A 55434-nucleotide genomic window follows, 5' to 3' on the forward strand; every position below is an offset into this window, starting at 1 on the left:
CGGCGCGAAACCATTTCGATACAGCCCGCTGAGCGCAACCAGGCGCGCCCAAATCGCAGTCAGACGTCGAGTAGCGCGGCCACACAGGCCGCGCCCAGCACCGCCGGGTCGGCACCCATCTCATCCAGCGTGACGGTGCGCAGCGCCGCCCGCGGCGCCGCTGCGACCCATTCGAGGCCCACCTCGACCGGGTGCACCGGGTCGTCGGTCGCGGCGGCCACGCCCATCGGCACGGCCAAGCCTTCCAGCTGGCCGCAGGTGGGTGCCACGTACTGGCTCGCCTCGTCCATGGCGTCGGGAAGCGCGGGCCACTGTCCGACCCACGACCGGGTCAGTTCGTCGGCCAGCCAGGGCGGGCTCGACGCGCGCATCTGGGCGGTCGCTGACGCCAGCCCGTCGCGCCGCAGCAGCTCCGCCGAATGCCGCGCCGTCATCGCGGCGGGCGCGGTGTCCGGTGCGCCCGTCCACGGCGGTAGCGCGGCCAGGACCGCGACGGCATGGGCGGGATGCTCCAGCGCCCACGCAGCGGCCACCGCCGCACCGATAGACACCCCACCGACGACGATCGGCGCACCCAGCCGCGCGGCGCTGTCCAGCTCGGCGCGATAGCCGTCGATGAGGCGGTCCGGTTGCGGCGGCGGGGTGACTACGGCGGCGCCCACGTCGTGCAGCGCCTTGGAGAAGGCCCGGTAGACGTAGTCGTCGTCGGAGCCCGTACCGGGCAGCAGAACCGCGGTGACACCGCGCAGATTGACCGCCATCACACGATCGTGCCCTGTGAGGTAATTCACCGGCGTGCCGACCCACACCCCCCGTGGCATAACGGAACTAAGAGGTCTACGGTGGCGTTTGGTTGGGTAGATCCACGGTGGATCTGCGGAAGGTCAGGAGAGACCATGGCTACGGCCGAAGGGTATCTGCGTCGGCTCACTCGACGCCTGACGGAGGACCCCGAGCAACTCGACGTCGAGGAGCTCAGTGAAGAAGCCGCCAACACCGGTGCCCAGAAGGCGATCGACTGTCAGCGCGGTCAAGAGGTGACCATGGTGGGCACCCTGCGCAGCGTCGAATGCAACGGCAAGGGCTGCGCCGGTGGCGTGAAAGCCGAACTTTTCGACGGCACCGATTCCGTCATGCTGGTCTGGCTCGGCCAGCGCCGCATCCCCGGTATCGAGTCCGGCCGCACCCTTCGTGTGCACGGCCGCGTCGGCAAGCTGGAGAACGGCAGCAAGGCAATCTACAACCCGCACTACGAGATTCAGAAGTGAGCGACCCCGGAACCGAACCGGGGAAGCACACCAGCACTCGCCCGCACGCCCTGCTCGAACAGATGGGTGGCGTCAGCGGGATCATCTACTCATCGCTGCCGGTCGTCGTGTTCGTGCCGGTGTCGTCGGCGTTCGGGCTGATGCCCGCGATTTATTCGGCGCTGGCGGTGGCCGCGCTCATCTTGGTGTGGCGGCTGATCCGACGCGAGTCCACCCAGCCCGCGGTGTCCGGGTTCATCGGGGTGGGCGTCTGCGCGCTGATCGCCTACCTGGTGGGGGAGTCCAAGGGTTATTTCCTGCTCGGCATCTGGATGTCGCTGTTCTGGGCCTCGGTGTTCACGCTGTCGGTGGTGATCCGCCGGCCCGTCGTCGGCTACATCTGGGGCTGGGTCAACGGACACGGCCGCGGCTGGCGTGAGGTACCCAAGGCCGTACTGGCGTTCGACATCGCCACCATCACCTGGGTGCTGGTGTTCGGGTCGCGCTTCGTGGTGCAGAACCACCTCTACGACGCCGACCAGACCGGCTGGCTCGGAGTGGCGCGCATCGCGATGGGGTGGCCGTTGACGGCGCTGGCCGCCCTGGCCACCTACTTCGCCATCCGGGCCGCGCAGCGCGCCGTGCACGCCCAGCACGCGGCCGCCACCGCCGACGCCCGCGCTGACTGAGCTGTGCTGTCGACCCGCAGCCCCGCCTCGCCGTTGATCGCGGTGGCCGTGCTGGCCACATTCGTCGCGTTCCTGGACGGTTCGGTGGTCAATCTCGCGCTGCCGGCGATCGGCCGGGAGTTCGGAGGCGGCCTGGCGCTTCAGCAGTGGGTGGTCGAAGGCTACCTGCTCGCCCTAGGGGCGCTGATCCTGGTGGCCGGCGCCATCTCCGATCAGTTCGGCCGGCTGTCGGTGCTGCGGATGGGCCTGGTGGTGTTCGCGGCCTCGTCGCTTTTGTGCGCGCTGGCGCCGGCCGGGTGGGTGCTCATCGCCGCCCGCTGCCTGCAGGGCGTTGGCGCGGCGTTTCTGGTGCCCAGCTCGCTGGCGATGATCAACGCCACGTTCTCCGGCGCGGCGCAGGCCCGCGCGATCGGCACCTGGACGGCGTTGACGGGCACCGCGTTCGTGATCGGCCCATTGTTCGGCGGTGTCCTGGTCGACTCGCTGAGCTGGCGGTGGATCTTCGGGGTGAATGTGGTGCCGCTGGCAATCACGCTGTACCTGACGACGAAGCTGTCCCGCGACGACTTCGCGGGCGACCATTCGCCGGAGCGCATCGACGTCATCGGGGCGCTGCTCAACGCCGTCGGGCTGACGGCGACGGTGTACGCGCTGATCGAGCAGCAGCGCCTCGGCCTGGCGCATCCCGCGGTGCTGGCGAGCCTTGCGGTCGGCGTGGCCGCCCTCCTCGCGTTCCCGTGGTGGGAACGGCGCGCATCGCACCCGATGATGCCGCTGCACATCTTCGCCGCCCGCAACTTCGCCGTCGGCAACCTGGCCACCGTGTTCCTGTATGCGGCGGTGTCGCTGGGCATGCTGGTCGTCGCGCTGTTCTTGCAGGAGACCGCGGGGCTGACCGCGACGCAGGCCGGGCTGGCCACGCTGCCCATCCCGGTGCTGTCGTTCGCGTTGGCGCGCTGGTTCGGCGCGCTGGCCGGGCTGCACGGTCCGCGGCTGTACATGGCCGTCGGCCCGCTGATCGCCGGGGTGGGTTTCGTGCTCATGCTGAGCGCGCGTGAGCCGTTCGACTTCTGGACGCAGATGCTGCCCGGGCTGGTGGTTTTCGGCCTCGGGCTGTCCGTCACGGTCTCGCCGCTGACCGCCGCGGTGCTCGCCGCGGTGGAGTCCGCGCAGAGCGGTATCGGATCGGCGATCAACAATGCGGTGTCGCGGATCGCCGGCTTGATCGCGGTCGCGTTCACCGGTGTGATCACCGGCGGCGCAATGGATTTCGCGGGATTTCGACAGGCGGCCGTGGTGGTCGTGGTGCTGTTCGCGTTGGCCGGGATCGTGTCCGCGGTCGGTATTCGCAACGAGGAGCACGACGACGATCGGGTGTCGCCGGAATCGGCCGCGGTCTGCCATGACCGGGTCACCCCGCCGCCGGCCTACGCCCGGCGCTAGCGCGGCGCGGGATGCAGCAGAAGCTCGCGAAGTTCGTCCTCGACCTCGGCGACCGCCACGAACAGCAGCTCGTCACCGCCCTCCAGCGGCTCGTCGGACTCCGGCACGATCACACGTGGCCCGCGCAGAATCGTCACCAGCGCGGCGTCGCGCGGCAACTCCAGACGCTTGACGGGTTTACCGCCCCACGGCGTGTCGTCGGGCAGCGTGATCTCGACCAGATTGGCCTGGCCGGTGCGGAACTCCATCAGGCGCACCAGGTCGCCGACGGCTACGGCCTCCTCCACGAGGGAGGCCAGCATGCGCGGCGTGGACACCGCGACGTCGACGCCCCAATTCTCGTCGAACAACCACTCGTTGCGGGGGTCGTTGACGCGGGCCACCACCCGGGGCACCGCGAACTCGGTCTTGGCGAGCAGGCTGACCACGACGTTGACCTTGTCGTCGCCGGTCGCGGCGATCACCACATCGAACTCTTCCATGTGCACCGACTCGAGCAGCGACAGCTCACAAGCGTCGCCCAGGCGCCAATGCGCGGCGGGAATGGCGTCGACGTCGACGTGCTCGGGGTTGCGTTCGAGCAGTGTCACGTCGTGGTTGTTCTCCAACAGTTCGCGGGCGATGGAGCGGCCCACGGCGCCCGCCCCGGCGATCGCGACCTTCATCAGCGCCGCTCCTCCATGTCCGGGATATTCCAGCGGGCCCGCTTCACTGCGCCTCCAGGTCCTCGCTCGGCGGCAACGCCGCGATGGCCAGCGCTTCGGCGATGTGACCCGCAACGGCGGCGACGTACACCTGATCGCCCGCCTGGATGACCGTCTTCGCGTCGGGCAGCAGGCCGCTGCCGAACCGGATGATAAACGCCACCCGACCGCCCGTCGCGGCTTCCAGATCGGTTACGCGATGGCCCGCCCAGTCCTCGTGCAGCGGAAGTTCGGCCACACCGACGTTGCCCGACGGGTCGCGCCACTTGGTGGTCTCGGTTTCGCGGGTCAGCACATTGAGCAGCCGATCGGTGGTCCACGGCACGGTGGCCACCGTCGGGATGCCCAGCCGCTCATACACCGCAGCGCGTTTAGCGTCGTAGATGCGGGCCACCACGCGCTCCACACCGAATGTTTCGCGTGCGATCCGCGAGGAGATGATGTTGGAGTTGTCGCCCGACGACACGGCCGCGAACGCGCCCGCTTCCTCGATGCCTGCCCGCAGCAGCACATCTCGGTCGAAGCCCATGCCCTGCACCCGTTCACCGGGGAACTCCGGGGAGAGCCGGTAAAACGCGGTGTTGTCGCGGTCGATGATCGCCACGTCGTGGCCGATCCGGGCCAGGCTGTCGGCCAGCGACGCGCCGACGCGGCCGCAGCCCATCACCACTACACGCACCTGACGGTCCTTTCCGGCGTGTCTTTGCACCTGCGCACTCGGAACGCTACCGCTATTGCTTACTGGGCTTACTCTTGGCTCTCGTGTCCAAGCTTTCGACCGTTGCGCGTCGGCTGCTGATCGGCCGACCCTTCCGCAGCGACCGGCTACACCACACGCTGCTGCCCAAGCGGATCGCGCTGCCCGTCTTCGCTTCCGATGCGCTGTCGTCCACGGCATACGCGCCGGAGGAAATCTTCCTGGTGCTGTCGGTGGCGGGCCTGGCCGCGTACTCGATGGCGCCGTGGATCGGCCTGGCCGTCGCAGCGGTCATGCTCATCGTGATCGCCAGCTATCGGCAGAATGTGCACGCCTACCCGTCCGGCGGCGGCGACTACGAGGTGGTCAACACCAACCTCGGCCACACCGCTGGGCTCACAGTGGCCAGTGCCCTGCTGGTCGATTACGTCCTGACCGTCGCGGTGTCGATGTCGTCGGCGATGTCCAACATCGGATCGGCGGTGCCCTACATCGCAGAGCACAAGGTGCTTTTCGCGGTTATCGCGATCCTGCTGCTGGCGTCGATGAACCTGCGCGGCATCCGGGAATCGGGCACCGCGTTCGCGATCCCCACCTACGCCTTCATGATCGGCATGTACCTCATGCTCGCCTGGGGGTTCTTCCAGATCTATCTTCTCGGCGAACCACTGCAAGCCGAGTCGGCGGGCTTCGAGATGCATTCCGAACACGGCGATGTGCTCGGATTCGCGCTGGTATTCCTCGTCGCGCGAGCGTTTTCGTCCGGATCCGCGGCGCTGACCGGTGTCGAGGCCATCAGCAACGGCGTGCCTGCGTTCCGGAAGCCCAAGTCGCACAACGCCGCAACAACACTGGCGTTACTGGGCCTGATCGCCACCACGCTGTTCATGGGCATCATTATCCTGGCCAGGGAAACCGGTGTGCAGATCGCCGAGCGGCCGCACGAGCAGCTGGTCGGCGCGCCGCCCGACTACCACCAGAAGACCTTGATCGCGCAGCTGGCCGACTCGGTGTTCCACGACTTTCCGCTCGGGCTGTTTCTCATCACCGGGGTCACCGCGCTGATCCTGGTGCTGGCCGCCAACACCGCGTTCAACGGCTTTCCAGTGCTGGGATCGATTCTGGCCCAAGACCGTTACCTACCGCGGCAGTTGCACACCCGCGGCGACCGGCTGGCGTTCTCCAACGGCATCCTGTTTTTGGCGTTCGCCGCGATCGCGTTCGTCGTCGCATTCCAGGCACAGGTCACCGCGCTGATCCAGCTCTACATCGTCGGGGTTTTCGTCTCGTTCACGCTGAGCCAGATCGGCATGGTCCGGCACTGGACGCGGCTGCTGCGCACCGAAACAGATCCGGTGGTGCGGCGCAAGATGATGCGGTCGCGGGTGATCAACGCGATTGGCCTCACGTGCACGGGGACGGTGCTCATCGTCGTGGTGGTGACGAAATTCCTCGCGGGGGCGTGGATCGCCATACTGGCCATGGCCGGTCTGTTCGCGCTGATGAAGGCGATCCGACGGCACTACGACACGGTCGCGCGTGAGCTGGAGGAGCAGCAGGCCGCCGAGGAGGACGGGGTGGTGTTGCCCAGCCGCAACCATGCGATCGTGCTGGTGTCGAAGTTGCATCTGCCGACGCTGCGGGCGCTGGCGTATGCGCGGGCCACCCGGCCAGATGTGCTGGAGGCGATCACCGTCAGCGTCGACGACGGCGAGACCCGCGAGCTGGTGCACAAGTGGGAGGACAGCGATATCGCCGTGCCGCTCAAGGTGATCGCCTCGCCGTACCGCGAGATCACCCGTCCGGTACTGGATTACGTGAAGCGAGTGACGAAGGAGTCGCCGCGCACCGTCGTGACGGTGTTCATCCCGGAGTACGTCGTCGGCCACTGGTGGGAGCAGGTGCTGCACAACCAGAGCGCGCTGCGGTTGAAGGGCCGGTTGTTGTTCATGCCGAACGTGATGGTGACATCCGTTCCGTGGCAGCTCAGTTCGTCGGAGCGGCTCAAGACGTTGCAACCGCACGCCGCGCCGGGGGATGCCCGCAGGGGTTTCCTGGAGTGAGCCAACGAGCCGACGACCGGCCTGCTGAACTCACCCTCGTCACCGGGCCGCCGGCCAACGGCGGCAGTTGCGTCGCCCGCCATGATGGCCGGGTGGTGTTCGTGCGCTACGCGCTGCCGGATGAGACGGTCAGGGTTCGCGTCGTCGCCGACCACGGATCGTATTGGCACGCAGACGTTGTCGAGGTTCTGGAGCCGTCCGCCGACCGTATCGACTCCCTGTGCCCGATCGCCGGTGTGGACGGCGCGGGGTGCTGCGATCTGGCGTTCGCCACCCCGGACGCAGTGCGTCGGCTCAAGGGTGCGGTGGTGGCCAACCAGCTGGGCCGGCTGGGCGGCTACCACTGGTGCGACGAGGCCGATGCGGTGGCCGAGCCCGTCGGGGAGGTCGGCGCCACGGGCTGGCGGACGCGGGTGCGGTTGGACACCGCAGACGACGGGCGCGCGGGTTTCCACCGCTACCACAGCTCCGAACTCGTCACCGGGCTGAACTGTGCGCAGCTGCCCGCGGGCATGCTCGACGGGCTCGGCGAACGCACCTGGCCGCCCGGGGCGCACCTGCACGTGGCCATCGACGACGACGGCGCACGCCACGTCGTGCAGACCGGTCCGCGGAATGGCCGCAAGAGCTACACCCAGGTGGTGGAGGGCAATTACGAGGCGGTGCAGCGGGTCGGGGGCCGCGTGTGGCGGGTGCCGGTGACGGCCTTCTGGCAGGCCCACCGCGATGCCGCCGCACTGTACAGCCGGCTGGTGGCCGGTTGGGCGCAGCTGAGCCCGGGTATGACCGCGTGGGATTTGTACGGCGGTGCAGGAGTTTTCGCGGCGGTGCTGGCGGACGCGGTCGGCGAAACCGGCCGCGTCGTCACCGTCGACACGTCGCGCGGCGCCTCACGGTCGGCCCGCGTGGCGCTGGCGGATCTCGGCTGCGTCTCGGTCGTCACCGAATCGGTGCGACGGGCGTTGTCGATGCAATCGGCGCGCGCCGACGTCGCGGTGCTCGACCCGCCGCGGTCGGGCGCCGGTCGCGAGGTGATCGATCAGCTGGCCGCGGCCGAGGTGCCACGGGTGATCCACATCGGTTGTGAGGCAGCGTCATTCGCCCGCGATGTCGGGCTGTACCGCGGCCACGGCTATATCGTCGAGGAGCTGCGGGTATTCGATTCGTTCCCGCTGACCCACCACGTCGAGTGCGTCGCCGTGTTGACGCGCTAGCTTTCGTTCGGCGAGCAGACGCGCCGCCGCGAGTTCCGCGGTGGTCGCGACCCCGCTGATGCCCGCCAGCACCGTGGCCTGCGGCGGCAAGGACGCCCGCCAGCACCCGGGAGAGCCGGTCCTCGATGGTCACGGCGCCGCCGATCGACTCGGCGAGACTGTCGGCCAGCGCGAACAGGGCGGTGGGGCCGCGGCCGGACGCGGTCTCGCGGCCCTCGAGCACCAGCCCGTACACCAGCGCGGCCAGTTCGCTCCACGACACCGCCGGATCGACCACCAGCACCGCCACCGCACCGTCGTGACGGACGAACGTGTCGCCATCGGCGCGAACCAGCACGACGCTGGCGCGGGCCGAATCCGCCCAGCGCACCGCCTCTTTCACCGACCGAGCCCCGATGGCCAGCAGCACATCGCCGACCACCGGGCGGCCCTCGGTGGCCTCGTGCACGACCACGCTGCTGAGTTCGGTCGACCGTGGCACCGAACTGAACTGCAGTCGGACGCCGTAACCGCCCAGCACGTTCACGAGGTGGTCCAACGTCACCACGAGCCACTCCCGATGCCGAACCGAACCACCAGCCTATCCATGCCCGTGCGACCGTTTGCGCCAGGCGCATCGGGGTTATCCACGCTGCATGGCAAAAGACAAGCCCAGTGCAAAGCAACAACAACTCGACGGGTACCGCGTCAGTCGCGAAAGCGGATACCTGACCACCCAGCAGGGCGTGCGGGTGGATCACACCGATGACGCTTTGACCGTCGGCGAACGCGGCCCCACTCTCCTCGAGGACTTCCACGCCCGGGAGAAGATCACCCACTTCGACCACGAGCGCATACCCGAGCGTGTCGTGCACGCGCGTGGGGCGGGCGCATACGGCTATTTCGAGCCCTACGACGATTCCCTCGCCGAGTTCACCGTCGCGAGATTCTTGACCACACCGGGCAAGCAGACCCCGGTGTTCGTCCGGTTCTCCACGGTGGCCGGTTCGCGCGGATCGGCCGACACCGTGCGCGATGTCCGCGGCTTCGCCACGAAGTTCTACACCGAGCAGGGCAACTACGATCTGGTGGGCAACAACTTTCCGGTGTTTTTCATCCAGGACGGCATCAAGTTCCCCGACTTCGTGCACGCCGTGAAACCCGAGCCGCACAACGAGATACCGCAAGCCGCCTCGGCGCACGACACGCTGTGGGATTTCGTGTCACTGCAGCCGGAGACCCTGCACACCATCATGTGGCTGATGTCGGACCGAGCCCTGCCGCGCAGCTACCGGATGATGCAGGGCTTCGGCGTGCACACCTTCCGGCTCGTCAACGCCCGCGGCGAGGGCACCTTCGTGAAATTCCACTGGAAGCCGAAACTCGGTGTGCATTCCCTGGTTTGGGACGAGTGCCAGAAAATCGCCGGCAAAGACCCGGACTTCAACCGGCGCGACCTGTGGGACGCCATCGAGGCCGGCGACTTTCCGGAGTGGGAGCTCGGCGTGCAGTTGGTGCCGGAAAGCGACGAGTTCAATTTCCAGTTCGATCTGCTCGATGCCACCAAAATCATTCCCGAAGAACAGGTTCCGGTTAGGCCGGTCGGGCGCATGGTGCTCAACCGCAATCCGGACAACTTCTTCGCCGAAACCGAGCAGGTGGCGTTTCACACCGCGAACGTGGTTCCTGGCATCGACTTCACCAACGACCCGCTGCTGCAGTTCCGCAACTTCTCCTACCTCGACACGCAGCTGATCCGCCTGGGCGGACCGAATTTCGCGCAGCTGCCGGTCAACCGGCCGCTGGCCGATGTCCGCAACAACCAGCAGGACGGCTACGGCCAGCACGCGATTCCGCAGGGCAGGTCGAGCTATTTCAAGAACACCATCGGCGGTGGCTGCCCGGCGCTGGCCGACGAGGACGTATCCCGGCACTACACCGAGAAGGTGGACGGGCACAAGATCCGCCAGCGCGCCAAGAGTTTCCAGGATCACTACAGCCAGGCGCGGATGTTCTGGAAGAGCATGTCGGCGGTGGAGGCCAAACACATCATCGCCGCGTTCGCATTCGAACTCGGCAAGGTCGAGGTGCGCGAGATCCGTTCGGCCGTCGTCGCGCAGCTCAATCTCGTCGACCACGAGCTGGCCAGCCAGGTGGCGGGAAAGTTGGGCCTGCCCGAACCGGCCGAGGAGTCCGTCGACGACAAGATGCCCGCCTCACCGGCGCTGTCGCAGCTCAATACCGCCAGAGACAGCGCGGCCACCCGCAAAATCGCGCTGCTGGCCGCCGACGGCGTGGATGTGCGCGGTGTCGAGCGGTTCCGCCAGGCGATGGGGGAGTACGGGGCGATCGTCGAGGTGCTCGCGCCCGCCGGGGGCGGCACGCTGTCGGGTGGACAGGGCGGCGAGCTGTCGGTCGACCGCGCCATCACCACCATGGCGTCGGTGCTCTACGACGCGGTCGTGGTGCCGTGCGGACCGGCGTCGGTGGAAGCGTTGGCCAACGACGGTTATGCCGTGCATTTCGTCACCGAGGCCTACAAGCACCTCAAGGCGGTGGGCGCGTTCGGCGCGGGCGTCGACCTGTTGCGCACGGCCGGGGTGGCCGAGCAGTTCGCCAACGGATCCGACGTCGTCGTCTCCCATGGTGTGGTGACGACGACGGCGGCCGAAGACACTCTGCCCGACGCATTTTCGGAGCAGTTCGCCGTCGCGGTCGCGCAGCACCGCGCCTGGGATCGCGATACCGATCCGGTGCCGGCCTAACGCCGCCGAGGGATCGAATCTGAGCTTGTGCTCGAAAATCGACGGAAAAATCGAGCACAAGTTCAGTTTCGACGGCCTGACTCCTTGTACCAGCGGTCGAGCAGGGCGGGGATCTCGGCGAGTAGGAAAGCGTAGAAGTCGCGCATCTGGGTGAGGCGTCGACGGGCCAGGCTGTCGTCGCGGCGATCGTTGCGAACAGACTGCGTGTCAACGTGATTCCTTCCAACCGATGGGCAACGGTCCCGCACGATACTGGCCTGTCGACACGATGCAGCCGCCATTATTCGGCCTGCTGACAATGTCGGGTGGCGCGTGCTTGCGCCTGTTCTCCATCGCCGCCGGCGGCTCGGACTGGCCTACGTGACGGTTGCCAGGGATGGACTGCCGGGCGAACTCACCACCTGGCGGCGTGGGTAGCGTGCATTGCCGATGCCCGCCCGCTGGACGAATACAGCGACGTCCTCGCCCGCGCCGGGCCTGCGCACCCGCCACAGCGAAAACCACGATGACGCGTTGCTGCGCATCATCGACCAAGTTGAAGCCCGAGCGCACCTCGCACGAATGACACCCGGGTCGGTGTTGGACACCGCCGGCGTCGACATTGACGCCGTTACTCAATACATCAACGTAGCCCGCAGCGCTGTCACCGACGGCCAGCTGGTTTATTCATTGCTCATCGCAGAGAAACACTGATCTTCACCGCATCGCGGTTCACCTGCTCACCGGTTGCGCACGGGTGCAGGAAACGCTCTGTTTGCGCGCTAGTTACGCAAAGTGGCATTGCGACGATCAACAAATTCGGGCCAGCCGAGCAGCCGCGCACCGAACACTGCGACCTGCAGGGTGAACTTCTGCCGCGGCTCATGGACCGAATAACCAGTGAGCTCCTTGACTCGCTGCAGGCGATAAGTGACCGTTCGGACGCCGACGTGCAAGTGGCGGGCTGCGAGTGTCGCCACGCCACCGGCCATGAAGTACGCGGACACGGTGTCCAGCAGCACAACGGGCCCGGTCCGCGCTGCCCGCAACGGCTCGAGCACCGCCTCGACGAGATCCGCGAGCGCAGCGCTGTCGCGAATCAGCACCTGGTAGACGAGTAGATCCGACGCGGAGTACACGGGACCGGGCAACTGCAGGCGCTGGCCGATGTCCAGTGCCTGCCGGGCCTGTTCAAAGGATCTAACGGCACCGCCGGGCCCGTGCTGGGAGCGTCCAATGCCGGCCCGCCAGAAACCGTCCGGCCCCAGCGCCTCGACAACTCTGTCAAGAAACCTCTTCGGCACGTTGTGCCCGTCTGGGGCGACGCACACCAACAGGCCCTCCTTCGTCGTCACGAGGACGTCCCGACTTGCCAAGCCAAAGTGCATCGCGGATTCGACCTGACGGGTGACAGGATCGCCGTCGACGAAAGGCGGATTTCCCTCGATCGCCACCACCACGTGGCTATGGGCCAACCGCAGGCCGTATCGTTCGGCGCGTTCCGCGAGCGTCTCGAGGTTCCGTCCCTCGAGCAGATCATCGACGAATGCGCGCCGAAACGACTCCTCCTGGCGTAGCGACCAGCGCTGCGCCTCCTCGTACCCCGCCGCCACCGCCATGATCGCGGTGTCGGCAGCGCGGAAGACCGCCTCGCCGATGTGGCGCAGCGCGTCGGTCCCATCGGCCGCCTGCACGCCGGGAAGCGACTCCCAGGCCACCCACGTGGCGCTCAGATAGAGGTCGATGACCCCGCACATCGGCACGCCCTGCTCAGCCGCGCGCGCGCCGATGTCACGGCGTCTGCGCAAGTCATCCTGGCAGAATTGGCCTCCTGTGCTGACTTGCGCAAGCAAAGTCAGGTAGCCGTCGAGCAGTTCGGGCGGCATGCCGTGCGCGTCTTTACTCGCTCGTGCGGCCAGCTCCGCCAGGTCCGTCAGCCCGACGCTCGAGGAGCCCGGACCCGTCCGTCGCGCCATACGTCGTTTCCTCTAGTCAAGTAGTTCCCTTCCAGCTTGCTACTTTGCGCGCGGTGTTACTACCGGTGGTTTGCGTGCTGGCGAACCGCGACACCACATTGCCGGTGGTCGGCAACGAGATTCGAGCTTTGATGGCGGTGTCGGGCATTGGGTGACGCAGGGCCGGTACCAGAGAATCGCGGTCACAAAGCAAACCCGGGAGACGCTGATGCGCGCTGCTGACGTCACCGAGACGTTGCCGACCGCGCGGCCAAGCGATGACGTTCTGTCTGCGGTTCGGTTGGTCACGCGACACCACTTACCGGGGCTCGTTGTCGCTGACGAACTGGGAGAAGTGGTTGGATGCATGTCGTCCGTCGACCTGCTGCGGCTGGCGCTACCACGCTACGTCCAGGAGGAACCCGGCTTGGCCCGGGTGTTCGATGAGGGGCACGCCGACCGCATCGCCGCCGCGTTGGTGGGCATCCGGGTACGCGACGTGATGAGCACGGCCAGCGCCCGAATTCCGATAGCCCGGCCGCAGGCGACCGTCATCGAAGTGGCCGAGCTGATGGCCGAGCGCTGCAGTCCGCTCGTCGTGGTCGCACGGGAGCAGGGGGGCACGCTCGGCGTAGTCACCGTCAACCACCTTCTTGAACTGCTGGTGGATGCTGCGGAGGGAACAACGTGAACCGGCCCGACGCGGCGAATGCGCGCGTAGGTGGTGCGCGGCGCAAAAGCGTCCGGCGGATGTTTCCGATGGTCCCGCTGCTCGCCGCGTTCTGGTTGATCCTCTCCGGTCATATCGAACCGCGGATGTTGGCGCTGGGCGCGGGGTCGATCATTGTGGTTTGTGCGATGACCTGGCGGGCGGAGGTCTACCAGCACTACGACCTCACGGTTCCGTTCCTGCTGCGCCTGCCGCGGTTCTTCCTGTGGCTGGGGGTGCAGGTCCTCGTCTCGTCGCTTGCTGTCGTGCGCAAGGTGTGGTCGCCTCGCCTGGCGCTCCGGCCAGTGGTGGCAGCGATACCAGCGCACGCCTTGCCGGAACTCACCCAGGTCACCTATGCCAACGCGATCACGCTGACCCCCGGCACCCTGTCCCTAGATGTCAGCGACAGGCTCATCCGCGTCCACGGCCTGGATAAGGCCGACATCGACGCACTTCGCGACGGGGCGATGTTGCGTCGGCTGCCACACACCGGAGGACGGCGATGACCTTCGTGGTGATGGCTGCGCTGCTGGCCAGCATGGTCCTGGCGCTGATCCGCGCGTTCGCCGGCCCCGGTCTGTACAACCGCATCCTCGCTGTCAACATGTTCGGCACGAAAACCGTGCTCTTCGTGGCGGTGGCCGGTTTTCTCTTCGGCCGACCGGACTTCCTCGACATCGGAATCCTGTACGCGCTGGTCAACTTCGTCGCGGTCGTCGCGGTGCTTCGTCTGAGCCACTACCAGGAACTGATCAGCGGGCCAGAAGGTCCAGAAGACATGGAAGGTGCGTACCGGTGAACGCGATCGCGGTGGCGGGCTACGCGTTGATGGGGGCCGGCGCCCTGTTCGTGCTCTCGGGCGGTGTGGGCCTGCTGCGGTTCCCGGACTTCTACACGCGCATTCACGCCGTCAGCGTCACGGACTCCGCCGGCGCCGGCCTCATCCTCGTCGGCCTGCTGCTGCTGCCGAGCGGCTGGTCCACTGAGGTCCGCCTTCTGATCATCCTGCTCTTCTTCATGCTGACCAGCCCGACCGCGACCCACATCCTGGCACACGCCGCACGCCGCGACGGCGTCCAGATGTGGCGGGAAGGTGACCGACGCCGCTGATGAAACCGTCATGACGACGTTCACTTTGATCAACGTCACGCTGCTCGCGATCCTCGCGGCGACGGCGGTGGCCATCGCGCGGATACGTGCCCTCTACGAGGCGACCATGCTGGCTGCATTGTTCAGCCTGGTCACCGCGACCTTGTTCGTGTTGTTGGATGCCCCGGATGTCGCATTCACCGAAGCAGCTGTCGGCGTCGGCATCAGCACCGTCCTGCTGCTCGGCGTGCTCGCACTGACCCGCTCATGGGAGGCAGTCACACCGCCGCGACGACGTCTGCCAGGACTGGCCGCCGTCGTCCTGGCCGGTGCAGCGCTCGGCTATGCGAGCCAGGATCTGCCGCCGTTCGGCGACGCCGGGAACCCCGTCCAGAATCACCCCGTCACCAACACCTACCTGTACCAATCCCAGCAGGAAATCGGGATACCCAACACGGTCACCTCGGTGCTTGCGAGCTACCGCGCGCTTGACACACTGGGCGAGCTGGTGGTCGTCTTCACGGCTGGCGTCGCGGTACTTTCGTTGCTCGGTCCGCTGGTACGGCCGGAGGAGGCGAGGCCGGGGGCTGACTTCCACCTCGCCGACTACCGCGTCATCCGCGTCATCACCGCCCTGCTGCTGCCATTCATTCTGCTCTTCGCTCTGTATGTGCTTTTTCACGGTGAGTACGGCCCCGGCGGCGGCTTCCAGGCGGGCGTCATATTCGCCTCGGGCGCCGTTCTCTACAGCCTCGTGTTCGGTCTCGACCGAGCGCAGTACGTGGTGCCGCGGCGCGCATTGTGGTCACTAGTCTCGCTCGGCTTGCTCGCATATCTCGGGCTCGGCGTCGTGACGATGGTGTTGGGTGATTCGTTCCTGAACTACGACGTGTTAAGTCCGAGCCACCCAGAGACCGGCCAACACCTCGGAATTCTGCTGGTAGAGGCGTCCATCGGCGCCACCGTCTCGGCGGTTATGGCGGGGATCTTCTTCAGCTTCGCCAGTTGGGGGGTCGCGAGCCGCGCGGAGGCGAGCATGGAGGTGCCGCGGTGATTGCCACCCACTACAACTACTGGCTTCTGTTCGCCATCATGCTGACCGGCCTCTACATCGTTATCAGCCATAACAACCTGCTGAAAAAGCTCATCGGCCTCACCGTGTTCCAGGTCGGCATACTTCTGTTCTTCATCGGCCTCGGCAAAGTCGCCGGTGGAAGCGCGCCGATCATTTCGGACCGCGTTCAGACCTACTCGCACCCATTGCCGCAGGTGCTGATTCTGACTGCGATCGTGGTGGGCGTCGCGACCCTCGCGGTGGGACTTGCACTGGCCGTACGCATCTTCGACGCGTACGGGACCGTCGAGGAGGACCAAGTCCTCAAGCGTGACGCCGCCGACGCAAACGACGACGACTCCGGTGACTGATGATTGCCCAGCTGCCGGCGCTGCAAGTGGCAATCCCGCTGATCTGCGCGCCGCTATGCATGCTGCTGCGGTCCCGGTTCGTGGCCTGGCTGTTATTCCTCGTCGCGGCGGGCGGTTCGCTGACCTGCGCCGCCCTGCTTGCCCAGCACGTGGCCCGGGATGGCGCGCTGCACTACGCGATGGGCGACTGGCCTGCTCCGTCGGGCATCGAGTTCGTGGTGAGCAGCTTCAACACGCCGATCTTGCTTCTGGTGTCGCTGGTGGCCGTGGTGACGGCGGTCTACGGACGCAGCAGCGTCGCCGCCGAGATAGACACCCGACGCATTGTGCTCCTGTACACGTGCCTGTGCCTCACCTTGTCCGGGCTGCTGGGCCTGGCCATCACCGCGGATGCCTTCAACGCGTTCGTGTTCCTCGAGATCAGCTCCCTCGCCACCTACACCCTGATCGCCATGGGCAGCCGCCGGCGCGCGCTGCTGGCCAGCTTCCACTACCTGGTGATCGGCAGCGTCGGAGCGCTCTTCGTGTTGCTTGGCATCGGGCTGGCTTATGCGCTCACGGGCACGCTCAACATGCCCGATCTGGCCGAGCGCCTGACGGATAGCCACGGCAACCGTGCCCTCTACGCCGCCGTAGTTTTCGTTTTCGTGGGCCTGGCGATCAAGATGGCGCTCTTCCCTCTGCACGCCTGGCTGCCTGGAGCCTACGCGGAGGCGCCGTCCGCCGTGAGCGTGTTCGTCGCCGCCACCAGCACCAAGGTCGCGATCTATGTGTTCTGCCGATTCGCCTTCACGGTGTTCGGCGCGGCGCTGGTGTTCGGCAGAATGCCGATCGAGCAGATCGGCCTGCTGCTGGCCAGCCTGGCGATGCTGGTCGGCTCTGCCGTCGCGTGCGTCCAGAACGATTTGCGGTACCTGCTGGCCTGGTCCAGCGTCGCGCAAATCGGCTACATCATCGCCGGGGTCAGCCTGGCCACCGCGGCCGGCGTCTCGGCCGCGTACCTGCACGTGATCAACCACGCCATCACCAAGGCGGCGTTGTTCGCGGCTGCCGGGCTATTGCTGCTGCGGCTCGGTTCGGTGCGGCTCGCCGACCTGGCCGGGTTGGGTCGCCGCATGCCCTGGACGTTCGCTGCGATCGCGGCGGCCGGGCTCGGGCTGGTTGGAGTGCCGCCAACAGCAGGGTTTGTCAGCAAGTGGGCGCTGGTGACGGCGCTGATCGAGCGGGGCGCGTGGCCCGTGCTACTGGCCGTGCTGGCCAGCTCGCTGCTCGCGCTCGTCTACGTCGGGCGCGTCATCGAGACCGCCTGGTTCCGCGAAGCTCCCGCCCGGGCAGAACCGGCGACCCCGTCCGTTTCGATGGCCGCGGCGACGTGGTTCCTGGTTCTGCTGTCGGTCTACTTCGGCGTCGACGCGACGCTCCCGGCCGGCCTCGCCGACGGCGCGGCGTCGGCACTGTTGGGGGGTGGGTGAGGTGCTCACGTGGCCCTCAGCCGAGCAGGCCGTCGCCCTGCCGATCGCGGCTGCCCTTCCGCTGCTGGCCTGCTGCGCTGTGCTGCTTCTGCGAAGCCGGCCGAACGCACGCGACGCGGCGTCGGTGGCCTGCGGCGTCGCGCTGGCGGTGGTGGTGCTGGCGTTGTGGCCAATGGCCAACAGCGGGCTGCGGTTCACGTTGTGGGCGTGGCTGCCCGGGGTTTCGCTCGAGCTTGCCCTCGAGCCGCTGGGTCTGCTGTTCGCGACCGTCGCCGCAGTGCTCTGGCCGGTGACCACCGTCTTCGCGGTTGGCTACCTGCGCGCCGAGAAGGATCACGCCCAGACCCGGTTCTTCGCCTTCTTCGCGCTGGCGATCGCGGCGGCGATGTGGATCGCGCTTTCGGCCAATCTGGTCACGCTGCTCATAGGCTACGAGGTGCTGACACTGGCGACGTGGCCGCTGGTCGCCCATCACGGCGACGCCGACGCGCGCCGCGGCGCTCGTACCTACATCATCGTGCTGCTGGCCACCTCCATCGGGCTGCTATTACCGGCGATCGTGTGGACCTGGGTGCTGGCCGGCAGCACCGAGTTCACCCCCGGCGGGCTGCTGGCCGGCACAGCCGGCCCCGGGGTGTTGACCGCGCTGTTCGCGCTCTACCTCTTCGGCATCGGCAAGGCGGCATTGATGCCGGTGCACCGGTGGCTCCCAGCGGCCATGGTGGCGCCCACCCCGGTGTCGGCACTGCTGCATGCGGTTGCCGTGGTCAAGGCTGGGATGTTCGCGGTCCTCAAGATCGCCGTGTACATCTTCGGCCTGGACACACTGCGCGAGAGCGGTGCCGCGGCACCGATGATGTGGGTGGCCGCTTTCACGCTGCTGGCCGCGGCGGTGGTGGCGATCCGGTCGGACAATCTCAAAAGGCGGCTGGCGTACTCGACGGTCAGCCAACTCGCCTACATCGTGCTGGCCGCGACCCTGGCCGACCGGGTCGCGGCAGCGGGCGGCGCGCTGCACATGGTCACGCACGCGGCCGGCAAGATCACGCTGTTTTTGTGCGCGGGCGCCATCGCCGTCACCGCCGGAAAGACCCGCGTGAGCGAGCTCGACGGGCTGGGGCGCGCAATGCCGTGGACGTTCGCCGCGTTTCTTGTCGCCGCTATCTCGATCATCGGCCTGCCGCCGCTCGGCGGTACCTGGAGTAAATGGCTGCTACTGCTCGGCACGGCCGACGCGGACCAGGCCATCATGCTCATGGTCCTGGTGGTGGGCTCGCTGCTCGCGGTGGCCTACCTGATGCCGATACCGGTGCGGGGGTTCCTGCGGCCACCCCTCGAGCGGCAGACACACGGTGAGGCGTCGCTCACGCTGGCCGGGCCGCTGACGCTGACCGCACTCGGCTGCGTTGGATTGTTTGTGGGCGCCGAGGTCGTCCTCGCACCGCTGGCCGCGACCCTGGGGCTGCCGTGAACGACGACGAGCGCCGCTGGCTGGACGAGCCGCACAACGTGACCCGCATCGTCTACGGGTTGTTCGCGATGTGCACAGTCGCCCTTGTCGCCGACCTCTTCTACACCAAGCACCCGTACTTCGACGTCGAGCGGTTGCCCGGCTTTTACGCCGTCTACGGCTTCGTGGTCAGCCTGACCTTGGTGCTCACCGCTAAGCAGCTCCGGAAGTTGTTGCGGCGCAACGAAGATTACTACGAGCCAGCCGAGGAGCCAGTCGACGAGCCACCGCGACGGGACGGCGATGATCGCTAACCCCGCTCTTCTGCTGATGCTCGGCGCGGCCGGCGTGCCGCTGCTGCGCGGCTGGCAAAGGCGCATGCTGATGGTGCTGCTGCCGATCGCCGGCCTGATTGTGCTGTGGACACTGCCCGAAGGCACCGGGGCCACCGCCGACCTGTTCGGTCTCGAGCTGACTTTGCTCCGGGTCGACGCGCTCTCCCGCGTGTTCGCGACCGGGTTCCTGATCGCAGCGCTGCTCACCACGATCTATGCGCTGCACTTGCGTGACTCCCTGCAGCAGGCGGTGATCCTCTTCTACGCCGCGTCGGCGGTCGGCGGTTGCCTGGCCGGCGACCTGCTGACGCTGTTCGTGTTCTGGGAGCTTGCCGGACTGTCGTCGGCATTCCTGATCTGGGCGGGCCGCACGGAGCGCAGCTACCGCGCCGGAATGCGTTACCTTATCGCACAACTGATTTCGGGGCTGCTGATGTTGACCGGCATCGCGATGCGGGTCGATGCCGGCGCTGGGCTGGAGTTCGGCTATCTCGGGCTGGACCGCCCAGGCGGCGCGCTGATCCTCGCAGGGGTTGGCATCAAGTGCGCCTTCCCGGTGCTACATGCGTGGTTGATTGACACGTACCCCGAATCGACGGTCGTCGGTGCGGTCGCGTTGTCGGCGTTCACCACCAAATTCGCCGTGTACACCCTGGCGCGGGGCTTTCCCGGCACCGAGACGTTGATCTGGGTCGGCGTTGCCATGACCGTTTTCCCGATCTTCTACGCGGTGATCGAAAACGACCTGCGCCGGGTGCTCGCCTACAGCATGATCAACCAGCTCGGGTTCATGGTGGTGGGCGTCGGTATCGGCGGCTCGCTAGGGATCAACGGCGCGAGCGCGCACGCCGTGGCCGACATGGTGTTCAAGGGCCTGTTGTTCATGGCGATGGGCGCGGTGCTGATGCGCACCGGTACCGCCAAGGGCTCCGAGCTCGGCGGGCTGTACAAATCGATGCCGCAGACCACGGTGCTGTGCATCGTTGGCGCGGCGTCCATCTCCGCCTTCCCTCTGTTCTCCGGGTTCGCCACCAAGTCGCTGATCATGGAGGCGGCCTCCCGGGAACACCGGACCGTCGTCTGGCTGTTGCTACTGTTCGCCTCCGCCGGCGTGTTCCACCACGCCGGGATCAAGATTCCGTACTTCGCGTTCTTCGCCCACGACCGGGGCCACCGGGTGGCGGAGGCGCCCCTGAACATGCGGGTGGCCATGACGATCGCGGCGCTGGTCTGCATCGGCATCGGGGTGGTGCCGGGTGTGCTGTACGGGATCCTCCCGTATGCGGTCGACTACGTGCCGTACACGACGCCACACGTGATCAACCAGCTGCAGCTGCTGCTGCTCGCCTCGATGGCCTTTACCGTATTGATCCGCACCGGCCTCTACCCGCCGGAAGTCCGATCGGTGAACCTCGATGCCGACGTCGTCTACCGGCGTGCTCTGCCGTCTACGTGGAATGCACTGTTGCAGTATGTATTTCAGCTACGTGAGGTGATGGTCCCGCCACTGCGCCGCGGGACCCAGCGGGCATGGGCCGCCGCGAGGGCTAACCTACCGCCCAACGGGCGGCTGGCAACGCCGTGGTCCACTACCCGCATGGTCTGGTCGGCCGCCGTCCTGCTCGGCACCGTGCTCCTGCTGGTCCTGCTATGAGCAGTCTGCACGGCTGATGGCGCCTTATCCGCCCGGATTCTCATTCGCGTCAACCGCCCGTTCCAGGCGCTCAAGGATCTCGCGCAGTTCCGCCAGCGTCTCGCGCAGTTCGGCCGGTGTGGGCGCTGAACCGTCGGGCTGAGGTGCAGGGGGTGCCACTGGGGCCGGCGGCTGCTGCGGGGCCGCGGGTGGGGGAGCGGTTTGCGGCAATGGGCGGGTGTCCGGTGAAGGGGGCGGCGCGGTGGCGGCGTCGCCACCGGGGGCCGTGGCGGCGCGACCGGTGCCGGGGCCGAACACCTGATCCAGTGCCTCAGCCAGGGTCGGTGCATAGCCGACGCGTACGCCACCACCGGCGCGCGGCTCTCGCACGCTGACCAGTACCCGGGACAGTTGTGGGAATGTCGAGCTGTTCGGGGCCGTCGAGATCCGTTCGGTGTAGAGCGGTTCGACGTAGAGCACGCCTCCGTCGGCAATCGGCAGCACCAGCAGGTTTCCGTAGTGAATCCTGTTGGACCGCTCCAGAAGCGTCCGCTCGGATGCCACCCGGGTGTCGGAGATCATCGAATTCTGGATCTGCTGTGGGCCTTGAGTCAGGGTGTCCGTGGGCAACTGAAGCACGGTGAGCTTGCCGTAATTTTCCGGATCCGACTGAGCCGAGATATACGCGGCGAGGAACTCCCGGTTGTATCCGACCATCGCGGTGGCCAAGCGGAACGACGGCTTCGCCGTCTTCTCGTCACCGACGAGGACATAGAACGGTGGCTGCGTCGGATTCGTATCGACGGTGGGGTCGCTCGGCACCGACCAGAATGCGTTGGTGGTGAAGAACTCTCGTGGCTCGTCGACGTGATACTTCGCGAGCAGCTCACGCTGGACCTCGAATAGGTCCTCCGGATAGCGGAAATGGGCGCGCAATTCGTCGGAGATTGCATCCTCGGATTTCACGGTGCCGGGAAACGCGCGCATCCAGGCCCGCAAAACCGGATCGTCGGAGTCGAACTCGTACAGCGTCACTGTGCCGTCGTAGGCGTCGACGGTCGCCTTGACGGAGTTTCGGACGTATGACACCTCCCTGCCGGGTCGCACGATGCCGGTAGCGGTGGTCACCAGTCCTTCGAGTGAAGTCTGTTGCGCGTAGGGATAGGTGTCCAGAGTGGTGTATGCATCGACGATCCAGACGATCCGTCCGTTCACCACGGCCGGGTAGGAGTTGTTGTCCGTCGTCAGCCAAGGCGCGACGCGTTGCACCCGTTCTCGCGGGTCGCGGTACATGAGCACTTTCGATTCCGAACCGATCGCGCGCGAGAAGAGGATCTTGTGCTGGCCGAACTTGGCGGCAAACACCGTGCGGTTGAACCAATTTCCGATCGGCACGCCGCCGGCGCCCGTGTAGGTGTACTTCGAAGCGTCGGTGTCGTATTCGCGGGGACCGCCGGGGCCGCCGACGATGGCATAGTCGGGATCGAACTGGGCGATCACCTCACCGAAATAGACGCGGGGTTGTTCGACGGGGATGATCTGCCGACCGGAATGCTGCGTGGCGATGTCGCTGACGGTGTAGAGGGGGTAACCGCTGTTGCTCTCCGAGGCCCCTGCGGCGTCGCGCACCGCTGCGTTCACCCGGTTCGCCGGTGCGGCGACGAAACCGTTGCCGTGGGTGTAGACGGTGTGCCGATTGATCCAGTCCGTTTGATTTCCGGTGAGGCTGTTCGGGGACAGCTCCCGGACACCGACGACGTAGTCCTGCAGCTCGCCATCGATGCGGTACCGGTCGAGGTCCAAATGCTCAGGGAAGCTGTAGAAGTTCTTGAGCTGTTGCTGTTGGGTGAAGGTTCGGGAGAGCACATTGGGGTCCAGTAGACGGACGTTGGCGATCGTGGTCGCATCGGCCGGAACATCGCGGGGTGACTTGGTGCCGACGCCCGGATAGTCCCGGTATTCGACCCATTCGCCGCCGATCCGATAGGCCTGACGGGTTGCGTCAATATTGCGTTGGATGTACGGGCGTTCGACGTCGGCAGCGTTGGGCCGCACCGAAAACTGTTCCATGAGCAGCGGCCAGATCCCACCGACGAGAATCGCGGACAGCACCAGCAGCGCCGTTGCCATTGCCGGAATCCGCATGTCGTGCAGGAAGATTGCGGCAAAGAATGCCGCCGCGCACAGCACCGCGATCGCCAGCAGCACGAGCTTGGCCGGCAGCACCGCGTGGATGTCGGTGTAGCCGGCACCGGTGAAGGTGGGCTCCTTACGGGCACCGGACAACAGCTGGTATCGGTCGAACCAATAGGCAACCGCCTTCAGCAGGATCAGGACTCCAGCCAGCACCGCGAGCTGAACACGGGCAGCTTGCGTCAGCATGCTCTTGCCCGTCGTCAGCTGTAGGCCGCCGAACAGATAGTGCGTCGTCAGGCTTGCCGCGAAGGCAAGGCACACCGCGACGAAGAGCCAGTTCAGAACGGATCGGTAGAGAGGCAGGTCAAAGACGAAGAACCCGATGTCGTGGCCGAATTCTGGATCCGCCAGGCCGAACGACCCACCGTGCAGGAACAGTTGAACGGTCACCCAACTCGATTGCGCGATCAGGCCGCAGAGCAGGCCGATGGCGAGCGCGACGCCCCAGCCGAACAACCGCGGTCGACGTGTCACCTGGACGCGGAACGGCGCGATCGGGTCGTTCGGCGCCGCCGGCACGAACGGGGGGCGGGTGCGGTAGGCCAACCACACGGCCAGACCGACGATGCCCCCCACCACCACCGCCACCGCGAAGAAGGTCACGAGCCGGGTTGCCAGGACCGTGACCCACACTCGGCGGAAACCGACCTCGCCGAACCACAGCCAGTCGACGTACGTGTTCAACACAGGGGGGCCGAACAGTAGCAGCACCAGCAGGCCGACAGCGGTGACGATGAGTACCCGGGCGCGCCGGGATAGCGTCGGGAGTGTGTCGGGCGAACGTGTGCCCATATGGTGCTCCGAAGCTCGGCGGCGCCGACCGCTGACCGATATCTCGAATTCTACGCCGGGTGTGGCGAACGTCCGGACGTTGAAATGGCCCCCCCTAGGCAAGCACGAAGTAGCGCAGCCACAGGTATACCGCGGCTAGTGCGATCGACATCACCGTGACGAACAGGCCCTTGCGAGTGAACTCCCAGAACGAAATGGGATTGCCTGCGCGGCGGGCGATTCCGAGCATGACGACGTTGGCGCTCGCCCCGACGGCGGTCAGGTTGCCGCCGAAGTCGGCGCCGAGCGCAAGCGCCCACCACAGCACGTTCGGGTCGGTCGGACCGGACAGCCCCGCGGCCAACTCGCTGACGATCGGCGTCATGGTCGCAGTGAACGGGATGTTGTCGATGATTCCCGACACCGGCGCGGAGACACCGAGAACCAACATCACAGTGAGGAGCGCATCCCCGTCGGTGAGCTCGGTTGCCGATCGGGCCAGTTCCTCGACGACCCCCGTTTTCACGAGCGCGCCGACCATGACGAACAGCCCCGCGAAGAACAGCAGGGTCTCCCACTCGACGCTGCCGAGGTAGTCGCGTTGCTCCAGCCGAGAGATCAGCACGAGTACGCCTGCACCGATCAGTGCGACGACGGACGGCTCGATGTGAAACAGCGAATGGCCGATGAACGCCGCGAACACCGCGACAAGGACCACACCGCACTTGATCAACAGCGCCGGATCGCGGATGGCCTCACGTTCATTGAGCGACATCACGTCGGCGACACGCGAGGGGTCGACGGCGAACGAGCCGCGAAACAGCAGCGGCAGCATCGCGATAAACACGACCATGACGACGATCACGATCGGGGCCATATGCACCAGAAAGTCGTTGAAGGTCAATCCCGCCCGGCTAGCGATGATGATGTTGGGCGGGTCGCCGACCAGTGTCGACGCGCCGCCGATGTTGGACGCGAACACCTCGGCCATCAGGAAAGGGATCGGGTTGATCGCGAGCCGTTCACACACCAGCAGCGTCACCGGTGCGATGAGCAGCACCGTGGTCACGTTGTCCAACATCGCGGAGGCGACGGCTGTAACGATGACCAGCAGGATCATGATCCGCAGCGGAGAACCGTTGGCGCGCTTGGCAGCCCAGATCGCGATGTACTCGAACACACCGGTCTGGCGCAGCACTCCGACGATGATCATCATGCCGAAGAGCAGGAAGATGACGTTCCAGTCGATCCCGGTTTCGTGGGAGTAGAACGCGTCGTCGGCTTCGACGATCCCGAGGGCGAGCACGATCGCGCCGCCGCAGAGGGCCACGAGTGTCTTGTTGATGCGATCGCTGGCGATCAGGGCATAGGCGATCACGAAAACGGTGATCGCGATTGTTGCTGACAATGGCCTAGTGTTTCAGCGCGGCCTCGAGCACCCGCGATGCGGTGATGACGCCGCGCAATTTCCCTTCCTGCATCACGGCGATCAGCGGGCTCCGGTAGCGCGCCATGAGGGCTGCCACTTCGATGATGGTGTCGTCGGCGTTGGCTGCCGGAACATCGACCAGGTGCTCCGGTAGAACTTCGCGCACCTTCTTGCCGCCGAGCTTGTCGGCGGCCCGATCGGCCATCGACTCATTGAGCACACCGGCCAGCGATGGATCGTCCTGAACGTACTGCGGCACGATGAATCGGACCACTTGTGACGCGGGTAGCACGGCGTACGGCCGGCCGGACTCATCGGTGACGATGATGCCCGGCAACCGGTGTTCGGCCAGTGTGCGCGCGGCGTCCAGCGCGTCGGAGTCGATTGTTATCACCGGGAATTCCTCGGCCATCTCCTCGGCATGCATATCAGCACGATACGTCCGTGTCAGTCACCGTCGGTTGCCTTTCATGTCGTCAGATCACGTCGGGAGTAGCCCACCAGGCCGGCGGCGACCATGGCCGCCGTGATGAGCGTGAGCGCCGCAACGCCCGTCCAGTCGGGTGGCGCATTGGGCACCGCGGCAACGTGTGCGAAGGGGGACAGGCGGGCCAGCATGTCGTTCGGCGCAACGGCATGCAGCAGGAAGCCGCCGACGACGGGTATTGAGCCGATGGCCCCGACCCAGGACGGCAGCCACCCGAGGGCGAGTGCTGCCGCGCCGAGCGCCAGGAGCGCGATCGGCATGGTGTTGGCGGCACCGGCCAGTGCCGCGCCGATGCCCAGCCCGCCCCCGGTGATGGCGGCACCGCCCCAGATCGCCAATGCGGCCGCCGTGTGCAACACGATCACGCCGACGGCCGTGACTGCGATTTCATTGCCGGCCAGGTGGTTTCGCGGGATCGGACGGGAGAACAGTGCGGTCCAGCGCCGGGCTTTCTCATCGGCAACCATGGTGGCGAGCCGCGTCGCGGCGTACAACCCGGTGGGGATCGCCAGCAGGCTGAACAACGCCGCAGCGAATCCGTTGGCCGTATCCAGCCCGGCGAATCCCGCGGCGGCGGCGAGCTCGGCGAATCGGCGATTCTGTTCGAAGAAATCCAGAATCGTGGCGATCACCGCGCCGATGAGCAGGAAGTACGCCGCGACACCGATCACCCAGCCGAGGGTGGGCCGAAGGGCCCGCCGCACCGCGAATCCGCCGACCGACCCCAACAGCCAGACCCGCGGTGGGCGGCGCGTCCGGACCGCCACGATGCCGCTGTCGAGGTCGCGGTGGCGGGCGGCGATGACGGCGGCCGTCGCGAGGACCACCGGAAAGACAGCCAGCACCAGAAGCGGCGCGATGCGGTTGTCCGCGTACGGCGCGGACCGCACCACGAGCCCGAACGGCGTCACCCATGCTGACCACGCCAGGGTGGGCACGCCGTCGGACAGCATCCGCAGCAGCAGCCCGACGCCGAGCCCCGCCACCGTCAGACCCACCGCGGCGGGCCTACTCGGCATCACTTGCGCGGCAAGGACTCCGGCGCATGCGAGGGTGAGCGATACGCCGACGACCCCGATGCCGTACAGGGCTGCGCCCGTCGGATCCGTGCCCGCCGCGAGCAATCCGATCGCGACGAGACAGCCGATGAGTGCGGCGGAAACGCCCAATGCGATCAGGCACCGCACCACCAGGTCCACCAAGCGCAACGGTCCCGCGAGCAGCAGGCTCCAGCGCCCGGCGTCCTCTTCGCCACGGGTGATGCGGGTAGCGGTCAGCAGCAGCCAGACACTGGCCAGCAGTAGTACCGGCACTCCGGTGCGCCATACGGTGAATCCACCGGCCGTGTCCAGAGCCACCGGCGGGCCGAACAGTGTCCGGATGGCGGGATTGTCGGCCAAGGCGCGCAAGGAGGATTGATCGAGTGCGCCGTGGAACATCGATTCATACTGGGCGGCAACGAATGTCGTCATCCCTGCGCACAGCGCCGCCACCACGAGGGCGCCACGGCGTACCTGGCGGAATGCCAGCATCCCGACGGCGCGCCCGGCCGCCGGCCCCAGAGGTGTCACCCCCGACGTGGGCAGAACCGCCGCGGTCATCCGACGGCCTCGCCGTAGTAGTCGAGGAAGATCTCTTCGAGGTTGGGTTCGTGCATGGCGATCGCGGTGATGTCGCTGAACGCCAGCGCACGCAATGCCGGGGCGGGCGTGCCGGTAAAGCTGAATCGCAGCCGATTCCCGTCCAGGCGTTCGACTTTCGACACACCGGGGACGTCGCGCAACATCGGTTCGCCGTCGCGATAGGTGACCTCCACCACGGTGCGGCGCATCCGGCGCAGGTCGGCGATAGTGTCGATCTCGACGAGGCGCCCGGCTCGCAGAATCGCGACCCTGTCGCACACCGCCTCGACTTCGGCGAGCTGATGTGAGCTGAGGAAAATGGTCTGACCGCGGTCTCTGGCCTCGGTGACGCAGCGACGAAATTGGCGTTCCATCAATGGATCCAAGCCGCTGGTTGGTTCGTCGAAGACGAGCAGTGGTGCGCGGGTTGCGAATGCGGCAACCAGCGCGACCTTCTGCCGATTACCGGTCGAGTAGGCCTTTGCGGGCCTGTCGAGGTCGAGGTCGAACAGCTCGACCAGCTCGGCGCGATACCCAACATCGACGCCCGGGCTGAGGTTGCCGAGTAATTCGAGGATCTCCGCGCCCGTCAAGGCCGGCCACAGCGCAACGTCGGCCGGCACGTAGGCAAGGTGTTGGTGTGCTTGATGCACGTCTTCGGCGGGATGGCCGAAAACGGTTGCAGAACCTGACGTCGGTGCGATGAGGCCGAGCAGCATCCGAATGGTGGTCGACTTGCCGGCGCCGTTCGGCCCGAGAAAACCGAACACCTCACCGGGCGCCACGGTCAGGCTTAGGTTGTCGACGGCGAGGATGCGTCCGAACCGTTTGGTCACGCAGTCCAGGTTGGATGGCGGCAGGCGCGCGGACGGTGGACACCGCCGAAATAGCGGCCACAGCAAGCCTTTCACGAGTCGGGCCATTGACAGCCGACCCGACTTCCCGGCGCACCAGATCCGAAGTTACTCCGTCACGGCCCCCGCCACAAGTGATTTCGCGATGGCGTCGGGGTCAAGCTGCTCGCGCAGCAGCCGGCGGATGGGGCCGATCGCCGTCTCGACGCTGACGAAACGCATGGCAACCTCGCGCAGCACCGCGAGCGTCCGGCTGCGGTGGAACATCAGGTTGGCCAGTTGACGGGAATTGTCCTGAGCTGTTTGTACGCGGGGCCGCTGCGCTCGTTCGTACGCGCCGAGCAGACGGGCCAGCACGCGGCGATCGGCGTGCCGTAGCACACCGGCCAGAATCCAGGCCGATTCCATCGCCATGCCCGCGCCGATCCCGGCGGTCGGCAGGAAGCCGGCCGCGGCGTCGCCGAGCAGCACGGTGCGGCCTGTCGTCCATTGCGGCGCACGACAGTCCGTCAGTGCCCAGTAGTACGGGTCCGGATCGGTGGCGACCGCGTCCAGCGCCCTGTCGATACGCGGGTCGACGACCTTGAGCGCCTTGCGAAATCGCTCGGCGAAGGCGGGGGCACCGGCGGCGGTATCCGAACGGGGACCGCCCAGAAACACCCCGATCCCGCCGGCGACCGGATACAGCCCGACGAAATTGCCTGCGCCCCAAAGCTCTTCGCCGGTATCAAGCTTGTCATCCGCGGGCGCCCAGGCCACCCAGCCGCCCCATTCGGTGTCGACCACCTCGACGGGAGCGCCGCCGAGCACCAATTCACGTGTGTCGGAGTGGATGCCGTCGGCGACGATGACGAGGTCGAACTCGAGCTCGTGCGCGACGCCGGCCTCCGACACGCACACCCGTACCGCCTCAGGGGTTTCCGTGAGCGCAGTGACGGTGGAGCCGAAGCTGACCGTGCATCCGTCGCCAGTGAGGACGTCGATTAGCGCGCCGCGCGAGATGCCCCGGTAGTCGCCGTTGCGGCTGAGGATCTGCCCGATCGGGTCGACGCGCATCAGCCTGCCGGTGTGCGAGCGCATGCCGTAGTGCTCGAACTGCACGCTGGCCGCGCGGTAGCGGTCTCGCAGTCCCAGATCGTCCAGCGCGGGCTCGGCCATCGGCATCAGTGCGAGCATGTAGCCGGGATGTGAACCGTCGTCCGCGCGTTCGATGAGGACGGGATGACGACCGTCGTTGCGGAGCAGCTGCGCGACCGTGATGCCCGCGATTCCCGCGCCGACCACCAATATCCGCAGATCGTCCGGAGCGGCCTGTTCATACTGCTTTTCGACGGGGGTCGGGGTAAACATATTTCTCCATTCCGGCGATCTCAGACACCACGCTACCATTGTGTGGACCGGACGGTCCACTCTGGTATTCTGGGGCAGTGTCACCAGCACGCATCGGTCGCATGCCCGTCGACCGCCGGCACCAGCTTGTCGCCGTCGCCGCAGCGGAATTCGCGTCGTCGGGATACCAAGAGGCGTCGCTGAACCGCATCATCCGCGACTGCGGGATGAGTAAGAGTTCGTTCTACTATTTCGTGCCCTCGAAAGAAGAACTATTCACCTTCGTCGTGCAGGAACTAATTGACGAAGTGGGCACCGAATTGCGCGTTCCGGAACCCGATGAATTCGCGGGTCCGGAGTTTTGGTCGCGGCTCGAAGCGTATTTTTCCGGCTTGGTGCGTCTCGCCGAGCGGCGGGAGTCGTTCTTGACTCTGGGTCGCATGTTCTACAGCGGCGCACCCGACGAGGCGAAGGGCACCGTCGGCGGGGCGCTCGCCGCGGTGCGCGACTGGGTGGAGCAGGTGCTGCGGGTGGGCCGTCGCTGCGGTGCGGTGCGAGACGATTTGCCAGATGCGTTGCAGTACAACCTCGTAACGGGTGTGCTTCAGATCTTCGACGAGTGGACGGTACGCCATTACGACGAGTTCACGCCGGACCAACTCCGCGCCCTCGGCGATGCACAGTTCGCCAGCATCCGCCGGCTCCTAGCGCCCTAACTAAGATTTGGCCAATGGCCACCAATCGACGGTTGTTCACCCGTAGCTCTTGGCCGGAAACCAAGCGCCTCACCGAGATCCTGCGCGAGGAGACCGTCGGCGGGGTGCTGCTGCTGATCGCCGCGGGCGTGGCACTGGTGTGGGCCAACTCTCCGTGGTCGTCCACCTACCGCCAGATGTCGGAGTTCGAGATCGGCCCGGACTGGTTCCACCTGCAGCTCAGCGCGTCGGCGTGGGCGGCCGACGGGCTGCTGGCGATCTTCTTCTTCGTCGTCGGCCTGGAACTCAAACGGGAGTTCGTCGCCGGCGACCTGCGAGACCCGGCCCGTGCGGCCTTGCCCATCGCGGCGGCCGTGGGCGGCATGATCGTCCCGGCGGCGATTTTCATCGGCATCACGGTGGCCGCCGGCCAGCCCGAGAACATCGACGGCTGGGCGGTGCCGATCGCCACCGACATCGCGTTCGCGTTGGCCGTCCTCGCGGTGCTGTCCACTCACCTGCCGACGGCGTTGCGCACCTTTCTGCTCACCCTTGCGGTCGTCGACGACCTGCTGGCCATCACCGTCATCGCCGTCTTCTACACCGACCACCTCCAGATCGGGCCGCTGGCGCTGGCGCTGATCCCCGGCGGCCTGTTCGCGCTGGCCGTCCAGCGCGGCCTGCACCGCTGGTGGCTGCTGGTGCCGCTGGCCGCGGCCACCTGGGCGCTGGTTCATGCCAGCGGTGTGCACGCGACCGTGGCCGGCGTGCTGTTGGGCTTCACCGTGCCGGTGCTCGGGCGACACGCCGCCGCGGAGGAGTTCGAGCACCAGCTGCGTCCGCTTTCGGCGGGTCTGGCCGTCCCGATATTCGCGTTCTTCGCCGCCGGAGTGACGGTCGGCGGCTGGTCCGGGCTCGGCGACTCGCTGCTTCACCCGGTGACCGTCGGCGTGATCGCCGGCCTGGTCGTCGGCAAACCCCTCGGGGTGTGGCTGACGGCGTTTCTGCTGGCCAAGTTCACCCACGCCAGCCTCGACGACGACCTGGCCTGGCGGGACGTCGCAGGCGTCGCGCTGCTGGCCGGTATCGGCTTCACGGTGTCGCTGCTGATCGGCGAACTGGCGTTTGGCTACGGAACACCGGAGAACGCCGACGTGAAAATCGGGGTGCTGTGCGGATCGGTGGTCGCAGGTGTGCTGGCCGCCCTGGTGTTGGTGACCCGCAATGCGGCGTACCGCCGCATCGAGGCGCTGGAGACCGCTGATGACGACCACGACGGTGTGCCGGACATCTATCAGGCTCAACAAGACTGACGGTGGCGTGCCTGCGTACACTGGCGGAATGCTTGAACAGATCCGCGGTCCCGCTGATCTGCAGCACCTATCCCAGTCGCAGCTGAGCGACCTGGCGGCCGAGATCCGCCAGTTTCTGATCCACAAGGTCGCTGCAACGGGTGGGCATCTCGGCCCGAATCTCGGCGTCGTCGAGCTGACGCTGGCGCTGCACCGGGTATTTGATTCGCCGCACGACCCGATCATCTTCGACACCGGGCATCAGGCCTACGTGCACAAGATGCTGACGGGCCGCAGCAACGAATTCGACACGTTGCGCAAAAAGGACGGCCTGTCCGGCTACCCGTCGCGCAGCGAGAGCGAACACGACTGGGTGGAATCCAGCCACGCCAGCTCCGCGCTGTCCTACGCCGACGGCCTGGCGAAGGCCTTCGAACTGTCCGGGCACCGCAACCGCCACGTGGTCGCCGTCGTCGGGGACGGCGCGCTGACCGGTGGCATGTGCTGGGAGGCGCTGAACAACATCGCCGCCGCCCGCCGCCCCGTCGTGATCGTCGTCAACGACAACGGCCGCAGCTACGCGCCGACCATCGGCGGGTTCGCCGACCATCTGGCCGCGCTGCGGCTGCAACCCGGCTACGAGAAGCTGTTGGAGGGCGGCCGCAAGGCGGTGCGGGGTGTGCCGGTGATCGGTGAGCTGTGCTACCAGTGCATGCACAGCATCAAGGCCGGCATCAAGGACGCTTTGGCCCCGCAGGTGATGTTCACCGACCTGGGCATCAAGTACGTCGGACCCATCGACGGGCATGACGAGCACGCGGTGGAGAACGCGCTGCGGCATGCGCGCGGCTTCAACGCGCCGGTGATCGTGCACGTCGTCACCCGCAAAGGCATGGGCTACCCGCCCGCGGAGAACGACGAGGCCGAGCAGATGCACGCCTGCGGCGTCATCGATCCGGAGACCGGGCTGGCCACCAAGGTGTCGGCACCAGGTTGGACGTCGGCGTTCTCCGAGGCATTGATCGGCTACGGCGCCAAGCGGCGCGACATCGTCGCCATCACCGCCGCGATGCCGGGCCCGACCGGGCTGTCCGCGTTCCGGGAGCGCTTCCCGGACCGCTTCTTCGATGTCGGCATCGCCGAACAGCATGCGATGACATCGGCCGCGGGTCTGGCGATGGGCGGTATGCACCCGGTGGTGGCCATCTACTCGACGTTCCTCAACCGCGCATTCGACCAGATCATGATGGACGTCGCGCTGCACCAGCTTCCGGTGACGATCGTGCTGGACCGCTCCGGGGTCACCGGGCCCGACGGCGCCAGCCACAACGGCATGTGGGACATGTCGATGCTCGGCATCGTGCCGGGCATGCGGGTCGCCGCGCCGCGGGACGCCACCCGGTTGCGCGAGGAACTCGGCGAGGCGCTCGACGTCAACGACGGGCCCACCGCGATCCGGTTCCCCAAAGGCGATGTGGGCGAAGATATTCCGGCGCTCGAGCGGCGTGATGGCGTCGACGTGCTGGCGGTGCCGACGACAGGCCTCAACCACGACGTGCTGCTGGTCGCGGTCGGCCCGTTCGCCTCGATGGCGCTGGCCGTCGCCGAACGACTGCGTAACCAGGGCATCGGCGTCACGGTCGTGGATCCGCGGTGGGTGCTGCCGGTGCCCGCCGCCGTCAATGAGCTGGCCACCGCGCACAAGCTGGTGGTGACGCTGGAGGACAACGGCGTGTCCGGCGGCGTCGGCTCGGCGGTGTCGGCGGCTTTACGCCGGGCCGAGATCGATGTGCCGTGCCGCGACGTCGGGTTGCCGCAACAATTCTTCGCGCACGCGTCGCGCAGCGAGGTGCTCGCCGAAGTCGGGCTGACCGACCAGAACATCGCGCGTCAGATCACCGGCTGGGTGGCCGCGATCGGAACGCCGGTCAGCGAGGAGTCCGAGGTCAGCGAGCACCTCGACCGGTGAGCATTCGCGTCGGGCCGCCCGTGCCGATCCTGCGGATCTTCGACGTCGATCGCGCGCTCGAGTTCTACTGCGGTTACCTCGGTTTCCGCCAGGACTGGGAACATCGCTTCGAGCCTGGTCTGCCGGCCTACATCCAGGTCAGCCGTTCGGAGTTGGTGCTCCACCTGTCGGAGCACTACGGCGACGGCAGCCCCAACACCGCGCTGTGGATTCCGGTCAGCGATGTCGAGGCGTTGCACCGTGAGCTGATCGATCAGCAGCACGGGTATTCGCGGCCCGGCATCGATCCCGACGCGCCTGGCGGGCCCACGATGTGCGTGATCGATCCGTTCGGCAACACGCTGCGGTTCTGCCAGAAGGGCTAACCGCCGTCTCTGCGATGCCGGCTAATCGCCTGCCGCCCGCAATGCCGCCGCCAGCACCGGCACGACGAGCTCACGCTGCCACGGCCTGGCCTCAGCCTCACGCAGGTACTCGTCGACCGCCGCCTCGACGTCGGCGACCGGCTGCCAGTCCCAACACAGCCGTTTCACCGCATCCGGCGCGATGAGGTTCTCCGTCGGCACCGAGACCCGTTCGGACAGTTCGGCCAACCCGGCGCGCGCGGCCTCCAGTCGCGCCGCCGCTTCGGGTTTGCGCTTGGCCCACCGCGACGGCGGCGGCGGGCCGTTTGTCGGCTCCTGCGCATCGGGCGGTTCCACCTCGCGCGCCTTGGCCAGCGCCTCGAGCCACACCTCGGCCTGACGCCGCTGCTTCGACCCGCCGAAGATCGGCAACGCAGTCAGCTCTTCGACCGTCTTGGGGTCGACGGTCGCGGCGTTGATGATCGCAGCGTCGGGCAGGATGCGCCCGGGCGCGATATCGCGACGGCGGGCGATGTGGTCGCGCGTGATCCACAGCTCGCGCACCGCCGCCAGGGCTCGCGGATCACGCACCTTGTGGATTCCCGACGTGCGTCGCCACCGGTCCCGCCGCGTCGGGGCGGCTACATACTTTCGCAGATACTCGAACTCTTGGGCCGCCCACTCCGTTTTGCCCTGCTTCTCGAGCACCGCCGCGATCGCCGACCGCAGTTCCAGCAGCACCTCGACATCCAGGGCCGCGTAGTTCAGCCATTCCGCGGGCAACGGCCGCTTCGACCAGTCCGCCGCGCCGTGGCCCTTCATCAGCGCAAACCCGAGTAGCTCCTGCACCATCGTGGCCAGGTTCACCCGCGCAAACCCGGCCAACCGGCCGGCGAGCTCGGTGTCGTAGAGCTTCGGAGGCGTCATCCCCAGCTCGGCCAGACACGGCATGTCCTGGTCGGCCGCGTGCAGCACCCACTCGTCGGTGGCCAGCACCTCGGCGACCGGCGCCAGCGCGTCGATGGGGGAGCCGCCATGGTTGACCGGGTCGATCAGCACGGTGCCCGCGCCGGCCCGGCGGATCTGCACCAGATAGGCCCGATTGGAGTAACGGAAACCCGACGCCCGCTCGGCATCGATCGCGAAGGTGCCATGGCCGGTCGCCAAAAGCCTTGCCGCATCGGCGATTTCGTCAGCAGTCACCGACAGCTCTGGCACCCCGTCGGTCGGCGCCAGCAGCGGGGTGGCCTCGGGTTCGGTGGTGTCGTCGGTTGTCGTCTCGGTCATCTCAAGCGCGGGTGCGGGAGCTCAGATCGGTCACCCCGGCCGGAGGCAGGCCCGCGGCGTGCTCCAGCACGTCACAAAACGCCTGCACGTGCGGTCCCAGCTCCAACGATGTCGCCGTCCACGATGCCCGCAGCTCCAGTTGGTGGGCGCGCGGCGGGCCGGAGATGTCGCCGTAGCGCACCGAGGTGGTGGCGGTGATGGTGCCGCCCAGCGCGGTGACGTGTTCGGCACGCGACTCCAACGCCTCCACCAGCCAGCTCCAGGCCACTTCCGGCAGCAGCGGGTCGACGGCCTCGCTCGGGTCGAGATCGGCCTGGATGTAGGCGACCAATCGCATGGTGCCGTCCCACGCCTCGGCGCCGTCGGGGTCGTGCAGCAGGATCAACCGCCCGAAGGCGTCGCCCTCCGACGTCTCCGGAACGACCGCGGTATCGGGATGTCGGACCTCCGCGCCGAGCGCGTAGCTGTAAGGCGCCAGCCGCTGCGGCGGCCGGATCGGGCCAAGTTCGATTTCCGGCCGCACGGTGGTGGCGTTCATCGCTGCCACCGCGGCTTGGAACTGGGCCGGTTCGGCGGAGGTCACGCCGTTTGACGCTAGACCATCTCGGCGGCCGAATGCGCAGGCGCGCCGAATTAAGATCGCGTGGCAGCATAGAGCCCGATGAATACCCGCCGTGAGCTGCCCGAGTCGCCCTATTTGGCTGCCGCCGGCGGCCGCAAACCCCATCACATACCGGTGTGGTTCATGCGGCAAGCCGGTCGCTCGCTGCCCGAGTACCGGGCGCTGCGCGCGCAGCACCGGATGCTTGAAGCCTGCTTCGATCCGGAACTCGTTTGCGAGATCACCCTGCAGCCGGTGCGCCGGCACGGGGTTGACGCCGCGATCCTGTTCTCCGACATCGTGGTGCCGCTGAAGGCTTCGGGCATCGAGCTGGACATCGTGGCTGACGTCGGTCCCGTAATGGAACATCCCGTGCGCACCATCGACGACGTACGTGCCATGAAACCGCTTGAGCCCGAACAAGTCTCACCGATCGCCGAGGCGGTGTCGCTATTGGTGTCGGAGCTTGGCGACGTGCCGCTGATCGGCTTCGCCGGCGCCCCGTTCACGCTGGCGTCCTACCTCGTCGAGGGCGGTCCGAGCCGTCACCACGAGCACACCAAGGCGATGATGCTGGGCGAGCCGGACACCTGGCACGCACTGATGACGGCGCTGACGGATCTGACGATCACGTTCCTGCAGGCGCAGGTGCAGGCCGGTGTCGACGCCGTCCAGGTGTTCGATTCATGGGCGGGCACGCTGTCGCTGGCCGACTACCGCAGCCACGTGCTGCCGCACAGCGCTCGGGTGTTCGAGACGCTGGCCGCCGCCGATGTGCCGATGACCCATTTCGGCGTCGGCACCGCCGAACTGCTGGGCGCGATGTCAGAAGCCGGTGCCTCGGTGGTGGGGGTGGACTGGCGCACCTCGCTGACGGATGCCGCCGCGCGCGTCAAACCCGGTACCGCCCTGCAGGGCAACCTCGACCCCGTGGTATTGCTGGCGGGCTGGCCGGTGGTGGAGCGCGCCGTGCGCGCCGTCGTCGAGGACGGCCGGCGTGCGGTCGACGCCGGCGCGGCCGGTCACGTGTTCAACCTCGGACACGGTGTATTGCCCGCCACCGACCCCGGCGTGATCACCGACGTCGTGTCGCTGGTGCACTCGCTGTGACGGCCATGTATTGCATTGTCGGCGGCGGAATTTCGGGCCTCGTCGCCGCATACCGGCTGCGCGTCGCGGCCGGGCCCGGCGCGGTGATCACGGTGTTCGACCCGGCCGACCGTCTCGGCGGGGTGCTCCGCACCGAGCGCATCGGCGGCCAACCGCTCGACGTCGGCGCGGAGGCGTTCGTCGCCCGTCGGCCCGAAGTCCCGGCGTTGTTGGCCGAGCTGGGGCTGGCCGCCAGGCAGATCGGCACGACGGGCGCGCGGCCGCTGATCTACAGCGGCGGACGGCTGCACCCGATGCCGGACGGCACCCTGCAGGGCATACCCGCGCATGCCTCGTCGCTGAGAGGTCTGGTCGACGACGCCACCATCGCCCGCATCGCCGACGAACCCACCCGCCCGTTCACCTGGCGACCGGGCGCCGACCCGAGCGTCGCCGACCTCGTGGGTGACCGGTTCGGCGACCAGGTGGTGACCCGCTCGGTCGACCCTTTGCTGGCCGGCGTGTATGCCGGATCCGCCGCGACCATCGGGCTGCGCTCGGCCGTGCCGACGCTGGCCACGGCGCTGGACCGCGGCATGGCAAGCCTGACCGACGCGGTGCGCGAGGCGCTCCCGCCGCCGGTGACCGGATCGGTGTTCGGTGCGATCGACGGCGGCTACAGGGTGCTGGTCGACGAGCTCGTGCGGTGTGCAGATGTGCGGTGGGCGCAGGTGGCCGTCGAGCGGATCGACCGCGCGACGCGCGGCTGGGAGGTCGTCGACGACGAGGGCACCCGCTGGCCCGCCGACGCGGTGGTGCTGGCCGTGCCTGCGCCGCGACTGGCCCGACTGATCGAACACCTCGCCCCGCGCACGGCGGCAGCGGCGCGGCGCATAGCGGTCGCGTCCACGGCGTTGGTGGCGCTGGCCCTGCCCGGGGGCACCCCGCTGCCGCAACAGTCCGGGGTGCTGGTGGCCACGGGAGAACGCCTGCGCGCCAAGGCGATAACGCTGTCGTCACGCAAATGGGGACAACGCGGCAATGTGGAGCTGGTGCGGCTCTCGTACGGCCGCTTCGGCGACAACCTCGCTGCCAACACCGGCGACGACGATCTGCTGGACTGGGCGACGCAGGACCTCGCCGACGTGTTCGGCATCCGCGTCGACCCGGTGGACTGCCACGTCCAGCGCTGGATCGACGCGATGCCGCAGTACGGCCCGGGCCACGGCGAGCTGATCGCCGAGCTGCGGGCGGGCCTGCCGGCCACGCTGGCGGTGGCGGGCGGATACCTCGACGGTATCGGCGTGCCGGCGTGTGTGGCGGCGGCCACCAGGGCGGCGGCGTCGCTGGCCCTGACCCGCGTGGCACGATAGAAGCCATGGCCAAGCTGGATTTCGACGAACTCAACGCCACCATCAGATACCTGATGTTCTCGGTGTTCGCGGTGCGCCCCGGCGCGTTGGGCGCCGATGAACAGGCCCGCGCCGCGGTCGTCGACGAGACCGCCACCTTCCTCAAACAGCAGGAAGAACGCGGCGTGGTGGTGCGCGGCCTCTACGACGTCGCGGGGCTGCGCGCCGACGCCGACTTCATGATGTGGACGCACGCCGAAACCGTGGAAGCCCTGCAGGCCACCTACTCCGACTTCCGGCGCACCACCACACTCGGGCGCGCCAGCACGCCGGTGTGGAGCAATGTGGCGTTGCACCGGCCGGCCGAATTCAACAAGAGCCACATCCCGGCGTTCCTGGCCGGTGAGCAGCCGGGCAACTACATCTGCGTGTATCCGTTCGTGCGGTCCCTCGACTGGTATTTGCTGCCCGACGACGAGCGGCGGCGGATGCTCGCAGAACACGGCATGGCCGCCCGCGGCTACAAGGATGTGCGGGCCAACACCGTGCCCGCGTTCGCGCTGGGGGACTACGAGTGGATCCTGGCGTTCGAGGCCCCCGAACTGCATCGCATCGTCGATCTGATGCGCGACCTGCGCGCCACCGACGCTCGCCGGCACGTGCGCGAGGAAACCCCCTTCTTCACCGGGCCGCGCGTCGGCGTCGAGGAATTGGTGGCCAAACTGCCCTGAGGCACCTCCGCTGGCCCGGCAATGTTGCTAGCCTCTGAGCGGTGCCGAAGGTCGCATGGGTCGGGGGAGTCGCCACAGGCATAGCGATCGTGTACGCCGCAGGGCTGATCGGCGGCTGGGGCGGTACGGGGTCCACGCGTGTGGTGGGGGATCTCGGGCTGCTCGGGTTCGCGTTATTCGCCGCGGTGTGTGCGGGACTGGCCACGCGGTCGGCGTCGGGGCGACAGCGCAGCGCGTGGATGTTCCTGACCATCGGAGTGCTCGGATGGGCTGTCCGCCAAGCGATCTGGTCGTACTACCACCAGGCGCTCGGGATGGAGCAGCCCCCGTTTCCGGCGGTCTCAGAAATCGCGTATCTGCTCTTCCCCGTCGGCGCGTGCCTGGCGCTGGTCTTGTTGCCCGCCGGGTATGCGGGCCAGTCCCGGATCCGGATGGTGCTCGACGGGCTGATCGTCGCCGGCGCGCTGTTCGTGGTGTTCTGGGCGGTTGTGCTGCACAGCGCCTACACCGCGGGCGACGCCGACGGTTTCGCGGTCGCGGTCTCGCTGATCTACCCCGTGTCCGACATCGTGGTGTTGACGGTCGCGCTGTCGGTGCTGGCCCGCGCCAGGGCCGGACAACGGTTCACGTTGATGCTGTTGACAGCGGGAATCGTGTTGAAAGCGTTGTCGGACAGCGCGTTTGCCTATCTGATCATCAGCGGAGCCGACAGCAAGGGTGACATCATCGACGCCGGCTGGGCTGCGGCATTGCTGATGCTCAGCCTGGCGGCGCTGCTCAGTCTGGCGGCCCCGGACGCAGAGGAGCACAAGCCGCGGCTGCCGTCGCGGGCGTCGACGTGGTTGCCGTACCTGCCGCTGCTGGCGGCCGCCGTGGTGTGTGCGCCCAAGTATCTGTTCATGTCGGGTGTGGGGCCGGTGTTCGCATCGGCGCTGTTGCTGATGGCCGCGGTGCTGGCGCGTCAGTTCGTGGTGGTCCGCGAGAATCGGCTGCTGCTGGAGACGGTCGCCGATCAGGCGCTGCGCGACCCGCTGACCGGCCTTGCCAACCGCGAGCTCTTCCGCGACCACCTCACGCACGCGATGCAGTTGCGGCAACGGGATAACCGGTCGGTGGCCGTGCTGGTGCTAGATCTCGACGAATTCAAACTCGTCAACGACAGCCTGGGGCATCCCGCCGGTGATGCGCTGCTCACTTTGGTGGCCGAACGAATCCTGGGCTGCGTGCGGCCCGGCGATACGGTCGCGCGGCTGGGCGGTGACGAGTTCGCGGTCCTCTTGGAAGGCAGGGTGGAGCAATCCCGCCGGGTCGCGCATCGGGTGATGCGGGCCTTCGACGCGCCGTTCCTCATCGAGGGCCACGATTTGTTGATGCGGCCCAGCGTCGGACTGGCGGTGGCCTCGGCCGACGACACCGAGATCTCCGCCGACGCGCTGCTGAAACAGGCTGACGTGGCCATGTATTCGGCCAAACGCTCGCGGGCCGGCGGGGTGCACACCTTCAGCCCGGACATGTACCTGACCGACGCCATCGATCCGGCGCGGGAGGGCGACGAGAACGGCGGACCCCACGGCGCCGGCATGGTCCGGCTGCTGGGCCAGCTGCGTCACGCGATCGACCATGTCGGTCTGAGCCTGGTCTATCAGCCCAAGATCGATCTGCGTGACGACGCGATCGTCGGCGTCGAGGCACTGGTGCGGTGGCCGCATCCCGAGCGCGGGCTGCTGGGCCCGGAGCACTTTTTGCCGCTGGTGCGCCAGTACGGCCTGATGCGCTCGGTCACCGAGATCGTGCTCTCTCAGGCGCTTGACGACGCCGCCCGCTGGCGCCTGCACGGTGTCGAGGTGCCCGTGGCCGTCAATGTGTTCGCGCCGTCGCTCGGCGACCTGAAACTGCCGATGCTCATCGAGCACGAACTGGCATTGCGCAGGCTGCGACCCGACACCCTGACCGTCGAGATCACCGAGGACCTTCTGCTCGACGATGTGGACCGCACCCGCACGGTGTTGGACCGGTTGCGGCAAAACGGGATTCGAGTCGCGATCGACTATTTCGGCAGCGGCTACTCGGCGCTGCAGTACCTGCGCGATCTGTCTATCGACGAGGTCAAGTTGGACCGCGAATTCATCACCCCGATACTTGTCGACCGGCGAGCCGCGGTGATCGTCGGCGCCGTCATCGGGCTGGCCCAGGAACTCGGCCTGACCACTGTCGCCGAGGGCGTCGAAAGCGCCGCCATCGCGGCCAGACTGCGCGAGTACGGCTGCGATGTGGCCCAGGGGTATTACTACAGCCCGCCGCTGGCCGCTTCCGACATGCTCGCGCTGCTGCTGTCAGCGCGGACGCCTCAGGACGAAGGCACCAGCCGCAGCGAGATCGAGTTGATGCAGTAGCGCTGGTCGGTCGGCGTCGGATAGCCCTCACCCTCGAACACGTGGCCGAGATGGCTGTGGCAGCTCGCACACAACACCTCGACGCGACGCATTCCCAGCGAGTCATCAGGCCGCAGTATCACCGCATCGGAGCTGGCCGGATCGAAGAATGACGGCCAGCCGCAATGCGATTCGAACTTCTCGCTGCTGCGGAACAACTCGGCGCCGCAGGCCCGGCACTGGTAGACGCCTTCGGTCTTGGTGTCGGTGTACTCACCGGTGAACGGCCGCTCGGTGCCGGCGCGCCGCAGCACCGCGAACTCCTCGGGGGTGAGCTTCCGACGCCACTCGTCGTCGGTCAGCTGCACTTTTGGGGCTGGCGAAGTCATGGTTCCACGCTACCGGGCGTTGAGATTGCCGTCAGGGCTGTTATCGCCGCCGGATCCCGACCCTGCGCGCGATCTCACCGGCTCGTCGGGCTTCTCCGGCGTCATCCACGGCGGGTCGATGCCCTCGTCCAGCCGGCCCTCGGCTTTGGCGTCCAGATAGCGGAAGTACAAGGCGCAGAACACCACCACGATCATCAGCGACCAGCCGTAGGTGATCTTCGCGTATTCCAGGAAGCGGCCGGTCGTCGGCCAGTGACCCAGCAGCCAGCGGTCCATCGTCATGAACCCGTACACCGCCAGCCACGCCACCCAGCTGCGGATCACCGAGTTCGGAAGCACCACCGTCATCAGGAACGGGAACAGCATCATCGAGTAGTAGCCCTGGCCCAGCGACAGCACCAGCCACGACGCGATCAGCAGCACACCCGAGGACGTCAGCATCCAGAACATGGGGTCACGCTGGCGGTAGTAGCGGTACAGCAGCCACAGGCTGATCGCCGCCAGCACCGCAAAGGTGATGCGCAGCAACATGATCAACCACATTGGCAGGCCGTAGTAGACGCCGTTGCCCAGGATCGAGCTGTTGAAGTAGTCGCGGGTGGAGAAGATGTAGGGCAGCGTGCGGGTGACGAAGTTCATCGGGTCGCTGATCAGCGGCCACGCCGCGGCGTTGAACGCCACCGGCACCACGAACGCCGTTACCAGACACCGCCATTGCCGGTTCAGCAGCGGCAGCAACAGCAGCGGCGCCAGCAACGGTTTGACCACCAGCGTCAGCCCGATCGCCACTCCGGCCCACCATTGGCGGTTGGTCCTCCCGTCCAACAGCCAGGTGAAGAACAGCACCTCCAGCAGCAGGATGACGCCGTTGATGTTGCCGAAAACCAGTGTGTTGGTGACGTTTTCGGTGCAGAACATGGCCAGCAGCAGCGCGGGCGCCGCGACCGAGGCCAGCGAGAACTTGAACAGCCGCAGCAGGAAATAGGCGGCCAGCACGATGGCCAGCGTGTTGAAGAAGATGAACCAGTACCGCGACGCGTCGACGGGCAGGTACCCGAACGGCGCCATGATCAGCGTGCCGCCCGGTGGGTACAGGTAGTGCGGGTCGACGTGGTTGAAGTGCTCGTTGTAGATGTCCCAGCCCATCTTGAAATTGACGACGGCGCGGTAGACGGGCGCGAAGTCGTCGGTGATGTAGCCGTTGGTGGCCAAGACATAACTGCGATGGATCACCGACAGGATCGCGAACGGCCACAAGATTGACCGCAGCACGGTCGCGGTGCTTGGAGGTGAAGTGCGGGGCCGGAATGCGTTGAGCAGGCCGCTGCGAATCGAATCTGTCGACAGCACGAGCGAACGGTACACCGAGCCCGTCGGCGCAGGCCGTCAGGCTGGGCAGAACGTGTCGGTGTCGGGCGGCTCGCCGCTGTCGAGGTAGCCGATCACCGGCGGCAGCGCGCACGGCGAGTAGATGGCGGCGCCGTGGCCGATGCCCTGCCACATCACCCGCTTGCTGGCGGTGCCGGCGTTGATCACCGTCGCGGCCACGGCCGCCACGCCCTCGTTGCCGACGATCGGGTTGTTCTGCACCCCGAGCAGCAGCACCGGGATCTTCAGGTTCTTCGGCTCCTCGGGGGCCGATCCACTGGGCCAGTTCAGGCACTTCACCAGGTCGAGGGCACCGACCGCGCCGAATTGCGGGTAGAGCTTGCCCCAGGCGACGACGAGCTCACGCACCCGGTCCGGGGTCGGGCGGTTCAACGCGTCGCTGCAGCCGTTGACGAACTGGCCGTCGGTCTGGCGCAGCGTCTCGGCCTGGGTGATCAGGTTGGTCATCTGGTTGGCGTCGCCGGCGTTGGCCGCGGCCACCGCCGATGCCAGCGCATTGGTCGCGGCGACGCGGTCGCCGCGCGGGTACCCCAGCGCGGTGGAGATGGCCTTGGCGACGGTGGCCACCGACGCGCCGCCGGGCCCGTTGCCGTTGCGCGCCGCGGTGAGCAGCGCATCCACGGCGCCCTTCGGGTCGGGCGCGATCGGGCAGTTCGTGGCGATGCACTGCGCGGCGAACGCGTCCAGCGCCGCCTGTTCGCCCTTCACCCGCTGCTCGGTCGCGGCCTCGGCGCTGATACCCAGCGGCAGCGGCGAGTCGAGCACCAGCCGCGCCACCTTGTTCGGGTGCGCGCCGGCGTACGCCAGCGCCACCTGCGCGCCGTTGCCGATGCCCAGCAGCGCCAGATGCGGCACGTCCCAGGTGCTGCGCAGCCGCTCGAGGTCCGCGGCGGCATGGGAGTTGTCGTAGGCGGAATCGCCGGGCGCGATGGTGTCGGTGCAACTCGTCGTGGCGGTCATCGTGATGTCGCCGAGGCGGGCCACCGGATCGTCGCCGGGCTGGAACTGCGCCTGGTCCAACATCTCTTGGCGGTCGAACAGGTCGCGGCAGTCCAACGCGCCGGACATGCCGATGCCGCGGCGGTCGACCGCCACGATGGGATGTTTGTTCAGTACGTCGGCGCCGGTACGCGACAGCCACACCGGCAGCTGCACCGACGTCGGCAGATCCGACCCGGTGGTCATGACCAGCGGCCCGGCGTCGGCCGGGGTCTGCACCGACCTGGCCCGCACCACGCCGATGCTGACGGTTCCGGTGGCGCCGCTGATCGGGTCGAGGTCGGCGTCGTAGGACGCGCAGTCCAACGTCACGCCGGGAAGCGGTTCGATGGCGGCGTCGCTGAACAGCCGGGCGGTGCAGTTCTGCCAGGACAGGTCGTTCTTGGGCGCCTCGATGGGCGGCGGACCGGTCTGCTCCTGAGTCGTCTCGGGCTGGCCCTGCGGACCCGCGCCGGAGTCGGTGGCGTAGCGGGGGTTGGCGGCCAGGCCGGGGGAGCAGCCGGCCAGCAACACCGACAGCACCACGGGCAGGCTCAGGGCCCCGACCAGCTGACGACGCATGGTGACCACAGTAGCGATTGCGCGACTACTGCCCTCGGACGTAACGGGTGTAGAGGTAACCCTCGTCGTCGGTGAGCAGATGGGAGCGCCGCAAGCGGGTGTGCACCTGACCGGGTCCGGTTGCGATGCGCCGGGCCACGCCGCCGACCAGGATGGGCGCGATCGTCAGGCACAGCTCGTCGAGCAGGTCGCTTTCGATCAGCAGGCTGAGGAACTGGGGGCCACCCTCGGTGAGCACCCGCAGCAGTTTGCGCTCGGCGAGGATCTTCAACACGGTCGCGGGGTCGACGCTGCCGCCGTCGCGCCCGGAGGCGTCGATCACCTCGGCGGCCGAGCCCAGCCGCCGGCGGGCGCCGTCGACGGTGTGCGTGCAGGTCAGGATCAGCGGCGGGACTTCGGTGCGGGTGAACAGCTTGGCGTTGACGTCGAGGTCGGCGGATTGCGTGATGACCGCAATCGGCGGGACCTCGGCCTGGCCGCGACGCTGCCGGGCCTGCCGTTGCGCCACGGACAGTTGTGCGCCCGAGTAGTTCTCGATGCGCACGGTCGCGGCGCCGACGAGGATCACGTCGGCCTGGTCACGCATCAACGCGAACAGGGCGCGGTCTCCTGGCCCCGCGAGACCGCCGGCCTTGCCGTCTTCGGTCGCGCCGCCGTCGAGGCTGGCGATCATGTTGCCGCGCACCCAACAGGTCTGCAGGTCCTGCGGGTAGGAGTAGAGCTCGGCCAGCCGGCCGTCGTCGTCGCCGAAGTCGACGGTGTCGATCGCGCCCAGCATTGTGAGCTGTGTCCCAGCGGCCTGATCGGGCATAGGGACGATTTGAGCACGCCGCTACGCTGCCTGCATGCACGGGTCCAGCGGCGTCGGCCATCTTGTCGATCGGCACCCCACTGTGACGCCGGAGCGGCTGATCGAACAGCTCGTGCCACCGCCCACATTCGCCGACGTCAGCTTCGAGAGCTACAAGCCCGATCCGGCCGAGCCGACGCAAGCCGCGGCCGTGCAGTCGTGCCTGCAGTTCTGCGAGCAGGCGGTTACCCGGCGCGCCGGCAAGAAGAAGCTGTTCGGCAAGCGTGAGGTGCTGCAGGGTGTCGGGCTGTATCTCGACGGCGGATTCGGGGTGGGCAAGACGCACCTGCTGGCGTCGTCGTATTACCGGCTACCCGAACCGAAAGCGTTCGCGACCTTCGGCGAGCTCACCCAGCTGGCCGGGGTGTTCGGCTTCGTCGAATGCATCGATCTGCTCGGCGATTACACGGTGGTGTGCATCGACGAGTTCGAGCTCGACGACCCGGGCAACACCACGCTGATCTCGCGGATGCTCTCCGAACTCGTCGAACGCGGAGTCTCGATCGCGGCCACCTCGAACACCCTGCCCGAGCAGCTAGGCGAGGGCCGCTTCGCCGTGCAGGATTTTCTGCGCGAAATCCACACGCTGGCAAGGATTTTCACCAGCGTGCGAATCGATGGCCCCGATTACCGGCATCGCGACCTGCCGCCGGCCCCGGACCCGCCGACCGACGCCGAGGTGAGTGCGCGGGCCGAGGGCGTCGAGGGTGCGACGCTGGACGACTTCGACGCGCTGTGCGCACATCTGGCGTCGATGCACCCGTCGCGATACCTGACGCTGATCGAAGGGGTGAAGGCGGTGTTCATCACCGGCCTGCACCAGATCGACGACCAGGCCGTCGCGCTGCGGTTGGTGTCGCTGACCGATCGGCTCTACGACGCGGGCATCCCGGTGCTGGCGTCGGGCGCCAAGGTAGACACCATCTTCAGCGACGAGATGCTGGCCGGCGGCTTCCGCAAGAAATACCTGCGGGCGACGTCTCGGCTGCTGGCGCTGACGGCGGCCGCTCAGACCGGGCGTACCATCACGTAGTCGTTTTCGGTGCCCGCGCCGAGGCGAAAGCTCTTGGCGCCGCTCACGGTGAAGCCGTGCTTGGCGTAAAACCGTTGGGCGCGTTGATTTTCCTGGTTGACACCCAGCCAGACGCATTTGGCGTGGCGGGTTTCGGCGTGTTTGAGCGCAGCGTTCATCAGCGCGGCGGAGACGCCGGCGCCGTGGCAGTCGGGGAGTACATACATCTTGGACAGCTCGACGGCCGGGCGCAGCGTGACGGCGCGCTGAACGTCGTCATCATCGTCGGGCACGCCGTGAATCAGCATGACGTAACCCACGATTCGCGCCTCTTCGCGGGCGACGAGCACCGCACGGTCGGGGTCGGCGAGGTAGTCGCCGAACCGCTCCTGCGAGAGGTTCTCGTCGATGAACGCGGCGATGTTCTCTGGGGTGGCCGACGGCGGACACGCCAGCGGAAAGGTGCGACGGGCCACGTCGGCGAGTTCGGGGAGATCGGGGACGGTGGCCGTGCAGACCTGGACTACAGGTTCCACTGCGCGAGGTGTTGACCGCTCGATTTGTCGAGCAGCACCACGTTGGACACCAGATCGCGGTAGCAGTCCCACCAGACGCCGCCGCTGACCGTCGAACCGGCGGGCGCGTTCAACAGTGCGCGGCGCAGGTCGTCGGGCGCATCGGAGTTGCGCGGCTCGTAGGCGTCGGCGGTCGGAGTGACGCCGCGGAAGTTGAACAGCACCGACAAGATGTAGGGGCTGGGCACCTCGATCGGATGCACCGTCACGTTGGCCCGCCACACCTGGTGCCGCGGCGGGCGCGGGGGATAGCCGAAACCCGGCGGGATCGGTGACGGCTCCACGCTGGTGACGGTGACGTCGGCGACGACGCCCTTGTACTCCACGCGCAGCGTCTCGCCGAGCCGGCCGATCGGCGTGCTCGCGGCCGTGGCGGGCGCAGCCGCGAAACCGGCAGCGGTCATCAGCGAGACGGCTAGTAGCACGATCCAGCGACGCATGTATCCCTCCTCGGTGCCCTCGCATCTTGGCACACCGCCCTCACCGCCGCGTCGACTCTGCGGCTATGGCGCGGGCTTCTCGAACTTCTACGCCATGGCTGCAGAATCAACGAGCTACAGTCAGGCGGCCCACGGGCCGACGCCGCCGACCTTGTCGATCCTGACGCGGGTGAGGTATCCCGGCGGTGCATCCTTCGGCGGGAACTGCGCATCCGGATTCGCCAGCGTCTGGGCGAGTGTTTTCAGCAGCGCGGGCGCGCCGCCCTCGATGACTCGGGCTGTTCCGTTGATCGCCAGGTAGGGCCGCATCACCTGGCCCGGTCCCTCAGGCGACACGATTGTCAGCGCGACCCGTGGATCGCGGCGGACGTTGCGGACCTTCTTGTGCTCGGCGAGGTGGGCAATGACGAGTTCGTCGCCGTCGGGATTGGACTGCAATGCGACCCAGACCAGCGTGACGTGTGGACTGCCGTCGGGATTGAGAGTCACCAGCGTGGCGTCGGCGCCGGCTCCGATGAGCTCGCGCGCGGCGTCGTTGAGTTTCATGCTCATTCTCTACCGCCGGGCGCACGTATTCATTCCCGCTCAGGCGGCCTCGAGGTCGAGCAGTGCGGTTTTGGCTGCCGGGCCGCCGACGTACTGTCCCGGCGACCCGTCGGAGCGGACTACGCGGTGGCACGGGATGACGACGGGCAGCGGATTGTGCGCGCAGGCGGTGCCGACCGCCCGCACGGCCCGCGGGTTGCCGACGGCCGCCGCGACCGCGGCGTAGCTTTCCCGTTGGCCGTATCCGATCGCGGTCAGATGTTCGATGACGTTGCGGCGGAAGCCCTTTGCCAGACGCAGATCGACCGGCACGTCAAATGTGGTGCGGCGCTTGGCGAAATACTCGTCGATCTGGCGCATCACCGTGTCGAGCCGCGCCGGGGCCTGCAGTATGCGCGGGCTGACGGACTCGGCGAGGCCGGCGAGGACCGCGGCGTGGTCCTCGATGTCGTAGGCCACGCGCAGCAGACCGACGGGGGTGGCGGCCAGCAACAGCGTGCCGACGGGGGTGTCGAGGGTGCGGTAGGCGACGTCGAGCAGGCCGTGGGTGTCGGCGTCGCGTTCGAGACGGCGATGCAGCCTCGCGAGTGTGTCGGCGTCGGCTGCGGGAAACAGGTTGGTGCTCATGCTGATTCATCTTTCGGGTAGAGCTTGCGCAGGGCCTTGATGCCGTCGGCAGCAGCGCGCCGGGCGGCGTCGGGGGAGTTACCGAGAAGTTCGGCGATCTCGGCGTAGGGCAGGCCGGCGATGTGGTGATACGCCACCGCCTGGCGTTGTTTGGTGGGCAGCAGTTGCAGCGCTGCCCAGACGTCGCGGTCTCGAGCCGCGGGGTCGGCGCGGCTGTCCGGGCGGTCGGGGAGAGTGTCGACAGGGACGGGTCGTCGAGATCTGGCACGACCGACGTCGAGGGCGCGGCGGTGCGCGATGGTCACCAGCCACGCCTCGACGTTGGCGTCGGCGGGCAGCTCGGGATAGGCCCGCAGCGCCGAGAGGAACGTTTCCGACCAGGCGTCCTCGGCGTCGACGGGGCCGACGACCGCGCGGCAGACCCGCAACACGGTCGCGCCGTGCTCGGCCACCACGTCCTCGAAGGGTCGCATCCTCACATCATGTAGACGGCGCGGCGGCTGTGAATGTGAGATCAGCCTTTGGTGAAGGGTTCCAGCGCCGCGGCAAGTTCGCTTTCGAAGCGCTCCCCGTCGATACCGAGACGGTGCAGCGGGCCGTCGTCGCCCTCGGTTTCGAGGAGGGCGAGCAGGATGTGCTCAGTACCGATGTAGTTGTGGCCCAGTCGAAGTGCCTGGCGGAACGTCTCCTCCAACGCCAACTTGGCGTCGTCGTCGAACGGGATCAGCGCCGGCACCTTGTCGACCCGCGGCGGCAGTGTGACGACCTTGCCGACCGCGTCGGCGTCCACGCCCTGGTTGGCCAGCAGCTTGGCGGCGAGTCCGTCGGGGTCGGCGAAGAGTCCGAGCAGCAGGTGGGCGGTCGTGATCCGGTCGTTGCCAGCCTCGTTCGCGGTGTTCTGCGCGACGACGACGACGTTGCGGGCGCGCGGCGTGAATCGGCCGAATCCGGCGCTGGGATCAAGGGCCGCATCGACTTTCGGCACGAAGCGCTTCTGCGCGGCCTGCTTGGTGACGCCCATGCACTTGCCGATCTCGGTCCACGACGCGCCAGAGCGGCGGGCCTGGTCGACGAAGTGACCGATGAGGGTGTCGGCCACCTCGCCGAGGGCATCGGCGGCGATCACGGCATCGGTCAATTGGTCGAGCGGTTCGGTGTGGGCGGTCTTGATCGCGTCGATGAGGTCATCGAGGCGGACGGGGTTGGCGATCTTGGCGGGCGCGGGCTCAGAAGTCATAGCGTCAACTCTAGGTTGACGATTGCGGTGCGTCAACGTCGGGTTGACGCGTGTGTGCTCGTTCGAGTGTGCGGTGTGTCACGCCTCCCGTTACCAGTTCAAGCGAGGACATCTACATGTCATATCATGTATTACATGTATTCATGAAAGGGTGGTGAACTGTCGATGGCCAAGGAAGAAGCGACCTCCTACGGCCCACGAGGACGCGGGTTCTACGGGGCGGTGACCGTCAGCGAGCGCGGGCAGATCGCGATTCCGGCCCAAGCGCGTCGCGATCACGGCATTTCGCCCGGCGACAAATTGCTGGTACTCGGCGATCCCGAACAGGGTCTGGCGCTGATGAAACTCGAAGTGCTGCTGCGGAATCTGAAGGGGTCTTCGGAACTTCTCCAACAGATCCTCAACCATTCGGGAAGCGACGAGACCGGAGAAAAGGCCGACGATGCGTGACACCACACCACCCGCGACGCGGCGCTCGGCGCCCTGGCATCTCTGGGTCGTCGGCGCCCTGTTCGTTCTGCTGAATTGCGGTGGCGTCTATGACTTCGTCATGGCGCTCAGCGAGAACGCCGATTACTTCCGGTCGCAGTACTACAACAGCGAGCAGATCCAGTACTTCACCGACTATCCGCTCATCCCGGCGATCTTCTGGGCTGTCGGCGTCTGGGGCGGATTGCTCGCGGCGATCCTGCTGCTACTGCGCTCTCGGTGGGCGCTGCCGGTCGCGGCCGCAGGGCTGGCGGGTCAGGTGTTTCTCGATATTCTCACCTTCGGTTTCCGCGACCGTTGGCAGGTCCTCGGTCCGCGCCTTGCCCTTTTCGATCTCGGAGTACTCCTACTGACTGCCGTGTTCGTGATCTACTGCCGGAGCCTGTCGTCGCGAGGAGTCCTGCGCTGAGGGTGGGGCGGTCATGCACTCCAATGCGATCGGTCATGCCGCCGATCGTGTCACGTGCAAAGTGTTTTCGGGCTTGCGCGGCGGGGTATCTCGACGCCGGATGACAAATCGCGCGGTCTCGGATTCAGGCGACGGGCAGCCGCCGGTGCTGCGGCGCGCATTGGCCCTCATTCACGACAAGGCCGATGCCGAGATCGGTTTGTGCGACATCGCCGCGGCGGCCGGGGTGACCCCGCGGGCCGTCCAGTACATGTTTCGACGGCACCTGGGCATGACCCCGCTGGAGTACTTGAAGCGGGTGCGGCTGGACCGCGTGCACCGCGATCTGCAGGCCGCCGATCCGTCGGTCGATACCGTCAGCGCCATCGCGGGGCGCTGGGGCTTTACCCATGCGGGCCGGTTCAGCGTGGCGTACAGGCAGGCGTTCGGCACGGCGCCGAGCGCGACGTTGCGCCAGTATTGACGCCATGCGTGTGGTGATCGCGGGTGGGCACGGCAAGATCGCGTTGATTCTGGAGCGGCTGCTCGCCGAGCGCGGTGACAGCGCCGTCGGCTTGATCCGAAATCCCGATCACGTCGCCGATGTGGGTGCCGCGGGCGCCGAGCCCGTCGTCGTCGATCTGGAGAAGGCGACCGTGGCGGAGGTCGCGGCGCACGTGCGCGGGGCCGATGCTGTTGTATTCGCCGCCGGAGCCGGGCCCGGCAGCGGCGCGGCGCGCAAAGAGACCGTCGACCGGGATGCTGCGATCCTGCTGGCCGACGCCGCCGAGGCCGCAGGCGTCAGGCGTTATGTGATGATCTCGGCGATGGGCGCCGACGCCGGGGCGCAGGCCGGTGGCGATCCGGTGTTCGTTGCCTACCTGCGCGCCAAAGGCGTTGCCGACGACGCGATCCGGGTTCGCGAGTCGCTTGATGCAACGATCGTGCGGCCGGGGTTGCTGACGAACGAGCCGGGGACCGGTCGCGTGACGATCGCGGATTCCACTGGGCGCGCGAGCATTCCGCGTGCCGATGTCGCAGCGGTGCTGGTGGCCGTGCTGGACACACCGGGAACCGCGGGCCAGACATTCGAGGTGATCTCCGGCGATACGCCGATCGTCGACGCGGTGGCCTCCCGCGTGAACGTGAAGTAGCCGTCCGCGATTTCGGCGTATTTGGTTGCGCTGAGCGCGACTGCGCGCGCCGAAATCACCGTCTAGCAGTCGTGCGCCGGCAGCTTGCCGAGCAGTTCGTCGAGGAATCCGCCGGCCTCGCGCGCAGCGAGCTCGACGTCACCGGCCGCGATCGCGTCCAACAGCCCGCGATGGCGGATCTCTTCGACGGGTTGAGGCTCGGCGCTCGTCGTCGCCACACTGGCCAGGACCATCTCGGTGAGTCCGCGGTAGAGCTCGGTCAGCACCCTGTTGTGCGAGCTGCGCACCACCGCGACGTGGAATTCGGTGTCGGCGCGGGCGAATTCTTCGTGTTGGTTCGCGGCCTGATACGCGTCGCGGCGGTCCAACAGCTCGCGCAGTTCGGCGAGATCCCGCTCGGTGCGGGCGGTCGCGGCCAGCCGGGCGCCTTCCACCTCGAGGCAGCGCCGGACCTGAAGCACTTCGCGCAGTTCTTCACCGCAGAGTCGACGCAGCGCTCCGGATACCTCGCTGGTAGCTCGGACGTAGGTGCCGTCGCCTTGGCGGACCTCGAGGATGCCGGAGTGGGCCAGCGCGCGGACGGCCTCGCGCACGGTGTTACGGCCGACGCCCAGCGCCTCGACGAGCTCGGGCTCGGTGGGGATTTTGGCGCCGACGGGCCATTCGCCGGCGGCGACGGAGGCTTTGAGCTGCTCGATCACCTGATCGACCAGGCCGGTCCGGCGAGCTGTGGCCAACGGCACAGAGTCCTCCGTTCATCCAATCATGGGATGTATGCCATTCTAGCTTAGGTGACCTGCGATTCCCGCGCTGTCGACCAGTACGAGCACGATCTCGAACTCGAGCTCGACGGTGCAGTGGAGCTGCGTCCCGGCGCTATCGCCGCGGGCGGCGCGCTGCTCACCGTCGCAGTCGTACTGACAGCGCTGAATCTGCGCCCGGCGATCACCAGCGTGGGGCCGTTGCTGGGGGAGATGCGCGGCGCGCTCGGCGCGTCGGCCACTTGGGCCGGCGTGCTGACGACGCTGCCGGGGCTGTGTTTCGCGGCAGCCGGACTGACCGCGCCGTGGCTGGCTCGTCGTTTCGGGTTGGGCCGGGCGATCTCGGTGGCGTTGGTGACGCTGATCGTCGGGCTCGTGGTGCGCGTGTTGGACGGGCCGTTCGTGGTGCTCAGCGGCACGTTGGTCGCGACGGCCGGTATCGCGTTGATCAACGTGCTGATCCCGGTGGTGATCAAGGGGTCGTTTCCTGCGCAGGTCGGTCTGATGACCGGCGTGTACACCGCCGCGCTGCAGGGTGGTGGAGCGCTGGGCTCCGCGGTGACGCCGGTGCTCGACGACGTCTTCGGTGGTTGGCGATCGGCGTTGGGCGGCTGGGCATTGCTGGCGGTGCTGGCGCTGGCGGCGTGGCTGTTGGCCGGCCGCGGGCTGGGTCGTGTGACCGTGGAGACGCCCGCTGCGGGCAAGGGTGGATCGCTGCTGCGCAACCGGCTGGCGTGGACGGTGACGCTGTTCTTCGGCTGCCAGGCATTTCTGGCATATGTCGTAATGGGTTGGCTGCCAGAGGTTTTCATCGACAACGGGGTGAGCAAGGGCAACGCGGGGCTGTTGCTCGGGCTGATCTCGCTGATCGCGGTGCCGATCAGTTTGTTCGTCTCGCCGATGGCCGCGCGCTCGAACAGCCAGAGCGGCTGGATCGTCGGGCTCGGCGTGCTTGGCATCACCGGGGTGGCCGGCCTGCTGATCGATCCGGGTTTCGCGCCTCTGCTGTGGAGCGTGCTGGTTGGCCTCGGCATGAGTGTGTTCTCGTTGGCGCTCACCGTCATTGCGTTGCGGGCACGCAATCCCGAGGACACCGCGCGGCTGTCGGGGATGGCGCAGGGCCTCGGCTATCTGCTGGCCGGCGTCGGCCCGTTCCTGTTCGGCCTGCTGCACGACGTGACGGGCGGTTGGACGCTGCCGTGGGCGATGGTGCTGGGTGTCTATCTGGTGCAGATGGTGATGGGCGCGCTGGCCGGCCGCAACCGTTACGTCTGATCCAAATGCTGCGCAGTTCAAAACTGAGGTAGTGGCTTACCCCAGTGCAGAACGCGTTGCTGCGCGACCCTTTCGTTAGTGCCTCACGAAAGGGGACAACCATGAACCGGTTTTCGGGGCTCGCAATGAGCGTCGTGGTGTCAGGCGGTCTGGGCCTGGCCGTTCTAGGACTGGGTGCGGGTGTTGTGCAGGCGGCGCCGCCGGGCGGCCCGTACACCTGGTGCCCCGGCGACGATCCCGGTGGCGGTCCGGGCGGACCGTTCAATTCCCCGGGCCCGCCGAATTGGGACTGGAATGTGTGCCACACCTGGTACAGCGTCAACTGGGGTCAGGGCAATGTGTCGCCGACCATCTGGGACGGACCGAATCCGCCGCCGGACAACCGTGGCCCGATCCTGGGATGCTCGCTGCTCGACACCAGGGGTTGCTACTAGAGGGCACGTTGTAATTCCTGCCTTCCAGCAGCCTTCCAGCGACTAATCCTGGGCGCCTGGTTTCAAGCATTGATCTTTGTGTCGACATCGGGATTACCTGTGCCCATTCGACTTTGTCGGTGGGGTGCTGCCAACTCTCGGATCGTCGCGACCTCTTTCCCAAAGACCTAGGCGTCGGCCGCGGTCTCGGCTTCGCCGTGGCCGGTGTCGGACCCGCCGGACATCTTGTGCCGACCTCGCTGCTGAGGCCGGCTCGCTGAGGCCGGGTCCGAACCCTCGGCGTGCAGAGCGTCGGCGAGGTCTTGCAGCACCGGACGGAATGCGGTGCTGCCGGTCGCGGCTTCCGCGGCCTGGACGATGAGGTCGAGCGCGGCGACTTCGGGGTCGGCCGGCGGGGAACTGGTGGTAGCTGTCATACGCTGAAGCTAACCGTATGGAACTCGAATTGCCAAGGGCTGCAAGGAGAGTCGAACATATGCCGCGAACAGCGCAAATGCCGAACATCGATATATGTCGGGATCGGCACAAACACCGCCGCCTTTCGGACCTCCCAGAACGCGTCGCTGCTCAACCTCGACGAGCCGGCGGGCGAGCGTGGAACTACCCCCGTCGGCTGCGGCGTCCTACGCGTGTTCACGCGTCACCGGGCGCTGAGCTTCTTGGCGTACGGCCGGCATCCACCTTCGAGTCGATTGGGCACATATCGGGCACAGAAAGAAGAAAGGCCCGGGGCTACCGGGCCTGACCTGCGGTTGTGGTGCGCGATACTGGGATTGAACCAGTGACCTCTTCCGTGTCAGGGAAGCGCTCTCCCGCTGAGCTAATCGCGCCGGGTCGTACCAGTTGAGGTGGAGACGGGAATCGAACCCGTGTGCACGGCTTTGCAGGCCGTTGCCTCACCACTCGGCCACTCCACCGCTGGGGTTGATGCGACTGCACCTTCGAGCGGATGACGGGATTCGAACCCGCGACCCTCACCTTGGCAAGGTGATGCGCTACCAACTGCGCTACATCCGCGCGCCACAGACGACATCGCC

At 67.3% G+C, this 55434-nt stretch carries 56 protein-coding genes, 3 tRNA genes and 2 pseudogenes; 32 read left to right on the top strand and 29 right to left on the bottom strand.

The window, feature by feature from the left end; genetic code table 11:
• Positions 1 to 59: 59 nt before the first annotated feature.
• Positions 60 to 761, bottom strand: coding sequence for an alpha/beta fold hydrolase (locus CWS39_RS21565; protein ID WP_102145001.1), 702 nt, complete (start codon positions 759 to 761; stop codon positions 60 to 62).
• 135 nt (positions 762 to 896) lie between these two features.
• On the opposite strand from CWS39_RS21565, the gene CWS39_RS21570 reads away from it, so the two are divergent.
• Genes CWS39_RS21570 through CWS39_RS21580 form a run of 3 tightly spaced genes read left to right on the top strand, consistent with a single transcriptional unit; the run spans position 897 to position 3379 of the window.
• Positions 897 to 1268, top strand: a complete 372-nt coding sequence (locus CWS39_RS21570; RefSeq protein ID WP_102144956.1) for an OB-fold nucleic acid binding domain-containing protein — start codon at positions 897 to 899, stop codon at positions 1266 to 1268.
• Positions 1265 to 1936, top strand: a complete 672-nt coding sequence (locus tag CWS39_RS21575; RefSeq protein ID WP_199178241.1) for a DUF3159 domain-containing protein — start codon at positions 1265 to 1267, stop codon at positions 1934 to 1936. The genes CWS39_RS21570 and CWS39_RS21575 overlap by 4 nt, the downstream gene beginning before the upstream one ends.
• A 3-nt stretch (positions 1937 to 1939) precedes the next feature.
• Entirely contained in the window at positions 1940 to 3379 is a 1440-nt protein-coding gene (locus CWS39_RS21580) for an MFS transporter (protein WP_233213616.1), read from the top strand.
• On the opposite strand, the gene CWS39_RS21585 is transcribed toward CWS39_RS21580, so the two are convergent.
• Together CWS39_RS21585 and CWS39_RS21590 are read right to left on the bottom strand one after the other, a co-directional pair.
• Entirely contained in the window at positions 3376 to 4044 is a 669-nt protein-coding gene (locus tag CWS39_RS21585) for a potassium channel family protein (RefSeq protein WP_102144957.1), read from the bottom strand. The genes CWS39_RS21580 and CWS39_RS21585 overlap by 4 nt on opposite strands.
• A 43-nt stretch (positions 4045 to 4087) precedes the next feature.
• A complete protein-coding gene (locus tag CWS39_RS21590; RefSeq protein WP_102144958.1) occupies positions 4088 to 4762 on the bottom strand; it encodes a potassium channel family protein in 675 nt (224 codons plus the stop codon).
• A gap of 83 nt (positions 4763 to 4845) precedes the next feature.
• Between CWS39_RS21590 and CWS39_RS21595 the strand changes: the two genes are divergently transcribed.
• Together CWS39_RS21595 and CWS39_RS21600 are read left to right on the top strand one after the other, a co-directional pair.
• Positions 4846 to 6843, top strand: coding sequence for an APC family permease (locus CWS39_RS21595; RefSeq protein WP_102144959.1), 1998 nt, complete (start codon positions 4846 to 4848; stop codon positions 6841 to 6843).
• A complete protein-coding gene (locus tag CWS39_RS21600) occupies positions 6840 to 8057 on the top strand; it encodes a class I SAM-dependent RNA methyltransferase (protein ID WP_102144960.1) in 1218 nt (405 codons plus the stop codon). The genes CWS39_RS21595 and CWS39_RS21600 overlap by 4 nt, the downstream gene beginning before the upstream one ends.
• Positions 8058 to 8154: 97 nt before the next feature.
• Here the strand turns inward: CWS39_RS21600 and CWS39_RS29720 are convergent.
• A pseudogene (locus CWS39_RS29720) lies at positions 8155 to 8604 on the bottom strand (PucR family transcriptional regulator); the annotation flags it as partial.
• 88 nt (positions 8605 to 8692) lie between these two features.
• Between CWS39_RS29720 and CWS39_RS21610 the strand changes: the two are divergent.
• Positions 8693 to 10801 carry a catalase gene (locus CWS39_RS21610; RefSeq protein ID WP_102144961.1) on the top strand — a complete coding sequence of 703 codons (2109 nt, stop codon included), beginning with the start codon at positions 8693 to 8695 and terminating at the stop codon, positions 10799 to 10801.
• A 62-nt stretch (positions 10802 to 10863) separates the two neighbouring features.
• Here CWS39_RS21610 and CWS39_RS30450 read toward each other — a convergent pair.
• Positions 10864 to 10977 (bottom strand): annotated as a pseudogene (locus CWS39_RS30450) (hypothetical protein); the annotation flags it as partial.
• Between the two features lie 253 nt (positions 10978 to 11230).
• Between CWS39_RS30450 and CWS39_RS21620 the strand changes: the two are divergent.
• Complete coding sequence (locus CWS39_RS21620) at positions 11231 to 11494, top strand: hypothetical protein (protein ID WP_102144962.1); 264 nt, start codon at positions 11231 to 11233, stop codon at positions 11492 to 11494.
• A gap of 68 nt (positions 11495 to 11562) precedes the next feature.
• On the opposite strand, the gene CWS39_RS21625 is transcribed toward CWS39_RS21620, so the two are convergent.
• On the bottom strand, positions 11563 to 12756 hold the full coding sequence (locus CWS39_RS21625) for a PucR family transcriptional regulator (protein ID WP_199178242.1): 1194 nt from the start codon (positions 12754 to 12756) through the stop codon (positions 11563 to 11565).
• Positions 12757 to 12964: 208 nt separating this feature from the next.
• Here CWS39_RS21625 and CWS39_RS21630 point away from each other — a divergent pair, with 208 nt between their 5' ends.
• Genes CWS39_RS21630 through CWS39_RS21675 form a run of 10 tightly spaced genes read left to right on the top strand, consistent with a single transcriptional unit; the run spans position 12965 to position 20872 of the window.
• Positions 12965 to 13426: a CBS domain-containing protein gene (locus CWS39_RS21630; protein ID WP_142386903.1), complete on the top strand. Its 462-nt coding sequence runs from the start codon at positions 12965 to 12967 to the stop codon at positions 13424 to 13426.
• Between the two features lie 59 nt (positions 13427 to 13485).
• Positions 13486 to 13953 (top strand): Na+/H+ antiporter subunit E, encoded by a 468-nt coding sequence (locus CWS39_RS21635; protein ID WP_102144964.1) that lies wholly within the window; start codon positions 13486 to 13488, stop codon positions 13951 to 13953.
• Complete coding sequence (locus tag CWS39_RS21640; protein WP_102144965.1) at positions 13950 to 14246, top strand: MrpF/PhaF family protein; 297 nt, start codon at positions 13950 to 13952, stop codon at positions 14244 to 14246. The genes CWS39_RS21635 and CWS39_RS21640 overlap by 4 nt, the downstream gene beginning before the upstream one ends.
• Positions 14243 to 14557 (top strand): monovalent cation/H(+) antiporter subunit G, encoded by a 315-nt coding sequence (gene mnhG / locus CWS39_RS21645; RefSeq protein WP_199178243.1) that lies wholly within the window; start codon positions 14243 to 14245, stop codon positions 14555 to 14557. Before CWS39_RS21640 ends, mnhG begins: the two co-directional genes overlap by 4 nt.
• Before the next feature lie 10 nt (positions 14558 to 14567).
• Complete coding sequence (locus CWS39_RS21650) at positions 14568 to 15590, top strand: DUF4040 domain-containing protein (protein WP_102145006.1); 1023 nt, start codon at positions 14568 to 14570, stop codon at positions 15588 to 15590.
• Positions 15587 to 15961, top strand: a complete 375-nt coding sequence (locus CWS39_RS21655; protein WP_102144966.1) for a cation:proton antiporter subunit C — start codon at positions 15587 to 15589, stop codon at positions 15959 to 15961. Before CWS39_RS21650 ends, CWS39_RS21655 begins: the two co-directional genes overlap by 4 nt.
• A complete protein-coding gene (locus CWS39_RS21660; RefSeq protein ID WP_199178245.1) occupies positions 15961 to 17433 on the top strand; it encodes a monovalent cation/H+ antiporter subunit D family protein in 1473 nt (490 codons plus the stop codon). The genes CWS39_RS21655 and CWS39_RS21660 overlap by 1 nt, the downstream gene beginning before the upstream one ends.
• Entirely contained in the window at positions 17426 to 18904 is a 1479-nt protein-coding gene (locus CWS39_RS21665) for a proton-conducting transporter transmembrane domain-containing protein (RefSeq protein WP_199178246.1), read from the top strand. Before CWS39_RS21660 ends, CWS39_RS21665 begins: the two co-directional genes overlap by 8 nt.
• Positions 18901 to 19197 (top strand): hypothetical protein, encoded by a 297-nt coding sequence (locus CWS39_RS21670; protein WP_102144968.1) that lies wholly within the window; start codon positions 18901 to 18903, stop codon positions 19195 to 19197. Before CWS39_RS21665 ends, CWS39_RS21670 begins: the two co-directional genes overlap by 4 nt.
• The gene (locus tag CWS39_RS21675; RefSeq protein WP_102144969.1) at positions 19187 to 20872 is read left to right on the top strand and encodes a Na(+)/H(+) antiporter subunit D; all 1686 of its coding nucleotides are present in this window, start codon (positions 19187 to 19189) and stop codon (positions 20870 to 20872) included. The genes CWS39_RS21670 and CWS39_RS21675 overlap by 11 nt, the downstream gene beginning before the upstream one ends.
• Positions 20873 to 20896: 24 nt before the next feature.
• Here the strand turns inward: CWS39_RS21675 and CWS39_RS21680 are convergent, their stop codons facing one another.
• From CWS39_RS21680 to CWS39_RS21705, 6 genes are all read right to left on the bottom strand, one after another.
• Positions 20897 to 23839, bottom strand: a complete 2943-nt coding sequence (locus CWS39_RS21680) for a UPF0182 family protein (RefSeq protein ID WP_102144970.1) — start codon at positions 23837 to 23839, stop codon at positions 20897 to 20899.
• 94 nt (positions 23840 to 23933) lie between these two features.
• Positions 23934 to 25226, bottom strand: a complete 1293-nt coding sequence (locus CWS39_RS21685; protein WP_102144971.1) for an ArsB/NhaD family transporter — start codon at positions 25224 to 25226, stop codon at positions 23934 to 23936.
• A 4-nt stretch (positions 25227 to 25230) separates the two neighbouring features.
• Complete coding sequence (locus tag CWS39_RS21690; RefSeq protein WP_102144972.1) at positions 25231 to 25674, bottom strand: CBS domain-containing protein; 444 nt, start codon at positions 25672 to 25674, stop codon at positions 25231 to 25233.
• 41 nt (positions 25675 to 25715) lie between these two features.
• Positions 25716 to 27335, bottom strand: coding sequence for a polyketide antibiotic transporter (locus tag CWS39_RS21695; protein ID WP_102144973.1), 1620 nt, complete (start codon positions 27333 to 27335; stop codon positions 25716 to 25718).
• On the bottom strand, positions 27332 to 28192 hold the full coding sequence (locus CWS39_RS21700) for an ABC transporter ATP-binding protein (RefSeq protein WP_431306165.1): 861 nt from the start codon (positions 28190 to 28192) through the stop codon (positions 27332 to 27334). The genes CWS39_RS21695 and CWS39_RS21700 overlap by 4 nt, the downstream gene beginning before the upstream one ends.
• 126 nt (positions 28193 to 28318) lie before the next feature.
• Positions 28319 to 29560, bottom strand: coding sequence for an FAD-dependent oxidoreductase (locus CWS39_RS21705; protein WP_102144975.1), 1242 nt, complete (start codon positions 29558 to 29560; stop codon positions 28319 to 28321).
• A gap of 77 nt (positions 29561 to 29637) precedes the next feature.
• Here CWS39_RS21705 and CWS39_RS21710 point away from each other — a divergent pair, with 77 nt between their 5' ends.
• From CWS39_RS21710 to CWS39_RS21725, 4 genes are read left to right on the top strand one after another with little or no spacing between them, the layout of a single operon-like run.
• Complete coding sequence (locus CWS39_RS21710; protein WP_142386904.1) at positions 29638 to 30255, top strand: TetR/AcrR family transcriptional regulator; 618 nt, start codon at positions 29638 to 29640, stop codon at positions 30253 to 30255.
• A gap of 14 nt (positions 30256 to 30269) precedes the next feature.
• The gene (gene nhaA / locus CWS39_RS21715; RefSeq protein WP_102144977.1) at positions 30270 to 31547 is read left to right on the top strand and encodes a Na+/H+ antiporter NhaA; all 1278 of its coding nucleotides are present in this window, start codon (positions 30270 to 30272) and stop codon (positions 31545 to 31547) included.
• Between the two features lie 28 nt (positions 31548 to 31575).
• Complete coding sequence (dxs, locus tag CWS39_RS21720) at positions 31576 to 33495, top strand: 1-deoxy-D-xylulose-5-phosphate synthase (protein WP_102144978.1); 1920 nt, start codon at positions 31576 to 31578, stop codon at positions 33493 to 33495.
• Complete coding sequence (locus CWS39_RS21725; RefSeq protein WP_199178247.1) at positions 33492 to 33860, top strand: glyoxalase superfamily protein; 369 nt, start codon at positions 33492 to 33494, stop codon at positions 33858 to 33860. Before dxs ends, CWS39_RS21725 begins: the two co-directional genes overlap by 4 nt.
• A gap of 21 nt (positions 33861 to 33881) precedes the next feature.
• Here CWS39_RS21725 and CWS39_RS21730 read toward each other — a convergent pair whose 3' ends face one another.
• Both CWS39_RS21730 and CWS39_RS21735 read right to left on the bottom strand, forming a co-directional pair.
• Positions 33882 to 35126, bottom strand: a complete 1245-nt coding sequence (locus CWS39_RS21730; protein ID WP_102144979.1) for an HRDC domain-containing protein — start codon at positions 35124 to 35126, stop codon at positions 33882 to 33884.
• Position 35127: 1 nt separating this feature from the next.
• Positions 35128 to 35709, bottom strand: coding sequence for a DUF3000 domain-containing protein (locus CWS39_RS21735; RefSeq protein WP_102144980.1), 582 nt, complete (start codon positions 35707 to 35709; stop codon positions 35128 to 35130).
• A gap of 78 nt (positions 35710 to 35787) precedes the next feature.
• On the opposite strand from CWS39_RS21735, the gene hemE reads away from it, so the two are divergent.
• From hemE to CWS39_RS21755, 4 genes are read left to right on the top strand one after another with little or no spacing between them, the layout of a single operon-like run.
• Positions 35788 to 36837: a uroporphyrinogen decarboxylase gene (hemE, locus tag CWS39_RS21740; protein ID WP_102144981.1), complete on the top strand. Its 1050-nt coding sequence runs from the start codon at positions 35788 to 35790 to the stop codon at positions 36835 to 36837.
• A gap of 5 nt (positions 36838 to 36842) precedes the next feature.
• Positions 36843 to 38189 carry a protoporphyrinogen oxidase gene (locus CWS39_RS21745; RefSeq protein ID WP_431306166.1) on the top strand — a complete coding sequence of 449 codons (1347 nt, stop codon included), beginning with the start codon at positions 36843 to 36845 and terminating at the stop codon, positions 38187 to 38189.
• Positions 38190 to 38194: 5 nt separating this feature from the next.
• A complete protein-coding gene (gene hemQ, locus CWS39_RS21750; protein WP_102144983.1) occupies positions 38195 to 38899 on the top strand; it encodes a hydrogen peroxide-dependent heme synthase in 705 nt (234 codons plus the stop codon).
• Between the two features lie 41 nt (positions 38900 to 38940).
• Positions 38941 to 41292, top strand: a complete 2352-nt coding sequence (locus CWS39_RS21755; protein WP_102144984.1) for a putative bifunctional diguanylate cyclase/phosphodiesterase — start codon at positions 38941 to 38943, stop codon at positions 41290 to 41292.
• Here the strand turns inward: CWS39_RS21755 and msrB are convergent.
• Genes msrB through CWS39_RS21775 form a run of 4 tightly spaced genes read right to left on the bottom strand, consistent with a single transcriptional unit; the run spans position 41247 to position 45420 of the window.
• Positions 41247 to 41660, bottom strand: coding sequence for a peptide-methionine (R)-S-oxide reductase MsrB (msrB, locus tag CWS39_RS21760; RefSeq protein WP_102144985.1), 414 nt, complete (start codon positions 41658 to 41660; stop codon positions 41247 to 41249). The genes CWS39_RS21755 and msrB overlap by 46 nt on opposite strands.
• Before the next feature lie 9 nt (positions 41661 to 41669).
• Complete coding sequence (gene aftC / locus CWS39_RS21765; RefSeq protein WP_102144986.1) at positions 41670 to 43025, bottom strand: arabinofuranan 3-O-arabinosyltransferase; 1356 nt, start codon at positions 43023 to 43025, stop codon at positions 41670 to 41672.
• A 21-nt stretch (positions 43026 to 43046) separates the two neighbouring features.
• Positions 43047 to 44609, bottom strand: a complete 1563-nt coding sequence (locus CWS39_RS21770; protein ID WP_102145009.1) for an alpha/beta hydrolase — start codon at positions 44607 to 44609, stop codon at positions 43047 to 43049.
• Positions 44610 to 44634: 25 nt separating this feature from the next.
• On the bottom strand, positions 44635 to 45420 hold the full coding sequence (locus tag CWS39_RS21775) for a pyrimidine reductase family protein (RefSeq protein ID WP_102144987.1): 786 nt from the start codon (positions 45418 to 45420) through the stop codon (positions 44635 to 44637).
• Between the two features lie 34 nt (positions 45421 to 45454).
• Here CWS39_RS21775 and zapE point away from each other — a divergent pair, with 34 nt between their 5' ends.
• The gene (zapE, locus tag CWS39_RS21780) at positions 45455 to 46492 is read left to right on the top strand and encodes a cell division protein ZapE (protein WP_102144988.1); all 1038 of its coding nucleotides are present in this window, start codon (positions 45455 to 45457) and stop codon (positions 46490 to 46492) included.
• Here zapE and CWS39_RS29725 read toward each other — a convergent pair.
• From CWS39_RS29725 to CWS39_RS21805, 6 genes are all read right to left on the bottom strand, one after another.
• On the bottom strand, positions 46468 to 47007 hold the full coding sequence (locus tag CWS39_RS29725) for a GNAT family N-acetyltransferase (protein WP_233213618.1): 540 nt from the start codon (positions 47005 to 47007) through the stop codon (positions 46468 to 46470). The genes zapE and CWS39_RS29725 overlap by 25 nt on opposite strands.
• Positions 46995 to 47486, bottom strand: a complete 492-nt coding sequence (locus tag CWS39_RS29730; protein WP_233213619.1) for a hypothetical protein — start codon at positions 47484 to 47486, stop codon at positions 46995 to 46997. Before CWS39_RS29730 ends, CWS39_RS29725 begins: the two co-directional genes overlap by 13 nt.
• A gap of 120 nt (positions 47487 to 47606) precedes the next feature.
• On the bottom strand, positions 47607 to 48032 hold the full coding sequence (locus tag CWS39_RS21790) for a PPOX class F420-dependent oxidoreductase (protein ID WP_102145010.1): 426 nt from the start codon (positions 48030 to 48032) through the stop codon (positions 47607 to 47609).
• Positions 48033 to 48071: 39 nt separating this feature from the next.
• Positions 48072 to 48659, bottom strand: a complete 588-nt coding sequence (locus CWS39_RS21795; protein WP_102144990.1) for a methylated-DNA--[protein]-cysteine S-methyltransferase — start codon at positions 48657 to 48659, stop codon at positions 48072 to 48074.
• On the bottom strand, positions 48656 to 49132 hold the full coding sequence (locus CWS39_RS21800; protein WP_102144991.1) for an RNA polymerase sigma factor: 477 nt from the start codon (positions 49130 to 49132) through the stop codon (positions 48656 to 48658). The genes CWS39_RS21795 and CWS39_RS21800 overlap by 4 nt, the downstream gene beginning before the upstream one ends.
• A 41-nt stretch (positions 49133 to 49173) precedes the next feature.
• Entirely contained in the window at positions 49174 to 49896 is a 723-nt protein-coding gene (locus CWS39_RS21805) for a Clp protease N-terminal domain-containing protein (protein ID WP_102144992.1), read from the bottom strand.
• 165 nt (positions 49897 to 50061) lie between these two features.
• Here CWS39_RS21805 and CWS39_RS21810 point away from each other — a divergent pair, with 165 nt between their 5' ends.
• The 4 genes from CWS39_RS21810 to CWS39_RS21825 all read left to right on the top strand — a co-directional run bounded on the left by CWS39_RS21810 (position 50062) and on the right by CWS39_RS21825 (position 51927).
• The gene (locus tag CWS39_RS21810; protein WP_102144993.1) at positions 50062 to 50346 is read left to right on the top strand and encodes an AbrB/MazE/SpoVT family DNA-binding domain-containing protein; all 285 of its coding nucleotides are present in this window, start codon (positions 50062 to 50064) and stop codon (positions 50344 to 50346) included.
• Entirely contained in the window at positions 50339 to 50794 is a 456-nt protein-coding gene (locus CWS39_RS21815) for a hypothetical protein (protein WP_102144994.1), read from the top strand. Before CWS39_RS21810 ends, CWS39_RS21815 begins: the two co-directional genes overlap by 8 nt.
• Before the next feature lie 100 nt (positions 50795 to 50894).
• A complete protein-coding gene (locus CWS39_RS21820) occupies positions 50895 to 51257 on the top strand; it encodes a helix-turn-helix domain-containing protein (RefSeq protein ID WP_102145011.1) in 363 nt (120 codons plus the stop codon).
• 4 nt (positions 51258 to 51261) lie between these two features.
• Positions 51262 to 51927, top strand: a complete 666-nt coding sequence (locus CWS39_RS21825) for an NAD(P)H-binding protein (RefSeq protein ID WP_102144995.1) — start codon at positions 51262 to 51264, stop codon at positions 51925 to 51927.
• 62 nt (positions 51928 to 51989) lie between these two features.
• On the opposite strand, the gene CWS39_RS21830 is transcribed toward CWS39_RS21825, so the two are convergent.
• Entirely contained in the window at positions 51990 to 52670 is a 681-nt protein-coding gene (locus CWS39_RS21830; RefSeq protein ID WP_102144996.1) for a FadR/GntR family transcriptional regulator, read from the bottom strand.
• A gap of 114 nt (positions 52671 to 52784) precedes the next feature.
• Here CWS39_RS21830 and CWS39_RS21835 point away from each other — a divergent pair, with 114 nt between their 5' ends.
• Complete coding sequence (locus CWS39_RS21835) at positions 52785 to 53963, top strand: CynX/NimT family MFS transporter (RefSeq protein WP_102145012.1); 1179 nt, start codon at positions 52785 to 52787, stop codon at positions 53961 to 53963.
• Positions 53964 to 54064: 101 nt separating this feature from the next.
• Positions 54065 to 54397: a hypothetical protein gene (locus CWS39_RS21840; RefSeq protein ID WP_102144997.1), complete on the top strand. Its 333-nt coding sequence runs from the start codon at positions 54065 to 54067 to the stop codon at positions 54395 to 54397.
• A gap of 167 nt (positions 54398 to 54564) precedes the next feature.
• Here CWS39_RS21840 and CWS39_RS29735 read toward each other — a convergent pair whose 3' ends face one another.
• The 4 genes from CWS39_RS29735 to CWS39_RS21860 form a co-directional block, all read right to left on the bottom strand.
• Positions 54565 to 54813 (bottom strand): hypothetical protein, encoded by a 249-nt coding sequence (locus tag CWS39_RS29735; RefSeq protein ID WP_233213620.1) that lies wholly within the window; start codon positions 54811 to 54813, stop codon positions 54565 to 54567.
• 339 nt (positions 54814 to 55152) lie between these two features.
• Positions 55153 to 55227, bottom strand: a tRNA-Val gene (locus tag CWS39_RS21850).
• A 16-nt stretch (positions 55228 to 55243) separates the two neighbouring features.
• A tRNA-Cys gene (locus CWS39_RS21855) sits at positions 55244 to 55314 on the bottom strand.
• A gap of 27 nt (positions 55315 to 55341) precedes the next feature.
• Positions 55342 to 55414: transfer RNA gene (locus CWS39_RS21860), tRNA-Gly, on the bottom strand.
• Positions 55415 to 55434: the final 20 nt, after the last annotated feature.

Origin of the sequence: Mycobacterium hubeiense (genome assembly GCF_002838065.1) — a bacterium.
Taxonomy (GTDB): domain Bacteria; phylum Actinomycetota; class Actinomycetes; order Mycobacteriales; family Mycobacteriaceae; genus Mycobacterium; species Mycobacterium hubeiense.

What these genes read in the sequence shown, in the direction of transcription:
- CWS39_RS29735 (WP_233213620.1), bottom strand. Translation starts at nt 54,813, where the DNA reads ATGACAGCTACCACCAGTTCCCCGCCGGCCGACCCCGAAGTCGCCGCG.
- CWS39_RS21635 (WP_102144964.1), top strand. Translation starts at nt 13,486, where the DNA reads ATGTTTCCGATGGTCCCGCTGCTCGCCGCGTTCTGGTTGATCCTCTCC.
- msrB (WP_102144985.1), bottom strand. Translation starts at nt 41,660, where the DNA reads ATGACTTCGCCAGCCCCAAAAGTGCAGCTGACCGACGACGAGTGGCGT.
- CWS39_RS21825 (WP_102144995.1), top strand. Translation starts at nt 51,262, where the DNA reads ATGCGTGTGGTGATCGCGGGTGGGCACGGCAAGATCGCGTTGATTCTG.
- CWS39_RS21570 (WP_102144956.1), top strand. Translation starts at nt 897, where the DNA reads ATGGCTACGGCCGAAGGGTATCTGCGTCGGCTCACTCGACGCCTGACG.
- CWS39_RS21705 (WP_102144975.1), bottom strand. Translation starts at nt 29,560, where the DNA reads ATGTTTACCCCGACCCCCGTCGAAAAGCAGTATGAACAGGCCGCTCCG.
- CWS39_RS21810 (WP_102144993.1), top strand. Translation starts at nt 50,062, where the DNA reads ATGGCCAAGGAAGAAGCGACCTCCTACGGCCCACGAGGACGCGGGTTC.
- hemE (WP_102144981.1), top strand. Translation starts at nt 35,788, where the DNA reads ATGAATACCCGCCGTGAGCTGCCCGAGTCGCCCTATTTGGCTGCCGCC.
- zapE (WP_102144988.1), top strand. Translation starts at nt 45,455, where the DNA reads ATGCACGGGTCCAGCGGCGTCGGCCATCTTGTCGATCGGCACCCCACT.
- dxs (WP_102144978.1), top strand. Translation starts at nt 31,576, where the DNA reads ATGCTTGAACAGATCCGCGGTCCCGCTGATCTGCAGCACCTATCCCAG.
- CWS39_RS21610 (WP_102144961.1), top strand. Translation starts at nt 8,693, where the DNA reads ATGGCAAAAGACAAGCCCAGTGCAAAGCAACAACAACTCGACGGGTAC.
- CWS39_RS21820 (WP_102145011.1), top strand. Translation starts at nt 50,895, where the DNA reads ATGACAAATCGCGCGGTCTCGGATTCAGGCGACGGGCAGCCGCCGGTG.
- CWS39_RS21695 (WP_102144973.1), bottom strand. Translation starts at nt 27,335, where the DNA reads ATGACCGCGGCGGTTCTGCCCACGTCGGGGGTGACACCTCTGGGGCCG.
- CWS39_RS21795 (WP_102144990.1), bottom strand. Translation starts at nt 48,659, where the DNA reads ATGAGCACCAACCTGTTTCCCGCAGCCGACGCCGACACACTCGCGAGG.
- CWS39_RS21690 (WP_102144972.1), bottom strand. Translation starts at nt 25,674, where the DNA reads ATGCATGCCGAGGAGATGGCCGAGGAATTCCCGGTGATAACAATCGAC.
- CWS39_RS21730 (WP_102144979.1), bottom strand. Translation starts at nt 35,126, where the DNA reads ATGACCGAGACGACAACCGACGACACCACCGAACCCGAGGCCACCCCG.
- CWS39_RS21790 (WP_102145010.1), bottom strand. Translation starts at nt 48,032, where the DNA reads ATGAAACTCAACGACGCCGCGCGCGAGCTCATCGGAGCCGGCGCCGAC.
- CWS39_RS21815 (WP_102144994.1), top strand. Translation starts at nt 50,339, where the DNA reads ATGCGTGACACCACACCACCCGCGACGCGGCGCTCGGCGCCCTGGCAT.
- CWS39_RS21640 (WP_102144965.1), top strand. Translation starts at nt 13,950, where the DNA reads ATGACCTTCGTGGTGATGGCTGCGCTGCTGGCCAGCATGGTCCTGGCG.
- CWS39_RS21745 (WP_431306166.1), top strand. Translation starts at nt 36,843, where the DNA reads ATGTATTGCATTGTCGGCGGCGGAATTTCGGGCCTCGTCGCCGCATAC.
- CWS39_RS29730 (WP_233213619.1), bottom strand. Translation starts at nt 47,486, where the DNA reads ATGCGTCGCTGGATCGTGCTACTAGCCGTCTCGCTGATGACCGCTGCC.
- hemQ (WP_102144983.1), top strand. Translation starts at nt 38,195, where the DNA reads ATGGCCAAGCTGGATTTCGACGAACTCAACGCCACCATCAGATACCTG.
- CWS39_RS21840 (WP_102144997.1), top strand. Translation starts at nt 54,065, where the DNA reads ATGAACCGGTTTTCGGGGCTCGCAATGAGCGTCGTGGTGTCAGGCGGT.
- CWS39_RS21625 (WP_199178242.1), bottom strand. Translation starts at nt 12,756, where the DNA reads ATGGCGCGACGGACGGGTCCGGGCTCCTCGAGCGTCGGGCTGACGGAC.
- CWS39_RS21565 (WP_102145001.1), bottom strand. Translation starts at nt 761, where the DNA reads ATGGCGGTCAATCTGCGCGGTGTCACCGCGGTTCTGCTGCCCGGTACG.
- CWS39_RS21630 (WP_142386903.1), top strand. Translation starts at nt 12,965, where the DNA reads ATGCGCGCTGCTGACGTCACCGAGACGTTGCCGACCGCGCGGCCAAGC.
- CWS39_RS21650 (WP_102145006.1), top strand. Translation starts at nt 14,568, where the DNA reads ATGACGACGTTCACTTTGATCAACGTCACGCTGCTCGCGATCCTCGCG.
- CWS39_RS21620 (WP_102144962.1), top strand. Translation starts at nt 11,231, where the DNA reads ATGCCCGCCCGCTGGACGAATACAGCGACGTCCTCGCCCGCGCCGGGC.
- CWS39_RS21680 (WP_102144970.1), bottom strand. Translation starts at nt 23,839, where the DNA reads ATGGGCACACGTTCGCCCGACACACTCCCGACGCTATCCCGGCGCGCC.
- CWS39_RS21660 (WP_199178245.1), top strand. Translation starts at nt 15,961, where the DNA reads ATGATTGCCCAGCTGCCGGCGCTGCAAGTGGCAATCCCGCTGATCTGC.
- CWS39_RS21800 (WP_102144991.1), bottom strand. Translation starts at nt 49,132, where the DNA reads ATGCGACCCTTCGAGGACGTGGTGGCCGAGCACGGCGCGACCGTGTTG.
- CWS39_RS21770 (WP_102145009.1), bottom strand. Translation starts at nt 44,609, where the DNA reads ATGCGTCGTCAGCTGGTCGGGGCCCTGAGCCTGCCCGTGGTGCTGTCG.
- CWS39_RS21675 (WP_102144969.1), top strand. Translation starts at nt 19,187, where the DNA reads ATGATCGCTAACCCCGCTCTTCTGCTGATGCTCGGCGCGGCCGGCGTG.
- CWS39_RS21585 (WP_102144957.1), bottom strand. Translation starts at nt 4,044, where the DNA reads ATGAAGGTCGCGATCGCCGGGGCGGGCGCCGTGGGCCGCTCCATCGCC.
- nhaA (WP_102144977.1), top strand. Translation starts at nt 30,270, where the DNA reads ATGGCCACCAATCGACGGTTGTTCACCCGTAGCTCTTGGCCGGAAACC.
- CWS39_RS21775 (WP_102144987.1), bottom strand. Translation starts at nt 45,420, where the DNA reads ATGCCCGATCAGGCCGCTGGGACACAGCTCACAATGCTGGGCGCGATC.
- CWS39_RS21805 (WP_102144992.1), bottom strand. Translation starts at nt 49,896, where the DNA reads ATGACTTCTGAGCCCGCGCCCGCCAAGATCGCCAACCCCGTCCGCCTC.